Origin of the sequence: Rhodococcus sp. NPDC058505 (genome assembly GCF_042720095.1) — a bacterium.
GTDB lineage: Bacteria > Actinomycetota > Actinomycetes > Mycobacteriales > Mycobacteriaceae > Rhodococcus_G.
In genome coordinates this window covers 168,147-225,817 of the sequence record NZ_JBHXNB010000003.1, presented here as the reverse complement: position 1 = coordinate 225,817, position 57,671 = coordinate 168,147, and the positions used below count along the sequence as shown (strand labels likewise).

Below are 57,671 nucleotides of genomic sequence, written 5' to 3'. Positions count from 1 at the left end.
GTCAATTCCCGCACCCGGTCCGGGTCGGCGGCAACGCCGGACACGTACGGGCCCATCAGCATCGTCATCAGGACGAGCACCGCCGAGACGAGCGACCAGGCGATCGCAAAGTGCGCGTTGGCGTTCGCGCCGAGCCGGGTCACGACAATCAGGGGAAGCATCAGCGGCGCAAGCGCTCCCACCACGTAGATCCCATAGGATCCGGCGAGGTAGGTACCCATCTCGCGGGCGGGCGGCAGCGCGGGCGGGACGTCCCTCAACCCGGGTCCACGCAGCCGACGGGCGACGGCGACGCCGAGCACCGCAGCGCCGATCAACGCGGGCACCGTCCAGGTCCAGACGATCGCCACTCGCGACGCGGTGAACGCGAGCGCGGCCGCGGCGACGAGCTTGACCGCCGCGTGGACCACATTCTTGGTTGCGGCCCACCCGGCCTCCCGCAACCCGACGGCGGTGTGGTCGAGCAGGGCGAACCAGGAGAAGACCGCAACGACCAGCGGGAAGGACGCCGCCTGCAGCGGGTGGGCGAACATCTCGTCGGTCGGCCCCCAGACCAGGAACGATGCACCGAGCAGCAGCCCGCCGCACCCGCCGATCGCGAAGCCGTTCCGGACGAGGGTGGCCGCCCTGGCGCCGGCAAGCGGCAGGAACCGCTCGAACAGTGCACCGAGAGCAAGGTTTCCGAACGCCGACAGCATCGTGGCGGTGGTGATCACCGCCGACGCGGCACCCACCTCACTCGCCGGGTACAGGCGTCCGAGCACCGCCCAGTAGGCGAGGCCGAGCCCGCCGGTCAGCGCGGCGGACACGGTCAGTGCGAGGCTGTTGCGCTCGAGGCTCTTGCCCGGACCGGCACCGACCGCGGTGCGGTCGGTGGTGTCGACGAGCGTCGTCGGCGATGACCGTGGCGCCGCCGCGGTCACCGCATCAGTTCGCGCACGTCGGCACGCGCCGACTCCTTGCGAATGTGCTTGGTGTCGCGCCAGTGCTGCCATTCCTGGCCGATGGTGCGCAGCACCCGCATGCCGTCGCTGTAGGCGTTGAGGTTGCTCCGACCGTGGATGCGGGGTCCCTCGAAGCTGCCGACCTCCGCGATGACCAGTCCGGCGGTCGCGAGGCGGACGTTGATGACGGTCTCGATCTCGAAGCCGTCACCCCACTGGGCCCGCTGGTACTCGACGGGCGGTAGTTCGATCAGCGGGACGTGCTTGCGCCAGAAGGCGTTGTAGCCGTAGCAGAGGTCGGAGAAGTCGGTCCGGAAGATGATGTTGACCAGGCCGTTGAGGCCCTTGTTGCCGAGGTTCCGGAGGGTGGTGATGTCGGAGCTGCCGCCGCTGCCGACGAAGCGGCTGCCCTTCGCCAGGTCGGCACCGCCGACGAGCGCCTCGACGAACAGCGGGATCTCGGCCGGATCGGTGGATCCGTCGGCGTCGATCATCACGATGATGTCCTCGGTCGCGACGGCGAAGCCACAGGCGAGGGCGTTGCCCTTGCCGCTGCGGGTCTGCGTCACGACGGTCGCGTCCGGCCACAGCTCGCGCGCGACGGACACCGTGTCGTCGGTGGAATTGCCGTCCACGAACACGATCTGGTCGATTCCGTCGGGCATCCGGGAGGCAACGAACGGCAGGTTCTTCGCCTCGTTCATGGCCGGGATGATGACCGAGACCGTCGGCCGACCGGTGCCGCGCCCGGCGAGGCCCTCGACCGGGGGCGGGGCGGTGGTGCCCGCGTCCGCGCCGGAACCGTCGGTCGGTGTCGTGGTGCTCAAGTCGATAGCTCCAGTCGTGATCAGGGGGACGACCCCGCCAGGTATCGGCGAGTCCGGGCAATCTCGTTGCCCGCTGGTCGATTCGGGGGTCCCGCAGTTCGTCGAACCGCGTGTCATACAGTAGAAGGTAGGCAAGCCTAAGCAAAGCGACAGGTACCCCATGTGACGACTGTCACACAGCAGACGAGGAGCGAGGCCGCGTGCACACCCAGGTAGCGATCATCGGCGCGGGCCCCGCCGGCCTCACCCTCGCCCACATGCTCCACCTCCAGGGCATCTCCTCGGTGGTGATCGAATGCCGCGGCCGCGAGCACATCGAGACCCGCACCCGAGCGGGCATTCTCGAGCAGCCGACCGTCACACTGTTCGAGGAACTCGGAGTGGCCGACCGCCTGAATCGGGAGGGCCTGTCCCACAATGGTTTCTACGTTCGTTTTGACCGCAGCACACACCACCTGGACTTTCACCGACTGATCGGCGGCAACGCGACCGTCTATCCGCAACAGGAGGTGGTCAAGGATCTCGTCGCCCACCGGCTCGCCGCGGGCGGGCCGATCCTGTTCGACACCGCGGTGACCGCGATCGAGACGACCGCGGACGAGGCACGCCTGCGACTCGATCACCGCGGCACCACGACGGAGCTGACCGCGGACTTCGTCGCCGGCTGCGACGGCTTCCACGGAGTGAGCCGTGCGCACCTTCCCGCGGCAGGACTCCGGGAGTTCACCCGCACCTACCCGGTCGCCTGGCTCGGCATCCTGGCCCACACCACGCCGACCACCCCGGAGGGCATGTACTGCGCGCACGAGAGCGGCATCTCGGTGCACAGCATGCGCGGACCGCGAATCACCCGGCAGTACCTTCAGGTTCCGGCCGGGACCGATCTCGCCGACTGGCCCGACGACCGCATCTGGGACGAGCTGACGGTCCGCAGCGCCAGCGACGACCACCCCGAACTGGAGCGGGGCGAGATCGTCGACCGCTCACTGGCGCCGCTGCGGTCGTATGTCTGCGAGACGATGCAGCACGGCAGGCTGTTCCTGCTTGGCGACGCGGCCCACATCGTCCCGCCCACCGGCGCCAAGGGCCTCAACCTCGCGGTCTCCGACGCCTGCGTCCTCTCCCACGCCCTCGGCGGGTGGTACCGGGCCGGGACCCGCGCCCATCTCGACGCCTACAGCCAGACGTGCCTGCCCCGGGTCTGGAAGGCGCAACACTTCTCGTGGACCCTGACCACGACCCTGCACGCCATCTCGGACGACCCGATGGACTGGCCGCTGCGTCGGGCCCGGCTGGCGCGCTGGGTGGAGTCGGAGGCCGAGCAGGCCGCGCTCGGCGAGGTCTACCTCGGCCTTCCGTTCCCCACCCCGTGGCGGCACCCGGCCGCCTGAGCGTGATCCGGGAGGGCCCGCTACCCTCCCCGCTGGCGTTTGTGTAGCCTACCCTAATTACGCGAGGCCCCCGGGCCGTTCCCACGCATGCGTGCTGTCCGAATTGGAGTCCGGTCGATGCTCAGCTTCCCCACGCCCCACCGCACTCAGCCCCTGAGCGGCAAGGGCATTCGCATGTCCCGGATCACCGACCACGGGCGGACGATGATCGTGCCGATGGACCACTCGGTCACCGTCGGACCGCTCGGCAGCGCCGACCACACCGACAGCCTCGTCCGCACCCTCGCCAATGCCGGGGCCAACGCCGTCGTGCTGCACCGCGGCCGGGCCAAGCTGGTCGACCCGTCGTCGTTCTCCCGGATGGGGCTGATCGTGCACCTGTCCGCCGGGACCACCCGCAGCATCGACCTGCACGCCAAGGTGCTCGTCGCCGGCGTCGAGGACGCCGTGCGGTCGGGAGCCGACGCCGTCAGCGTGCACGTGAACATCGGGTCGCCCACCGAACGCGAGCAGCTCACCGACCTCGGCGCCGTGTCGAGGGAGTGCGACCTGCTCGGCGTCCCCCTGCTTGCGATGATGTACGCCCGCGGACCGCTGCGCGCGGATCTCCCCCCGGACACCGACGAACTGGCCCACCTGGCCGCGATCGCAACCGATCTCGGCGCCGACCTGGTCAAGCTCGACTACTGCGGTGACCCGGACGCGATGCGCGGGGTTGTCGAGTCCTGCCCCATCCCGATCTGCGTCGCGGGTGGTCCCGGATCCGGCGGCGATGAGCAGACCATCGCGCTCGGCGCGGAGGTGCTCTCGTCCGGCGTCGCCGGGTTGAGCTTCGGCCGCACCGTGTTCGAGGCACGGGACCCCTACGGCGTCACCGCCGCGCTCGCCCGGCTCGTCCACTCCCCCGTCGCCGTCGAACTCGAAAGCGCCTGACGGCAGCCGACCCACCGCTCCACGACCCGAAGGGAACCCGTCCGCACATGGACAGCACCATCGTCACCGACCAGATCGTCCCCGCAGCGGGCGCAGGCTCGGACACCCGCCGCACTCCGATCAGCCGGGAGGGCCACTTCGCGTGGCTCGACGTGCGCGCGGTGGACCGGGACCTGCTACCCGCGATCGTTCAGGCGGCACTGCACCACCGGATCGACGGCATCCTGTCCGACTCGGTCGCGACGTTCGAGGGACTGCCGCCGACGGTGCGCCGCATCCTCGCCGTCGCCGCCCCCGTCGCCGCGGACTTCCCGTACGACGCGGTGGATCTGGTGGTCGTCGCCGACCGCGCCGACGTGCACTCCCCGCACATCGGGCACACCCCCGACCGCGGTGTGCACGTTATCGTCTCGGACGCCCCGACGTTGCAGGTGGCGTGCGAGGTGGTCCGCGAGGTTCCGTGGACGCTGCTCACCTTCACCGACCCGACCAAGATCCCGCTCGAGATTGTCATCGCCGCCGCCGAGAACTCCGGCGGCCGGACGATCACCACGGTCACCGACATCGAGGACGCCGAGATCGTCAAGCTCGTCCTCGAGCACGGGTCCGACGGACTGCTGCTTGCGCCCCGCACCGCCGACGACGTGGTGAAGCTGGCGCGCATCGTCGACCACCGGCTCGAGGGCATGGAGCTCTCCGAACTGGTCGTCACCAAGGTCGAGCACATCGGCATGGGCGACCGCGCCTGCATCGACACCTGCTCGCTCCTCGAGCTCGACGAGGGCTGCCTGATCGGGTCCTTCTCCACCGGCATGTTCCTGTCCTGCAGTGAGACCCACCCCCTGCCGTACATGCCCACCCGACCGTTCCGGTGGAACGCGGGCGCGGTGCACTCGTACGTGCTCGGGCCGGACAACCGCACCCGCTACGTCAGCGAACTGCAGGCGGGCTTCCCGATCCTCGCCGTTCGCACCGACGGCAGCGTCCGCGAGGTGCGGATCGGCCGGGTCAAGATCGAGAAGCGCCCGCTGATCTCGATCACCGCGGTCGCGCCGAACGGAAAGAACGTCAACGTGATCGCGCAGGACGACTGGCACGTGCGGCTGCTCGGCCCCGGTGGCAGCGTCAACAACGTCACCGAACTGGCCCCCGGCGACACCCTGCTCGGCTACGTCCCGACCGAGGCCAGGCATGTGGGACTGCCGATCACCGAGTTCTGCGACGAGCGTTAGGACCGTGAGCACGACGACGCCCGAGGTTCTCTGGTACATCGGGGCGAACGACGGTGCGGCGCCGTGGGATCCGCGGCATCGCTTCCCGCCGTCCTTCGCCGCGCTGCGTGAGCAGGCCCACACTCTCGACCGGCTCGGGTACTTCGGCGCCCTGACCACCGCGCGGGAGGCGATCTCCCTGGTCGCCGACACCGAGCGGCTGCGGTTCCTGGTCCCCGAGTACCCGGGCGTCAAGCCGCCCGCACTGCTCGCCGAGGAGGCGCAGGTCTTCGACCAGTACTCCGGCGGACGATTGATCTACAACCAGGTGAACGGTGCCGACCCGGTGCTGTCCCGGTACGGCCGCTTCCACTCGAAGTCCGAGCGCTACGCGATGTCGGCGGAGTACTGGTCGCTGGTCAGGCGGCTCTACCTCGACGACACCGACGCCCACGCCGGAACGCACTTCGAGTACGGCCCGCGGTACAAGCCCGCGATCGCCGGGCCCCGGCAGCCCGGCGGTGTCCCGCTGTGGGGCACCGGCGCGTCGCCGGAGGGCATCGCGCACGCCGCGCAGGTGCTCGACGCGTACCTCATGTTCATGAGCCCGGCGCAGGCGATGGACACGGTGTTCAGCAGGGTCCGCGCGGCCGCCGCCGACACGGGTCGGGAACTGCGGTTCGGGGTGCTGGCGAGCGTGCTGGTCCGGGAGACCGAGGAGGCGGCCTGGGAACGCTTCGAATGGCAACTCGCGCAGACCGATCCGGCGTCGGTGCTCGCCACCGCGGACCGCAACCTCACCAGCTTCGGGTTCCCCCCGCTGGCGGAGCTGACCTCCGACGACCCGCAGGTCCGGGCGCGGATCGCGGCGCTGCGCGCGGGGCGGTTGCCGACCCGGGCCGAGCTGGAGTACGCGCCGAACCAGGCCGCCGGACTGACCACCTGGACCGGGGCCGAGCCGCCGTTCGACGTGGCGGGCAAGGGCACCGGCAACTACCTGGTCGGCAGCGCCGACAACGTGGCCGCCCGGATCCGGGAGCTGTCCGAGCAGCTGGGCATCGACATCTGGATCCTGTCCGGGTGGCCGCTGATCGACGAGGCCCGGGCCGTTGCGGAACTGCTCTTTCCCCGACTCGGGATCCGCACCGGTGTCTGAGCTCCCCGGTGACGGTGCCGTTCACCCCGTCCAACCGGTCACAGGTGCCCTTCACCGGGGGGCGCCGGACCTGGCGACGCCGCAGCGCGGCTACGCGCCGTTCGCGGTGCCGTGGACGTCGATCCGGGAGCGGTTCGCGGTGGTGGCGGCGGCCCTGCCCGACGAGTTGGCGGTGGTCTGCCGCGGCGAGTCGATCACCTACGCGGCGCTGCACGCGCGGGCGGCGGCCGGGGCCCGCGCCCTGGTGTCCCGGCTGGGCGGGGTGCGCCGACCCGTCGCGATCGACACCGACTGCAGCCTCGACTGCGTCGTCACGATCGTGACCATCCTGCTGTCGGGGAATCCGTTGGTGCTGCTGGACTCCCGACTTCCTGACGAGCGCCGCACCGACATCCTCGCCCGCAGCGGCGCCCTCCGCTACCGGGCCGCCGACCTCGAACCGGCCGATGCGGGCGCGCCGCTGCCCGCCGTCGCCCGCACCGATACCGCGGTGCTGCTGTTCACGTCCGGGTCGACCGGCAGGCCGAAGGCGGTGCGGCAGGGGCAGCGGCAGTGGCTGAACCAGGCGGCGGACTTTCACACCACCCTCGGGATCGGTGCGGGCGACCGGGTCGGGATGGCCCTGCCGATCAGCTTCGGCGGCGGCATGGACGTGGTGGTCAGCGCGCTGCTCAACGGCGCGACGCTGCACTACCTCGACCCGCGCGAGATCGGCAGCGACGCACTGCCGCAGTGGATCCCCGGCGAAGCGCTGACCACCCTGCACGCCACCCCGTCGCTGCTGCGCGCGGTGCTGACGGTGTGCGCGGGCGGACCCGCGCTCGGCAGGCTCCGACTGGTCACCACCTGCGGCGAGGCGGTGCACGGCGACGATGTGACCGCGCTGCGCACACAGCTGGGGCCGCACAGTGTCTACTGCAACCTGTCCGGCTCGTCGGAGACCGGGAACCTGGCGTTCAATGTGTTTCCGCCGGAGCGGCCGATCCCGGACCGGGTCCTCCCGGTCGGGGTGGTTGCCGCAAACAAGACGGTTCGCCTGCTCGGCCCCGACGACACGCCGGTCCGGCCGGGGGAGGTCGGGGAGATCGTCGTCGACTCCGACTACCTCGCCGAGGGCTATCACGTGGACCGCGACGGCGGGGCCGGCGCCGACGTCGACCGGTTCGGTGTGACCGCCGCAGGCGCCAGGTACTTCCGGATGGGCGACCTTGGCCGGTTCGACGGGAACGGGGACCTGCATCTGGTCGGGCGCGGCGACGACGCCGTCAAGGTCCGCGGCTATCTCGTCGAGCCAGCGGAGGTGGAGTCGGCGCTGCGCAGGCTGCCCGCGGTGAACGAGGCGGTGGTGCTCGCGCGCAGCACCGATGCCGGGCCCGCGCTGGTCGGCTATGCCGCGGTCCGGCCGGACGGCCGGGCGCCATCTGCGGCCGATCTGCGACGGGACCTGCGGGCCGCATTGCCGGACTGGATGATCCCGGCGCACCTGGTCCTGCTTCCCGCGCTGCCGCGCAACGAGCGGGGCAAGGTGGATCGGTCCGCGCTGCCCGGGCCCGCGCCGCGGCCGCCGGTGGTCCCGCCCGCCGCAGGCACCGAGACCGACCTCGCCGCCCTGTGGGCGGAGATCCTCGGCGTCGAGCGGGTCGGCCGCGACGACGACTTCACCGCCCTGGGCGGGGACTCGCTGCAAACCCAGCAGATGCTGACCCGGGCAGGTGAACGGTTCGGGGTGGCGCTCACGTCCGCGACGCTGGCGAACCATCCCACCCTGCACCGGTTCGCCGGGCACCTCGACGCGCACGCCGGGGGCGCGGGTGGCTCGGTGCTGGTCCCGCTGTCCCCGACCGGGACCGGCACCCCGGTGTTCGCCGTCGCCGGGGCGGGCTCCACCGCACTGGCGCTGCTGCCCCTCGCGCGCGAACTCGACCGCCCCGTGTACGGGTTGCAGGCGCACGGCCTCGAGGGCCGCGGGCTGCCGGACTGGACGGTGGCCGCCGCCGCCCGCCGCTACCTGCGCGAGATCCGCAGGGTGCAGCCGCGCGGCCCGTACACCCTCGTCGGGCACTCCCTCGGCGGTGTGATCGCGATGGAGGTGGCCCGGCGACTGGAGGCGGCCGAGGACACCGTGCACGCGGTGGTGTGCCTGGACACCCTGCTCGGCGGACCGCTCTCGGTCGGCGGGCCGAATCTGCCCCGGACCGCGGACACTCCGCCCGCGGTGGCGGCGGCGCCGCCGTCCCGCCATGACCTGTGGCGCACCCGGCTCCGACTGGTCACCGCGGGCCTCGTGCCCCGGCCCGCCCAGCAGCAGTGGGACCTGTTCCACGAGGTGGGTCGGCGGGTGGCGCTGCTGCACCGACTCCGCCCGTGGCACGGCCGGGTCGCGGTGGTGATGGCCGAGGACAACCCGGACGATCCGGCCTGGTGGCCGATCGTCGCGCCGAACGTGGTTGCGGTGGACCGGGTTCCCGGCGATCACGTCGGAATGCTGCGCGCCCCGCACGTGGCCCGCACGGCGGCGCTGGTCCGCACCGCCCTGGAGCCGACCCGATGACGGACCGGTTCGCGGTGCTGGTCCTCGCGCACCACCAGCCGCGGGTGCTCGCCGCGCTCCTCGCGTCGCTGCGGCACCCGGCGATCGACGTGTACGTGCACGTCGATGCCGACTCCGACCTCGACCCGTTCCTCGCTGCCGCACCGCAGCGGGCGGGGCTGACGTACCTGCGGGGCAGGCGGCCGGTCCGCTGGGGCGGCAGGAGCGTCGTCCTAGCCACGCTGGATCTGCTTGCCGCAGCAGCCGATTCGAAATCGCATTACCGGAGGTTCACACTGCTGTCGGGGCAAGATCTGCTGATCGCCCCGCTCGACACGGTGCTGCGGGTGTGGTCCGGGCGCACCGAATACCTGCGCATCGACCGCCGGGTCCGCGAGCCGGGGACCGTGCGCGCCAGGCAGATCGCGCGCCGCCACTTCCCCGATGACCGGGTCCGGTGGCGCCAGCTCCTCGACGGCCGGATCCCGCGCCGCGTCGACGACACCGTTGACCTGCTCCAGGGTTCGCAGTGGTGGTCGCTGACCGACGCGGCGGTCGAGCACGTCCACGGATTCCTCGCCGCCAACCCGGCATGGCTGCGGTTCCACCGGCACACCCGGTGCCCGGACGAGGTGGTCTTCCACTCGATCGTCGCGGCGTCCCCGGTGGCGCATCGGATCGCCCAGCCGCTGGGCAGGCCGGGCGCCACCGACGGCAGCGACCCGGTGCACGGCCTGCACCACATCGACTGGTCCGACCCCGCCGCGATCAGCCCCCGCGTGCTCGGCGCCCCCGACGAGGCATCGCTGCGGGCCTCACCGGCACTGTTCGCCCGCAAGGTCGACGACTCCTCGCTGGCGCTGATTGACGCGTTCGCCGCGAACCCGGCGGGGCCGCGGTGAGCCCGCGGGCGACGCGGCTCACCGCGTTGGAGTCGAATGCCGCGGCGCTGATGCTGTCGTCGGTGGTGACCGGGGCGCTCGGCCTGGTGTACTGGGCCGTCGCGGAACGGTTCTTCGCGACCGCGGAGGTGGGGCGGGCGTCGGCGGTGATCAGCACCGCGACGATGCTGGCCTCGGTGTCCTGCCTGTCCCTCGGCGGCGCCTATCAGCGGTTCCTTCCGGTCGCCGGCCGCGCGTCGGCTCGGCTGATCGTCGGCGGGCTCGCCGTGACCGCCACCGTGGCTGCCCTGCTCGGCGTGCTGTTCCTGCTGCTGAATCCGTCCAATACCCGACTGTTCGCCGCCACCGCCGAGTACGTGGCGTTCCCGTTCCTCGTCGTCGCGTTCGCCGTGTACGCGCTGACCGATCCGATCCTCACCGGGCTCCGGCTCGCGAAGGCGGTTGCGGTCAAGAACATCGCCCTGTCGGTGCTGAAGATCGTTCCGGTCGTCGCGCTGGCGGGGGCCGGATCGGCGATGGCGCTCAGCGGATCGTGGGCGGTGCTGGCGTTCGGGGTGACGGCGGTCGCGGTGTTTCACCTGCTCCGCGTTGCCCGCGGTCGCGGGGAGATCGCGCCGCAGCTGCCGCCGGGGCGGGAACTGATCGCGTTCCAGGGCGTCTACTTCACGATGACCCTGGTGCTGACGGTGACGCCGCTGATGCTGCCGCTGATCGTGGTGTCGCAGCTGGGAACCGAGCAGAACGCCTACTTCAACCTGGCGTGGACGATGTGCTCGGCGGTGGGCCTGCTGCGCAGCGCGGTGGGATCGTCGTTCGTGGTGGAGGCGTCCGCGCCGGATGCGGACCGGGCAGCGCTGCTGCGCAGGCTGCTCCGGATGCTGGGGGCGGTCGCGGTGGTGTCCGCCGCTGGCCTCGCGGTCGGCGGGCCGCTGGTGCTGTACCTGGTGAGCCCGGCATACTTCCACGCGGCCACCGGGCTGGTGCTGGTGATGGCGGCGGATTCCCTGGTCGGCACCGTGGTGCTGCTGTATTTCCTGCTCGCCCAGATCCTGCGGAGGCTGCGGCTGATGCTCGTCATCCAGATCCTGATCGTGGCGACCACGCTCGCGGTCACGCTGGCCCTGGTGCCGAGGCTGGGCCTGATCGGTGTCGGGTGGGGGTCGTTGACCGCCCAACTCGTCGCGGTGGCGGTACTGGCGGTCCCGCTTCGGCGGGCGATCACCGATCTCGTGCGCTCCGCGCCCGTGCGTGAGTTTTACCCCGATCGGGGTAAAACTCACGCACAGTTCCGTGGCTGAGGGCGCGGCCGGGGAGTCCTCCCGGCGCCACTAGAGTGGTGGACCATGACTGCACCGGGCCAGCCCCTGACCCGCCGCGCGTTCGTCGCCGGAGCGTGTGCGGCGGGCTGCTTCGCCGTCGCCAGCTGCGCGAGCGGCGGCACCGAGCCAACGCAGGCGCGCTCCGGCCCAGTCCGGATCCCGGTGGGCGACGTCCCGGTCGGCGGGGGCGTCATTCTCGCCGCCGACCAGGTGGTGGTGACCCAACCGGAACCCGGGGTCTTCCTTGCGTTCTCCGCCGTGTGCACGCACGACGGCTGCCTGGTCTCGTCGATCCGGAACGGACGGATCGTCTGCGGCTGCCACGGCAGTTCCTTCTCGGTCACCGATGGTTCGGTGGTCCGCAACCCCGCTCAGCAGCCGCTGCCGCGGCGCGCCGTCGAGGTCGCCGGTGACACCCTGACCGTCGCCGCGGCTACCGGCCCCTCCTGACCGCCGCCAGCGCCTCCACCACCTTGCGCCCGGTGAACCTGGCCGTCTCGACTCCGGGGCGCCGGACGAGCGCGGCGGCGGACGGCCCGGCCAGCGCGGCGACCGTCCTTGCCGCCGCCGGGATCACCGCGACCCCGGCAGGGGGCCGCGGCCACAGCAGCGTCCCGAGCGTCCGGTCGGGCAGCGGGCGCACCCCGACGGCGAGCGCGTGCTCGCGCGCGATCCGCAGGTGCGCGCGCCGCTGCTCCTCGGCGTGGACGGCGCTGACCTGCTCGGGGTAGATCCGGTACCGGTACCCGAGCATCGGCAGGTTGCCGAGCCTGCCGTGCTCGGACAACTCCGCCCACATCCGGTAGTCCTCGGCGTGCACGAACTCGGGTCGGAACCGGACGCCGCTGCGGTCCAGCACGGACCGGCGGATCATCACCGACGCACCGCAGTGGCAGCTCGACAGCAGCAGACGCTGCCTGCACGCGGTGTCGGTGCGCGGCATCCGGACCCGGCCGGTGAGCGCACCGAACAGTTCGTAGTCGGTGCCGCACACGACCAGCGCCGGGTCGTCGTGCATCGCCCGCAGTTGCGCGGACAGCCTGCCCGCAGGCATCAGGTCGTCGGCGTCCATCCGGGCCAGGAACTCGCCGCGGGCCTCGTCGAGCCCGCGGTTGAGCGCGCCGACCAGGCCGGTGTTGGTCTGCCGCACCACCCGCAGCCGGGGGTCGCGCACCGCAGCGAGGACCGCGGCGGTCTCGTCGGTGGAACCGTCGTCGATCACCAGCAGCTCAAAGTCCCGGAAATCCTGGGACAGCACCGAATCCAGCATCGGACGCAGGTAGCAACCCGGGTTGTAGGCGGGGACGAGGACGGTCACCGTTGGCACATTCATCGATACCTCAGGATCGTCGAGTACAGCCGGGGCGCCACCGCGAGCAGCGCGGCGAATACCGCCTCCCTGCGGTGCCCGGTCCGCGCCAACGGGACGATGTCGCGCACCGAGACGACGCCGCGCACCCTGCCCAGGGCGGTGTCGTAGAGCTCCGGCCGCGACGCGGCGACATGGTCGGCGCGCATCGCGACATGCGCGACGGACCGCAGCACCTCGCGGTACCGGAACCCGAGCAGTTCCGGAGTCCAGCGCCCGCTCAGCCCGGCGGCGGCGACCGCGGCCCGCACGTCCCGCTCGACCGTGAACAGGTCGAGGGTCCGGGTACTCAGCGAGGTGCTGATCGATCCCTCCCGGTACAGGTACCGGTACAGCGGTTCGTCGACGAGCGCGACCCGTGCGGCCGCCAACGACATTCGCATCAGCGGTGCCATGTCCTCGTAGCCCTGGTCCTCGTCCCAGGGCCGGTCCCCGAGCATCGCGCGCCGGAACAGTTTGGTGCATGCGTATGCCTTCGCCCGACCGGTGACCAGTCGGTGCGCAAAGTCGGTGCCGGACACCACCATCGCGCCGTACGGTTCCTCGTCGACCTGCAGCACCCGACCGCCCTCGTCGACCCGCAGGGTGCGGGTGCAGGCGAAGTCCGCGGACCCGTCCTCCAGTGCCGCGGCGAGGAGTTCGACGAACCGGGGGTCGGCCTGGTCGTCGCTGTCGAGGAACCAGATCAGGTCCCCGGTTGCGGCGGCGAGGCCGGAGTTGCGGGCCCGACCAAGGCCGCGGTTGCGGTCGTGCACGACGGTGCGCAGCGGTGCGCACCGTTCGGTCAGGTACCGCTCGGCGACCGCCATCGACGCGTCACCGCCGCGGTCGTCGACGAGGACGATCTCGTCCACCGGCCGGGTCTGCGCGAGCACCGACCGCAGGCAGCCCTCGACGTACGGCAGGCAGCGGTACACCGGGACCACCACACTCACCCGGGTCACCGCTTCGCCCCCGTCCCGTCGAACCCCGTCCCGTCGAACCCCGTCCCGTCGAATTCCGGTGTCACGCTGGCGAAGATGCCGTGGTGGTCGGAGCCGGGCAGGTCCACCCGCTCGTACTCCCCCACCACCGCGTCCTTCAGCACGATCCGGTCGATCGCGAGCATCGCCGGATACCACCGGTCCGCCGGATAGGTCGGCACCAGCCCGGCACCCGCCTGCTCGCCCGCGTCGACGAAGCCGCCGGTGAGGATGCTTCGGTACCGGCTGTGCGAGTACGTCGAGTTGAAATCGCCACTGACGATGACCGGGTCGCCCTCCCCGCCGATCCGGTGCAGCAGTCCGGTGAGCTTCGACATCTCCGCCGCCCACATCCAGGACGGCGACGGGTACGGCGGCATCGGGTGCACCGCAACCACCGTCACGCGGCGCCCGTCCCCGACGTCGATTCCGGCGACCAGGTTCGCCATCGAGAAGCGTCCCAGCATCCGCGGATCGTGCATCGGGAACCGGCTGTAGATGCCGGTGCCGCCGCCGCCCGACTCCTTCGGTTTCAGGAACGTGACGGGCAGCAGGTCCTCGAGTCCCGCCGCCCGCAGCCGGGTGACCGCCGCGTCGGTGAGTTCCTCGACCGTCAACAGATCGGCCCGGCGCGACCGCACCAGGTCGACGAGGGCGTCGGGGTCCGCCTCACCGAGCCGAATGTTCGCCTGCAGCACCCGGATCTGCCCGTCCGCCGCGGCCGGGGCTGGCGCGTTCCGGACGAACAGCGGTGCCTGGGTGACGATGCCCGCGAGGAGCACCAGCAGCCCGGCGAGCAGGGTCCGCCTGGCTCGCACCGCCGCCAGCGCCACCACCCCTGCCACGCCGACCGCGAGCAGCACCGGCACGAACGACGACGCGATGATCAGCGTGTTGCTCTCCGGCCCGATGTAGTGCACCAGGACGCCGAGCGCGGCGACCGCGACCGCCCCGACGCCACCGCCGAAGCAGATGCGGCGCACCGCCTCTCGCGGTGTCACGGGTGACATTCAGCTCGCACCGAGGACCTCGACCCAGGCACCGAGTTGCGGATCGGAGGCGAGGTCGACGAAGTCGACGACGGCGCCCTCGGAGCGCCACCGCTCGACCAGCGACATCAGCCGGACCGAGTCGAGGCCGAGATCGAGGAGATCGGCCTCGTCGGTGAGTTCGTCGGCGGGCAGGTCCAGCAGGGCGGCGAGGTCCGCGATCACGCGGTCCCTGGTCAGTGCAGTGCTCATGTGGGGTCTTTCGCAGTGTGTCGGGGCTCGGGCGGGAATCGGGTGGGTCAGGCGGGCACCGCGGTCGCCGCGTTGGCCGGGTCGGCGACGGTGCGACGCAGGGACCCAAGTACGACGAGGAAGACCACCGCGACGGCGCACATTGTGAGGCTGTAGGTGACCACCGCCGACGACGGGGCGACGACCCCGCCGAACGTCCCGGCGATCAACGCGCCGACCGAGACACCGGCGACCTCCTGCGCCGACCAGAGACCGTTCACCCGTCCCAGCAGGTGTTCGGGCGTGTGGGTCTGGATGAGGGCGTACCGCAACACTTCCTGGACGGAGGCGATCGCGCCGACCGCGACGAGCACCAGCACCGCGACGACGAGAGCCCCGGTGAGCCCGACCAGGGCCTGCGCCGCGAACCCGGCCGCGAGGGCGACCAGCAGCACCGTCCCCGGCCGGGTGAGGCGGTTCAGCCATCCGCTGGTCACCGTCGCGATCACCGCTCCGACCGCGCTGGCCGCGTAGAGCAGACCGGCGGCCCTGGAGTCTCCTGCCCACTGTTCGTCCACCAGGCCGGGCACCAGCACCAGCACTCCGCTGCCGAGCATGGCGATCACGCCCGCCACCATCACCCCGCCGATCACCCGGTGTTCGAGGATGAACCGCGTCATCGACACCGGCTGCGGCGCGTCCCCGCGCCGATCCGGTTCGGTGGCCGCCGGTGCGGGCAGCGGCGGCAGCCCGGCGAGCAGCGCGATCGTGATCGCGGTGCCGATCGCGGCCACCCAGTAGTTCCAGGACACCGAGAACGCCGCGATGACCAGGCCGCCGAGCGCGGGCGAGACGACCGCACCGACGCGGGCGCCGAGCACGTTCAGTGCGCCGACCGCGACCAGCTGGTCCCGCGGGACCAGGGTGGGCACCACCGCGAACAGCGCGGCGATGCTGATCGATCCGATCAGCCCGTTGATCACCGACAGCACGATAATCGCCTGCCACGACGGGTCCGCGAGCATCGCGTTGACGGCGAGCCCGACGAACGTCAGCCCGGACACGGTGCGGGCGAACAGGATCAGCTTCTTGCGGTCGTATCGGTCGGCGAGGGTGCCGCCGATCATCATGCCGCCCATGGACGCGGCGCCCTCGACCGCGGCGACGAGCCCGACCAGGAATGTCGATCCGGTCAGGTCGTACATCTGCAGGGGCACCCCGACCATCAGCATCCCGATCCCGAAGATCGAGATGGTGCGGGCAATGAACACCCGCCGGAACGGTGCGCTCTCGCGCAGCGGCCGCAGGTCGAGGAGGACGCCGCGTTCACTCATCGTCAGCCCGCGTTGCTCTTGGCGACGGCGTCCGAGATCATCGGCATCACCTGGTCGGTGGCCCAGCCGAGCGAGAGCGCCGACGGGAACCCGACCGCGTTCGGGAGACCCGTGGTGCGGGCCAGGGACACGACGGCGCCCTCCTGGACGGCGGGCAGCGCGTTCCAGGCCGCGAACTTCGTCAGGTAGCCGAGGTCACCGGTCGGCGACACGACGACCTCCACGTCGGCGTTCATCTCGCTGATGTTTTCGTAGGACAGCACCCCCCGGCCGTCGGCGTCGACCGGCAGCGTCGTCGCGTACGGGCTCAGCACCAGCCCGAGCGAGGTGAGGAACTGGCCGATGCCGCGCTCGTCGGAGGCCAGCACGGACAGCTGCCCGCCGGTGTCGCCGATCACCGCGTTGTAGGTCTTGCCCGCGATCGCCGGGTTGGCGGCCTTCGCCGCGTCCAGTCGCGCCTCGGCGTCCGCGATCACCTGATCCGCCTTCGCCGGGATGCCGAGCGCGGTCGCGACCTTGCGGGTCGAGTCCTGCCACGGCTCCCCGTTGGCCTTGGTGTCGAAGTGCACGACCGGGAACTGGGTGCTGAGCTGGTCGAAGATGGACTGGTCGAGGCCCCAGAAGCCGGTGGAGACAATGATGTCCGGCTGCAGGACGGCCAGCTTCTCGGCGATCGAGTCGGCCCCGGTGTCCATGTCGAGGGTCTCCGGCTGCGCCCCGCCGAGCGCCTCGCGCTGCCACGGCCAGATGCCGGATCCGCCGGTGGCGGCCCGGTTCTGGGCGTCGACGGGGAACGCGACGGGCGTGACGCCGAGCGAGAGCAGGATGTCCGCGTCCTGCGGGGACAGCGGCACCGCGCGCACCGGCTGCGCCTCGATGGTCGACTCGCCGAACTTGCCGGACACCGTCACCGGGAACTGCGCCGACGCCGTGTCCGCACCGGTCGGGGTGTCGGCGGAGCCGGAATCCGAGCCGCACGCGGCGACCCCGAGCATCACGGTCGCCGCCGCGAGCGCGGCCCCGATCCGTCTGGTCCATCGAGCGTTCATCTGAGTCCCTTCATCCTGACGTGTGGTGGTGCGGTGGTTCATCGGTGAATTCCGGTCCGGTCCAGGTCGGCAGCGAGATCCTCGATCGAGGGGGCCGCAAAGACCTGGGCGGCGTCGGCCTCGATTCCGGCGGCCCGCAGCCGGCTCAGCAACTCCATCACCCCGATGCTGTCGACGCCGAGCGCGAACAGGTCGTCGTCGATGCCGACCCGGTCGGCGCCGAGTTGCGCGGCAACGACGGTGCAGAGCACCCGCTCGGTCGCGGTGCGCGGCGCGTGCTGGGCACCGGCCGCCCGGAGCTCCGGACGCGGCAACGCGGACCGGTCGAGTTTGCCGTTCGGCAGGGTGGGCAACGCGGGCAGCACGACGATCGAGGTCGGCACCAGGTAGTCCGGGAGGATCGCGGCCAGCCTGCGCCGCACCGCGGCCGCCTCGATGTCTCCGCCTTCGGCGGCGACCACATAGCCGACGAGCACCGCGGATCCGGTGTCGGTCCGCGCCTGCACCACGGCCTCGGCGACCGCGGGGTCGGCGAGCAGCGCGGCCTCCACCTCGGCGGGCTCGATGCGATGCCCACGAATCTTGACCTGGTCGTCGCCGCGGCCCCGGTACTGGATGTGGCCGTCGGCGGTCCACCGCGCCCGGTCGCCGGTCCGGTACATCCTGGCTCCGCGGGCCCCGAACGGGTCGGCGACGAAACATTCGGCGGTACGGCCGGATTCGCCGCCATAGCCGCGGGCGAGGCCGTCCCCGGCGAGGTACAGCTCCCCGTCAACGCCGACCGGGACGGGCCGCAGCGTCGCATCCAGGATGTGGGCGCGGGTGTTGCCAACGGGCCTGCCCGCGACCGGAACACCGGCATCCGACGCCCGGGCCACCAGCGCATCGACGGTGCTCTCGCTGGGGCCGTACAGGTTGTACGACTCCGTTCCGTCGACCGCGCGGAGCCGCTCCCACAGCTGCTGGGACACCGCCTCCCCGCCGAAGCCGAGGGACGACGGCGCCCGGTCGCCGTCGAGCAGGCCCGCGTCGAGCAGCTGCGCCAGGTGCGACGGGGTCACCTCGACGAAGTCCCAGCCCTGGGCAGCGGCCTGCGCCACCATCTTCCGTGGGTCGCGCTGTGTCTGCTCGTCGACCAGGCACAGCGCGTGCCCGTCGAGCAGCCACAGCTGCGGCTGCCACGACGCGTCGAACGCGAACGACCAGGCGTGACCGACGCTGAGGCGTTGCCGCCGGGACCGGCGCTGCGTCGGCCGGTACAGGTCGGTGCGGTGACTGTGGAACAGGGTGACCAGCCCGCGGTGCACCGCGACGACGGCCTTCGGTGTCCCGGTCGACCCGGAGGTGTGGACGATGTACGCGGGATGCTCGGGGCGCAGCGGCGCGAGCCGGTCCCGGTCGCTGACCGGCGCCGGATCCCGGTCGGCGATCCGGGCGGCGACGCCGGGATCGTCGAGGGCGAGCACCGTCGCGGTGGTGTCCGGCAGCCGCTCGGCCAGCGCCGCGGTGGTCAGCACCATCGCCGGTGCGGTGGTGGCGAGGATCGTCGCGGTCCGCGCCGCCGGGGCCTGCGGATCGCACGCCAGGTAGGCGCCGCCCGCCGTGAGCACGGCCAGCATCGCCGTCACCGCGTCCGCGGTGCGCGGAAGCATCAGCGCCACCGGCACTTCCGGACCGACACCGCCCGCGATCAGCAGCCGGGCGAGCCGGTTGACGCGATCCGCGAGGTCCCCGAAGGTCCATTCCTCGTCGCTGGCGAGCAGCGCAGGTTCGGCTCGGTAGCGCTGCGCGGCGTCCCCGAACAGCGCGGGCACCGTCGTGGCGAGCGCGTCGATCGGGTTCGTGTTCCACTGCCGGGTCATCGCCACCCGATCCGCGGCAGGGATCGCGTCGATCTGCGCCAGCCGATACTCGCCGGGGCGGTGGGCGAACTCCCGCAGCACCTGTTCGAGTCCGGCGGCGAGACGCTCGGCGGTGCGGCGATCGAACAGATCCGCGCTGTACTCGACCATCCCGACGACGGTGTCGGTGCCCGCGTACTCGACGAAGTCGAAGGACAGGTCGAACTTCGCGGTGGTGACCTCGATCGGTTCGGGGACGAGGCCGCCGAATCCCTCGCCCGGCTGCGGCTCGGTGAGGTACACAATCATCGTCTGGAACAGCGGGTGCACCGACCGGGAGCGGGCGCCGGCACCGAGAACCGCGTCGACGACCTGTTCGAACGGCAGATCCTGGTTCTCGAACGCCGCCAGGTCGGTGTCCCGGATCCGGCCGAGCAGTTCGGCGACGGTCGGGTCACCGGACAGGTCGGCGCGCAGCACCATTGTGTTGAGGAAGAACCCGACCAGGTCCTCGAGCCCGCTGTCGGTGCGCCCCGACACCGGCGTGCCCAGCGGAATGTCCACGCCGGCACCCGATTTGTGCAACAGCACCGCGACGGCGGCCTGGACGAGCATGAACATGCTCACCCCCTGCGCGCGGGCGACCTCCCGCAGCCCGGCGACGACGTCCGCGTCGAGCGCGAGATATACCGCACCACCGCGATGGCTGACGCGGGCGGGCCGGACACGGTCGGTGGGCAGCGGCAACTCCTCGGGCAGGCCGGCGAGCGCGGCCCGCCAGTAGGCGGCCTGCCGCGCCGCGACACTCCCCGGTTCGGCGCCGTCGCCGAGCATCTCGCGCTGCCACAGCGTGTAGTCGGCGTACTGCACCGGCAGCGGCGACCACTGCGGGGCCCGGCCCTGCTGCCGCTGGGCGTATGCGGTCATCAGGTCGGTGAGCAGCGCCCTGGTGGACCACTCGTCGGTCGCGATGTGGTGGATCACCAGCACCACGACGGTGGCGTCGCCGGTCTCGATCACGGTGACGCGCAGCGGCGCCCGATGTTCCAGGTCGAACCGGTGCGCCGCGGCAGCAGCCGCGGCGGCCGCGACGTCCTCGGCGCGCACAGTGCACCGCTCGAGGTCCACCTCGATGTCCTCCGCGGGCAGGATCACCTGGCGCGGCCGCCCGTCCGCCTCGGCGAACACGGTGCGCAGCGGTTCGTGCCGGATCATCAGGTCCCGCACCGCCTCCGCGAGCGCGACGACGTCCACCGCGCCTGCCACCCGCCACGAGATCGGCACGTTGTATGCGCCGGCAGCGCCACCCGCACCGAGCCGGTCCAGGATCCACATCCGCTGCTGCGCGAACGACAGCGGCAGCGGGTCGGGCCGCTCCCCCGCCGCCAGCGCCGGACGTGCCCCGCGGCCGGACCGCTGCGCGAGCGGCGCGAGCCGGGCGACGGTCGGCGCCTCGAACACGGCCCGCACCGGCAGCTCCACCCCCAGCTCGCTGCGCAGTGCGTTGACGAGGCGGATCGCGGTCAGTGAGTGGCCGCCGAGCGCGAAGAAGTCGTCGTCGATGCCGACCGTGTCCACTCCGAGGGCGGCGGCGAAGACCCCGCACACCCGTCCCTCGAACTCGGTGCGCGGTGCCCGCGACGCGGCGGCGGTGTCGAAGACCGGCCGGGGCAACGCCTTCCGGTCCAGCTTGCCGGTGAAGCCGACGGGGACGGTGTCGATGACCGTGATCAGCGCGGGGATCAGGTGATCGGGGACGGTCCCGACGAGGTCGCCGCGCACCGCGGCCGGGTCGACGGCCGTTCCCGCGGCGGGAAGCACGTACCCGACGAGGACCGGGTCCCCACTCGCGTTGGGGGCGACGGCCGCCACCGCGCGGAGCACCGCGGGCAGCGACTCGAGCGCGGCCTCCACCTCGCCGAGTTCGATCCGCATGCCGCGGATCTTGACCTGGTCGTCGATCCGGCCCAGGTAGCCGAGCTCACCGGACGGGGTCCAGCGCACCAGGTCACCGGTGCGGTACAGGCGGGCGCCCGGCTCCCCGTACGGGTCCGCGACGAAGCGTTCCGCGGTCAGCGCGGGGCGGCCGAGGTAGCCGAGGGCCACCTGGACGCCGCCGAGGTACAGCTCCCCCGCCACCCCCGACGGGACCGGCCGGAGCCGCGAATCCAGTACGTACAGGGACACGTTCGCGCCGGGCCCGCCGATCTCGCAGGCGCCGTCGGCGCCGGTCCGCGCGGACAGGTCCGCGGCGAGGGTGACCTCGACCGCCGCCTCGGTCGGGCCGTACAGGTTGTCGATCCCCGCGCCGGGCAGCGCCGCAGCGAACCGTTGCACGGTGCGGTACTGCAGGGCCTCACCGGAACACACGACGCGCCGAAGCGCGGGCAGGTCCAACACCGGCAGCGTCAGCGCCTCATCCAACACCGGCAGCGTCAACGCCTCATCGAGCATCGACGGGACGAAGTGCGCGACGGTGACCGCCTGCTCGCGCAGCAGCCGCACCAGCGCGGCCGGGTCGCGGTGGTCGTCCGGACCGGCGACGACGGTCACGGCACCGTTCACGCTGGGCCAGAACAGTTCCCACACCGACACGTCGAACGTCGCGGGCGTCTTGAGCACCACCCGGTCGGCGGCGGTGAGCGGAAGCCGGTCCTGCACCCAGTGCAGCCGGTTCACCACCGCGCGGTGCGCGACGACGACGCCCTTCGGGTTGCCGGTCGAGCCGGAGGTGTGGATGACGTAGACCGGATGGCCGGGGGTCAGGCGTCCGCGCCGGTCGCGGTCGGTGACGGGGGCGCCCGGCAGGTCGGCGAGCCGTCCCAGTACCGCGGGATCGTCGAGGTCGGTGCGGGCCGCGGCATCGGGCAGCACCGTCGCCGCGGTGGTCAGCACCCGGACCGGTGCCGCGTCGTCGAGCAGGTACTCGATGCGGGCGGCGGGCAGCCCGGTGTCGATCGGCAGGTAGGCGGCACCGGACTTCACGACCGCGTGGATCGCGACGACCTGGTCGACCGATCGGGGCACCGCGACGGCGACCAGGTCGCCGGGCCGGGCGCCGTCGGCGATCAGCAAGCGCGCCAGCCGGTTCGAGCGCAGCTCGAGGTCCGCGTAGGTGAGGGTATCGGCGCGGGAGGTCAGCGCGAGCGCGTCGGGGGTGCGCGCGGCCTGCCCGGCGAGCAGGTCGGCGACGGTCAGGTCGGGGTACACCGCGGTCGCGCCGACACCGATCGCCCGTTGCCGCCGACGGTCGTCCGGGTCGTGCAGCGTCAGGTCCGCGAGCCGGATCGCCGGGTCGGCGGCCGCGTCGGCGGCGGCCGCGACCAGCGCGGCCAGGATGGTCTGCGCGGCGGCGGGGTCGAACAGGTCCGCGGCGTACTCGGCGGAGACGGTGATCTCGCCGGTGTCGGGCGCCTCGACGAAGGTGACGTTCAGGTCGAATTTCGCCCGGACGTTCGTCAGCGGCTGCCAGGTCGTCGGCACACCGAGCAGGTCCGGCAGCACCGCGGGGCGCTGCAGGTAGCCGACCATCACCTGGAACAGCGGGTTGCGGCCCTCAACGCGGGCCGGCGCGAACTCCTCGACGAGCCGCTGGAACGGCACGTCCTGGTGCGACATCGCCGCCAGGTCGGCCTCCCGCACGCGGTCGAGCAGGGCGTCGAAGCTCGGATCACCGGACAGGTCGGTGCGCAGCACGACGGTGCCGACGAAGAAGCCGACGAGGTCGTCGAGTGCGGTGTCGGCCCGCCCGGACACCGGGCTGCCGACCACGACGTCGTCGCCCGCGCCGAGCCGGGACAGCACCGCGGCGGTCAAGGCGTGCAGCGCCATGAACATGGTGCCGCCGCGGGATTCGGCGACCTCCCGCAGCCGGCGCGTCACCTCCGGCGCGAGGACGGTGCTGGCGTTGCCCGCCCGCCCGGTCGGCTGCGCGGGCCTCGGGCGGCTGGTGGGCAGCGTGATCTCCTCGGGCAGGCCGGCGAGGGTCTGCCGCCAGAAGTCGAGCTGGCCCTCGATCCCGTTCTCGCCAAGGACGTCCCGCTGCCACAGCGCGTAGTCGGCGTACTGCACCGGCAGCGGCGACCAGTCCGGTGCCTCGCCTGCGGCGCGGGCCAGGTAGCCGCGGGTGAGGTCGCCGAGCAGCGGGGCGTCGGACCACTCGTCGGTGGCGATGTGGTGTAGCACCACGACGAGCACGGCGCGCTCCGGTCCCTCCCGCAGCAGGGTGACCCGGAGGGGCACATCGGTGCGCAGGTCGAAGTTCGCGGTCAGCCGGGCGAAGGCGAGCGCGTCGACGGTGTCGGACGCGGCGTCGACGACCTCGAGCTCCCCTCCCGCGGGCAGGATCACCTGGTGCGGTTCGCCGTCGGTGACCTCGATGACGGTGCGCAGGGTCTCGTGCCGCGCGGTCAGGTCCCGCACCGCCGCGGCGAGTGCGTCGGCGTCGACGGGTCCGTCGAGCCGGGCGACGTGCGCGTAGTGGTAGCCGAGGCTCTCCGGGGCGGGCCCCGTCGCTCCGCCCGACAGTTCGGCGAGCAGCCACAGCCGTTCCTGGGCCGCGGACAGCGGGATCCGGTCGGGCCGGTTGCCTGCCGTGATCGCGGGCAGCGCGGTTGCCGCGGTCGGCAGCAGCCGCGCGATCTGCGCCGGGGTGCGGGCGTCGAACAGGTCCCGGATCGTCAGCTGCACGTCGAACGCGGCGCGGACCCGGCTGACCACCCGCATCGCGATCATCGAGTGTCCGCCGAGGTCGAAGAAGTCGTCGTCGGCGCCGACCGTCTCCAGGTCGAGCAGTTCGGCGAACAGGGCGCACAGCACCCGCTCGGCCTCGGTGTCCGGCGCCCGGCCGTCCGCGGTGGCCCGCACCTCCGGAACGGGGAGCGCCTTCGCGTCCAGCTTGCCGTTGACGGTCATCGGGATCGTGTCGATCTCCACGAACACGCTGGGGACCATGAAGTCCGGCAGCAGGGCCCGCAGCGCCTGTGAGTACTTTCGGCCCTCCTGGGGACCAGAAGTACTCACGGGCCCGGAGGGCACCACGTAGGCGACGAGGCGGGCGAGCCCGCCGGGACCGGGCAGCGCGAGGACCGCGCACTGGGCAACCCCGTCGACACCAGCGAGGGCGGACTCGACCTCGCCGAGTTCGACGCGGTAGCCGCGGATCTTGACCTGGTCGTCGATGCGGCCGAGGTAGTCGATCATGCCGTTCACGCGGCGCCGCACGATGTCGCCGGTGCGGTACATGCGGGCGCCCGGCTCGAACGGGTTCGCGACGAACCGATCTGCGGTGATGTCGACGCGGCCGAGGTAGCCGCGGGCCAGGCCCGCGCCGGCGATGTACAGCTCACCGGCGACCCCGTCCACGACGGGACGCAGCCACCGGTCGAGGATGTGTCCGCGGGTGGCGCGGATCGGCACCCCGACCGTGGGGGTGTCGCTGTCCGCGGTGCCCGCCCCCAGAGTGTTGATCGTGTATTCGGTCGGCCCGTACAGGTTGTAGCCGAGGGTTCCGTCGGTGTCGCGCAACCGGTTCCACACCGAATCGGGCACCGCCTCACCGCCGAGCAGCACCAGCGGCGGCCGGTGCGCGGCGGTCCCGTCGGCCCGGACGCCCTCGTCGAGGAGCCCATCGGCGAACAGCGCGGCGGCGTAGGTCGGCGTCACGTTCACGACGTCGATCCGCTCCCGGTCGCAGTACCCGACGAGGGCGTGCGCGTCGCGGCGCAGGTCCTCGTCGCAGATGTGCACCTCATGGCCCTCGACCAGCCAGAGCAGTTCCTCCCAGGACATGTCGAACGCGAAGGACACGGTGTGCGCCACCCGCATCCGTCGTCCCCCTGCCGCGGCGACGACCGGATCGAAGATCTCCTGCTGGTGGTTGCGCTGCATGTTGGTCAGGCCGCGGTACGGGGTGACGACGCCCTTCGGCTTCCCGGTCGACCCGGAGGTGTAGATGACGTACGCGGGATGGTCGAGCCGGTGCGGGCGGCCCGGCGCGAACGCACCGAGGTCGGCGGCGCCGAGCGGGCGGTCGTCCCATTCGTGGTTCTCGTCGATCCGGATTGCGCTGTCCGCGTCCAGTTTCAGCCGGGCCGCGACCGCCGAGGTGGTGACGGCGAGTGCGGGTCGGGCGTCCCCGAGGACCACCGCGAGCCGCTCGTCGGGCTGGTCCAGTTCGAGGGGAAGGTACGCGGCACCGGTGCGCAGCACCGCGAACAACGCGACCACCATCTCCACCGTCCGCGGCAGCGCAAGCGCGACCACGGTCTCCGGCCCGGCGCCGCGGCCGATCAGGTGTCGGGCCAGGCCCTCGACGCGGCGGGCCACCTGTCCGTAGGTGACCCGCTGCTCCCCGAACACCAGCGCGACCTCGTCCGGTATCCGGGCTGCCGTCGCGATCAGCATCTCGGCGATCGTGGTGTCCGGGACGGCGGGAAGGGGCTGACGCCACCGCGCATCCGCCGCGGCGAGTTCGGCGACGTTGAGTGCGGGGATCGACCCAACGACCCGGTCCGCGTCGCGGGCGACGATGCCGAGCAGGTCGACGAACCGGTCGTGCAGGCCGTGTGCGCGGGCCGGGTCGACCACGTCGGGCCGGTAGTCGATCTTGACGTGCAGCCGCTCCCCGGGGGACACGACGACGGCGAGCGGATAGTGGGTGTGGTCGAGGCTGTCCTCGGCGATGATGTCGTGCTTGGCGGACTGCGCGGCCATCTCGGTGGCGTTCTTGAAGTTCTGCAGCACGAACAGCGTGTCGAACAGCTCGCCGTGCCCGGTGGCGCGCTGGATCTCGCCGAGCCCGAGGTACTCGTGGTCCATCCGTGTTGCGTACTCGTCCTGCATGCGGTGCAGCAGTCCGCCCAGCCGTTCCGTCGGGTCGAGGGTGACCCGGACCGGGACGGTGTTGAGGAACATGCCGAGAACCCGGTCCAGGCCGACGATCTCGGTGGGCCTGCCCGCGACGGTGGACCCGAATACGACGTCCGTGCCGCCGGACTCGGCGGCGAGCAGCAGGCCCATCACCGCGTTCATCAGCGCGTTCAGGGTCACCCCCGCCGTGCGGGCGCGTTCCCGCAGGGCGGCGGTGAGCTCGGCGTCCACCCAGGATTCGATCCGGGTCGGCTGGACCGGGGCGCGGCCTGCGACGGAGCCGGCGATGAGGGTCGGGGTGTCGAACCCGGCGAACATGTCCCGCCAGGCCGCCGCCGCAGCGTCGGGGTCGCGGTCAGCCAGCCAGGCGAGGTAGTCGGTGAACCCGGCCTCCGGCGCGGCGACCGCCTCCCCCGCGTACCGGGCAAGCAGCTGGTCCACGAACAGGGCACCGGACCAGCCGTCCCACAGGATGAACTCGCGGTTCACGACGAGGCGGTCGACGCCGTCCTCGAGGTGGATCAGCAGCATCCGCCACAGCGGCGGCGAGGTCAGGTCGAACGGTCGTGCCCGGTCGGCGGCCATCAGCTCCGCGGCCCGCCCCGCCTGCATCTGCCGCGGCAGCTCGGACAGGTCGACCTCGGTGAACGGCACCTCGAGACCGGTGCCGATGAACTGGACCGGGTCGGCGAGGCCGTCGTTGGTGAAGCCGGCCCGCAGGGTGGGATTCTGCTCCAGCAGTGCGGCGGCCGCGGCCCGCAGCCGCGCGATGTCGATCCGGTGCCCGAAGTCGAGGGAGAACTGCGCGGTGTAGATGTCCCGGCCCGAATCGAACACGGACTGGAAGAACAGGCCACGCTGGAGCGGGGACAGCGGCCAGATGTCCTCGACGACAACGGGGGCGACCGCCACGATGCGGTCGATGTCGTGCTGTCCGAGGTCGATGTGGGCCAGGTCGGACGGGGTCAGTCCGCGCGCCGCGGTGCCGGTGAGCGCGACGAGGTCGGTCACCGCCTCCCGCCACAGCAACGCGATCCGATCGAGGGCGTCGCCGCCGAGCCCATGATCGGATGCGAAGTGCACCTGCGCGCCGCCCGCCGCGTCGGGTCGGATGCACACGTCGAGGACGTGGGTCCCGATCCGGTCGCCTCCGGTGCGGATCGACACCTGCGGTGCGGGGAGGGCGGCGAGCGCGGGGCCCGCCTGCACGTTCGCGTACCGCAGCATCGGCCACCCGGCGGAGCCAGCGGCACGGATCCGTTCCTTCGCGGAGCGCAGCGCGTCGAGCGGGTCGGCGGCAAGCACCAGCCGGGCGGGCGCGGTCCAGTCCAGCGGGCCGACGGTGCGGCCGGTGTCGGGAAGATCACGCCCGTCCCGCCACAGGTCGACCACCAGTTCGCCTGCGCTCGTGGGCCGTTCGACCCAGCGGGCGACGGCAAGCGCGGTCGCCGCCGCCCACACGTCGGCGGGGTCCCCCTTCACCAGGGCGGGCACCGCGGTCGTTGCCGCGGCGAACGCGTCGGCCCCGATCGTCACCGCGGCGGACGCCTGCTCGCCCGCCGTCCCGGGCGGCACCAGTTCGCCGCCCGGACCGAGCACCGACATCCAGTTCACCAGTTCGGCGAGCCGGGCCGGTTGCGCCGCCTCCGCGGTGAACCGGTGGACGTGGGTCTTCAGCGACACCGGGACGGCGGGCAGCGTCACGGCGCGACCGCGGCGCAGGCAACGCAGCGCGGTCCGGATGTCCTCGGTGACGATGCTCCAGGACCGCTCGTCGACCAGCCCAGCGGGCGCGAGCAGCACCACTTCGCCGCCGCCCCCGGTCACCCGGACGATGCTCAGCACGTGACCGGTCGCCGGGTCCGGGGCGACCCCGGGGAGCGCCGCGAGGTCCGCGACAGGGACTCCGGGGTCCCGATCGCAGTCGTGCACATGGGATTCGGCGTCCACCGTGTCGGGAACGGCGAGCAGCCAGAGGATCGGGGCTGGCGCGGTGAGCGTCGCCCGGAGCGCGGGGTGCCGGGCGAGGACGGCCGCGGCCGCGGCGACCAGCTCCGCTCGGGCGAGTGGCTCGGTGAGCGGGATGCGCCTGCTGCGCAGGGTCGCGTCGACGGGGAGCTGCGCGTCGCGGCGCCGGGCGAGCGCGGCGGGCAGCGCGAGCGGTCCGGCGCCGTCCTCGTCGTGCGGCGCGGTCGAGACCGGTCCGCCCGCGGGCAGCGCACCCACCGGTTCGTCGACACCGTCGAGGAACGCGTCGACGAAATCGGTGAGGGCGTGGGCGATCTCGGCGCAGCGGTCGGCGTTGTCCGGGTGGCTGCGCAGGCCGATCTCGATCGGATCGCCCGCCTTGTGCAGCAGCACGATGAACTCAAGTTCCCCGACCGGGCCGGACGCGAGCATGTGCGCCTGCGATTCGCGGCCGATCAGGAATCGGGAGGTGGATGCGGGCATGATGTTGATGCCGATGCTCGGCGGGCGCCAGTCCGGGTTGCGGGCGGCGAGGGCCTGACCGATCGCCTCGCCGCGGAATCGGCCGTGTTTGAGCAGCGACCACATCTTCCGGTCCACGGTGGCGGCGACGTCCGCGATGCGGGCGGCGGCGGGCACCCCGAACCGCAGCGGCAGGACGCTGGCGACCATGCCGGGCACGGCGCGCAGTTCCCTGGTGCCGCGGGCGGTGGTGGGCAGCGACAGGACCACGTCGGTGGTGTCGGTGGCGCGGGCGACGTAGCCGCCGAGCAGTCCGATCATCAGCACCGGCAGCCGCAGCCCGTGTGCCCTGGCATGCGACTCCAGCCTGCGACGTCGATCGACGTCGAGGGTGACGGTGGTGTGGGTGACGCCCGGCGCGGGCGGGTGGTCGGCGTCGATCAGCCGGGGCACGGCGGGCAGGTCCGCGAGTTCGGTGAGCCAGTGGTCGCGGTCGGCCCCGATCTGGGTGCCGGAGGTGTACGCGAGGTCGGTCTCGACGAACCGGGCGAGGGACCATTCGGCGGCCAGGTCCGGCGCGGAGCCCTCCACGTAGGCGCGTTGAATTCTGCTGAGCGCCAGCGAGATACCGTACCCGTCGTTGACGATGTGGTGGTACTGCTGGTACAGCCGCATCGTCTCGTCGCCGACCAGGTGCACGGCGAAGGCGAACAGCAGGTCGGTCGCCAGGTCGACGCGGGTCCGCATCGCCTCGCGCATCCACTCCAGCGACGCGGCCTCGGGGTCGTCCTCGCCGCGGAAGTCGAGCACCGGAAGGTCCCAGTCCCGGCCGGGGCGGGGGATCTGCACCAGCGCGCCGTCGCCGTCCACGTCGAAGTTCACGTGCAGCGTCTCGGCCTGATCGAGGACGGACCGGCACGCGGCGACCACCCGGTCGACGTCGACGTCGCCGAGCGTCTCGGTGTAGATGCCGGTGTTGTAGAGGTGCCCGACGGGGTCCAGCTGGTGGCCGAAGTAGATGCTGCGCTGGGCCGCGGTCACCGGAAACGCCGACTGCACTGTATTTCTCTCCACCATCTCCGCCGCGCCGGGCACGGACCACCCACCAGAAGTTCTGGTTAGCCTAACCAAACTACGACACGGTACTCAATCCCGCCCTCCCCGGCGTCCCGATCGTCCCGATCGTCCCGATCGTCCCGATCCGCGCGGCAGCGGACTTTGCGATCACCCGTGCGTCCGCCTCCGACACCGTGGTGGTGTCGTGGTCGAGCCGGACGGTCACCCCGGAACCATCCGCGGCGAAGGCCACCGTGACGTCCAGCTGGCGCGGGTCGACGGCCGCCTGCCCGGGCAGGCGAGCGTCCCCCACCCGCAGGCTCACCTCCGGGCGCGCCAATGCCGCGAACACCGGCGCCGTCTGCGCATTCAGGTACCGGAGCATGCCGTAGCCCGCGGCGGACGGCGCCGCGTCCAGCGCGGCCAGCACCGACGGCCCGGTCGGATCGGGAAGCCGGACCGGAACGCCGACCTCGAACGGCCCGACCGTGCCGGTGCCGTCGGGGTCCGGCTCGCCGGAGGCGGGCGCATCCCGCCGCAGCTCCACGGTCAGCTCCCCCGCCGCGCCCCGCCACTCCGCGACCGCGGCGGCGAGCGCGGTCAACGCCAGCGCTTCCCGGTCCGCGGCGGGCACGTCCGGCGCGTCCGCCGCGACGACGACCTCGCCGCGCGGGCCGGGCACCGGGACCGCGGGCACGCCGAGCCGCAGCGCACCGCCGGGGGCGAGCACCTGCGACCAGTGCGCGAGTTCGGCCATCAGCGCGGGATCCTGGGCCCGCGCGTTGACCCGATGGGCGAGCCCATGCGCGGTCGCGGCGGGCCGGGAGACGGGTTCGCCGTGCAGCAGGCGCTGCAGGTCGTCGCGCAGGACCGCCAGCGACCGGCCGTCCGCCGCGAACGGGTGCACCGCGAGCCGCAGTTCGCCGCCGTCGGCGCCCGCATCCCGCCACGCGGCGGCCAGCATCCGGCCCGCCTCCGGGTCGAGACCCGCCACCAGGGCGTCCGGGCCGGGGTGCGCCGGGTCCCCGTCCGGAAGCACCTCCGCCGGGTGCGGGGGCTGCCCGATCTCGAGTGACCACAGCACCGACGCCACCCGGGTCAGTCGCAGCCTCAGCGCGTCGTGCAGGTCGATCAGCGCACCGAGCGCCGCCAGCACCTCCGCGTGGCCCGCGCCCGCCGGGGTCGCGATCGTCAGGACCGCCCCGATCCCGGCCGGGCCGACGCCCGCCTCCCGTGCCCGGTGCACCAGCGCGGTGACCGGCAGCGGTCCGGTCTCCGCGGCGTCGCGGGGCCCGGTGTCGGCGCCCGCAGCGCCGGACGCGAACTCGGCGACCCTGGCCAGCGCCGCCGGGGTCCGCCACTGGAAGATCTCCCGCGGCCCGAAGCTGATGCCGCGCCGGGCCGCCGCGTTGACCACCTGGATCGAGATGATGCTGTCCCCGCCGAGGAGAAAGAAGTCGTCGTCGGCGCCGACCTCGTCCAGCCGCAGCGCCTCCGCGAACAGTGCACACAGCGCCTGTTCCGCCGGGCCGTCCGGGGCGCGCCGCTGCGCGGTGTCGGGCAGCGCCGGGTCCGGGAGCGCGGCCCGGTCCAGCTTGCCGTTCGCGGTCAGCGGCAGCGCGTCGAGGACCGTCACGGAGGTCGGGATCATGTGTTCCGGCAACGAGATCGCGGCGGTGGCCAGCAGGTCCGGCGCCGCAACCGCGCGACCGGCGGCGGGCACGACGTAGGCGCACAGGCGCCCGGCCCGGGCAACGACCACCGCCTGCCCGACCGCCTCGTCGCCGAGCAGCACCGACTCGATCTCGCCGAGTTCGACGCGCTGGCCACGAAGCTTGACCTGCCCGTCGGCGCGGCCAAGGTAGTCGAGCGTGAGGGCCGGCTCGCGGCCCGCCGTTGTCGTCGGCCGCCACCGCACCAGGTCCCCGGTGCGGTAGAGCCGCTCCCCCGCCGTGCCGTCGGGGTCGGCGACGAACCGGTCGGCGGTCAGCGCGGGCCGGTCGTGGTACCCGCGCGCCAGTTGCACGCCGCCCAGGTACAACTCGCCGACCACCCCGGGCGGCACCCGGCGCAGCCGGTCATCGAGGACGACGACCCGGGTGTTCCACACCGGCCGCCCGATCGGCACCCACGCGCCCGCTCCGGCGGGTTCCAGTGCGGCGGCGGTGACGTCGACCGCGGCCTCCGTCGGCCCGTACAGGTTGTGCAGTTCCGCGTCGACCAGCGCATGGAACCGCTCCCGGTGGTCGGCGGTGAGCGCCTCACCGCTGCACAGCACCCGCGCCAGACGCGGCCGCGGTCCGCCGGATTCGGCGAGCTCGTCGAGGAACGCCGCCAGCATCGACGGCACGAAGTGGACGGTGCCGACCGCGCGGCGGTCGATCACCTCGCGCAGGTAGCGCGGGTCGCGGTGCCCGTCCGGCCGGGTCACCACGAGGGTGGCGCCGGTGATCAACGGCCAGAAGAACTCCCAGACCGACACATCGAATCCGGAGGGTGTCTTCTGCAGCACCCGGTCCCCCGCGGCCAGCCCGTACTCGGCCTGCATCCACGCCAGCCGGTTGCCGATCGCGCGGTGCGAGACGAGCACGCCCTTCGGTCGTCCGGTGGAGCCGGAGGTGTAGAGCAGGTAGGCCGCCGCGTCGGGGTGCACCACCGGGCGCCGCGCACCGCCCCCGGTCCGGGCCTCGCGCAGCACCCGCCCGTCCCCGTCGATCTCGAGGACCGGCGCCGTGACGTCGAGCGGGGCGGCATCGGGCCCGCGCAGCACCAGGGCGGGATCCGCGTCGGAGACCATGTAGGACAACCGTTCCGCCGGGTAGCTGTCATCCAGCGGCAGGTAGGCCGCACCGGCCCGGTGGACCGCCAACAGCGCGACCACCAGGGCGGCGCTGCGCCGCACCGCGACCGCGACGACGCCGCCCGCCGCGCCGGTCAGCTGCCCGGCGAGGGCAGCGACCGCCGCGTCGAGCTGCGCGTAGGTCAGCTCCTGACCGGTCTCGTCGACGATCAGGGCGAGCGCATCCGGGGTGTCGGCGACCTGCCTGGTGAACAGCTCCGGCAGCGTCCGGTCCGGGACCGGTACCGCAGGACCGGATTCCGCTGCGGCGAGCGCGGCGCGGTCGGCGCCGGTGAGCGGGTCGAGTGCCGACAGCCGCGCCCCAGGACGGTCCGCGATCCCGCGCAGCAGCAGACGCAGCCGCGCCGCGAACGCCTCGACGGTGGCGTGGTCGAACAGGTCGCCCGCGTACTCGACCCGCCCGCGCAGGCCGCCGCCGTCCGCGGCGGCGAGCTCGAAGGTCAGGTCGAACTTCGCGGTGCCGGTCTCGACGAACACCGGTGTCGCGTCGAGTCCGGCCATCGTGATCGGGTCGATCTCGTCGCGGTACTGGACCAGCACCTGGAACAGCGGCTGCCGGGCGAGGGACCGGGCGGGCGCCATCCGCTCGACCAGCTGATCGAACGGAACATCCTGGTGCGCATAGGCATCCAGGTCGGTTGCGCGGATCCGGGCCAGCAGGTCGGTGACGGTCGGGTCACCGCCGAGGTCGGTGCGCAGCACCAGGGTGTTGACGAAGAAGCCGACGACCCGCTCGACGGCGGTATCGGTGCGGCCCGCGACCGGCGAGCCGACGACCACGTCGTCCCCAGCACCGAGACCCCGCAGCAGCACCGCGACCGCGGTGTGCACGAGCATGAACCGGGTGACGCCAGCGGCGGCGGCGACCGCGTCCAGGGCGCGCGTGGTGCCCGGGTCCACCTCGAACGGGACCGCGCCGCCGCGGTAGCTCGACACCGGGGGCCGCGGCCGGTCGTATGGCAGCGTCAGCTCCTCCGGTTGCCCGGCGAGCACCGACTGCCAGTGGTCGAGCTGCGCGGCGACCAGCGAGCCCGGGTCATCCGGGTCGCCGAGCACCTCAGGTTGCCACACGCTGACATCGCGGTACCGCACCGGGGGCGGCAGCGGCAGCGCGGTGTCCGCGCCGCGCAGGTGCGAGTACCCGGCGGCGAGGTCGGCGATCAGCGGACGCGCCGACCACTCGTCGGCTGCGATGTGGTGCACCAGCAGCAGTAGGTGCGCGTCGTCGGGGGCGGTGCGCAGCAGCACCGCCCGCAGCGGCAGCTCGGTGGTGATGTCGAACGGATACCCGGTCTCCGCGACCAGGCGCGCGTCGAGGTCGGCGGCGGCGACGTCGGCGACGATGAGCGGCACCTCGACGTCATCGACCTCGAGCACCCGCTGGAACCCGATGTGGCCGTCGCCCGCGGTGAAGACGGTCCGCAGCCCCTCGTGGGTGGCGAGCAGATGACCGAGAGCCCCCCGCAGCGCCTCGACGTCCACCGCGCCGCGCAGCCGCATCGCGAACGGGATGGAGTAGGTGGCGCTGGGCCCCTCGAGCTGGAACAGGAACCACAGCCTGCCCTGCGCGGCGGACATCGGGGACAGGTCGCCGTGCTCGCGCGGCACCAGCGGGGGCCGGGTCGCCGCGGCACCGGTCTGCGCCGCGAGCCGGGCCGGGGTGCGCAGGTCGAAGACCTCCCGGATGCTCACCTCCCGGCCCAGCCGGGACCGGAGCGACGCCGACAGTCGGGTGGCGAGCAGCGAGTTGCCGCCGAGCGTGAAGAAGTCCTCGTCCGGGCCGACGGACGGCAGGCCGAGCAGATCCGCGACCACGGCGCAGAACTCCCGCTCGGCCACCGTGGCCGGCTCGCGGCGTTGCTCGGACCGGCTCGGTGCGGGCAGCGCGTCCCGGTCAACCTTCCCGTTGGGCAGCGTCGGCAACACCTCCAGCACGACGAAGACCGACGGGATCATGTAGTCCGGCAGCAGGTTCCGCAGGTGGTTCCGCAGGGCCGCCTGGTCGACGTCCCCGGTCACGTACCCGACGAGCTGGTCGGCTCCGGTCGCCCCGCGCCGCACCATCGCCAGCGCCCGGTCGACGGCGGGGTGGGAGGTCAGTGCCGCCTCCACCTCGCCCGGCTCGATCCGGAACCCGCGCAGGCTCACCTGGTTGTCGGCGCGGGAGACGAAGGCGAGCGCACCGGAGGCGGTGCGGCGCACCAGATCACCGGTGCGGAACAGCCGGTCGCCGCCACCGAACGGGTTCGCGACGAAGCGGGACGCGGTCAGGTCGGGCCTGCCGAGGTAGCCGCGGGCGAGTTGGACGCCGCCGACGTACAGCTCCCCGACCACACCGTCCGGGACCGGGCACAGGTACGGGTCGAGCAGGTACTCGTCGACCCCGGGCATCGCGGCGCCGATCAGCACCCGCTCGGTGCCCGTCGCGGCCCACACGTTCACGTCGCCGGCAACCTCCGAGGAGCCGTACGAATTGTGGATCGTCACGCCGTCGCCCGCGAGGGCGTCCACCACCCGCGCCTCGAGGGGTTCCCCGCTGAGGAACCAGGTCCGCACGCCGAGACCCGTCGGCCCGGCCGCATGTTCGGCGAGGACCGCGGCGAGCCCGGGGACCGCGGTCACCCCGGTCACGCGGTGCTCGGCGATCAGCGCGGCGAGCGCGGCGGCGTCCCGAGCGGTGTCGTCGTCGGCAAGCACGAGGCGCGCCCCCGACAGCAGGCCCGCGAGCAGTTCGGTGGATCCGTCGATGAAGCTCAGCGAGCTCTTCGCCAGCCGCACGTCCGCGCCGTCGTGCGCGAACAGGTCGCGCTGCCAGCGCAGCCGGTTGGACAGGGCCGCAGCGGTTCCCGCCACCCCCTTCGGGGTTCCGGTGGATCCGGACGTGTACACCACGTAGGCGAGGTCGGCGCCCGTGACGGGGCGGATCCGCTCATCGTCGCCGAGCGCGCCCGCGGCCCGCCCCGCCGCGGCGTCCTCGAGGTCGGGCAGCGCAACGAGCGGTGCGGCGCCCGCCAGCGCCGCGATCAGCGCGGCGCTGCCCGCGTCGACGAGCACCAGCGCAGGCGCGGCGTCGGTGAGCATGTGCTCGATCCGGGCCGCCGGGTAGGTGGGGTCGATCGGCAGGTAGGCGGCGCCCGCGGCGAGCACCGCGCGCAGGGCAACGACGGTCGCCGCGGTCCGGGACGCGGCGACCGCGACGATGTCGCCGGGGCCGACGCCGCGGGCGATCAGGTCCCGTGCGGCCCGGTTCGCCCGCGCCGCGACGGCGGCGTAGCCGTGCTCGACCCCGGCGGCGACGAGGGCCACCCGCTCGCCGAACTCGGCGTCGGCGGCGTCGAGCAGTGCGGGCAGCGGCGTCGACCCGCCGGGCGCCGCGGTCGGGGTGAGCGCGTCCCGTTCCGCGGGCAGCAGCACGTCCACCTCGCGCAGCCGCGCCGCGGGGTCGGCGGCGAACGCGGCGAGGACCGCGTGCAGCCGCCGCGCCAGCGCCTCCGCGGTGGCCCGGTCGAACAGGTCGAGGGCGTACTCGATTCGCACGTCCAGGCGGTCCGGGTACTCGACGAACTCGAAGGTGAGATCGAACTTGGCGGTGCCGGTCGAGAGGTAGGACGGTTCGACCTCGAGTCCGGCGAAGGCGGGGGCGCGGTGCGGGGTGCGGTGCTGGACGAGGGTCTGGAACAGCGGGTGCCGGGCCAGCGATCGGGTGCCGCCCACCGCGTCGACGACGTCGTCGAATTGCGCATCCTGGTGGGCGAGGGCGTCGAGGTCGGTGCGCCGCACCCGGGCCAGGACGTCGGCGAGGCTCGGGTCGCCCGCGAGGTCGACGCGCAGCGCGACGGTGTCGACGAACAGTCCGACGAGGTCCTCGACACCGGCGACGCCGCGTCCGGCGACCGGGGCACCGAGGATGATGTCCTCTCCCGCACCGACTCTTGCGAGCAGCACCGCGGTGGCGGCGTGGGCGGCCATGAACATCGTCGTTCCGGTTGCCGCGGCGAGCCCGCGCAGGCCCGCGACGATGTCGGCGCCGGCGCGGCACCACACGTCGTCGCCGCGGTGGGTCGGGACGGCCAGCCGGGGCCGGTCCCGGGGCAGCGCCGATTCCTCGGGTGCCCCGGACAGCGTTGCCCGCCAGAAGTCGAGCGACTCCGCACGGGTCGGGGTGCCGTGCTGCCAGGCCGCGTAGTCGGCGTACTGGATGCGATCCGGTGCGTCCGGGAGCGCGGCGCCCGAGTAGGCCGCGGCCAGGTCGGACAGCAGCGGACCGGCCGACCACTCGTCGCCCGCGAGGTGGTGGAGCACCAGCAGCAGCACCGCCCGGTCGGCGGCGGGGCGCAACAGGTGGGCGCGCAGCGGGATCTGCTGGGACAGGTCGAACGGCACCCGCGCCGCCGCGGCCAGCGCCGCCTCCAGGTCCGCGTCCGCGAGGTCGACCACCCGGAGGTCGATCGTGGTGTCGGCGGGAAGGATCCGGGCGGCACCGGCGCCGTCGCGGTCGACGACGACGGTGCGCAGCACCTCGTGCCGCGCGATCAGTGCCGCGAGCGCCCCGCGCAGCGCGTCCTCGTCGACCCGGCCGCGCAGCCGCAGCACGAACGGCACGTTGTAGGTGGCGGAGGGCCCGTTCGCGCTGTGCAGGAACCACAGTCGCTGCTGCGCCGCGGACAGCGGCATCAGTTCGGCGCGGGGGGCGACGGCCGGACGGGGCAGTGCCGCGGGTCCGGTCAGCGGTGCGTCGGAGCCGTCGACCAGCGCGGCGAGCCCGGCGACGGTCGGCGCCTCGAACACGTCCCGCAGCGACAGGGTCGCCCCGAGCGTTGCCGCGATCCTGGCGAGCAGGCGGGTCGCGGACAGCGAGGTGCCGCCGAGGGTGAAGAAGTCCGCGTCGACGCCGGGGCTGCCCTGGCCGAGGAGGTCGGCGAACAGGCCCGCCAGGGCCAGCTCGGTGCCGGTGGCGGGGTCGCGTCCGGTGTCGACGGCACCGAAATCCGGTGCGGGCAGCGCCTTCCGATCGATCTTCAGGTTCGGGGTCAGCGGGAATTCGTCGAGGACGATCAGCGCCGTCGGCACCATGTAGCCGGGCAGCGCGGCGGCCAGGTGTGCCCGCACGGCGTCCGGGTCGACGACGGCGCCGTCGGCCGCGGTGAGGTACCCGACGAGGTGCACGGTACCGGTGGCGTCGGGCCGCGCGAGCGCGACCGCGGCCGCGACCGCGTCGAGGGTCGAGGCGACGGTCTCGATCTCGCCGAGTTCGATGCGATGCCCACGGATCTTGACCTGGTCGTCGCCGCGGCCGAGGTAGTCCAGGTGCCCGTCCGCGTTCCAGCGGACCAGGTCGCCGGTGCGGTACAGCCGTCCGCCGCCCATCGGGTCCGCGACGAAGCGGGCGGCGGTCAGGTCCGGCCGCCCCCGGTAGCCGCGCGCCAGTTGCGGTCCCGCGACGTACAGTTCGCCGACCGCCCCCACCGCGGCGGGCTGCAGGAACCGGTCGAGCACCCGGACCTCGGTGCCGGGGAGCGGGCCGCCGATGGACCCGGACCACGCGCCGCGCGCCGGTACCGGCGCGGATGTGCACCACACGGTGGCCTCGGTCGGGCCGTACATGTTGGTCACCGATCGGGCGCGGGCCGCGAGGCCGGCCGCGACCGGGGCGGGCAGCGCCTCGCCGCCGACCAGGACCGCGACCGACGCCAGGTCCGCGCCGGGGTGGTCGAGCACCGCGCCCCACAGCGACGGCGTCGCCTGCATGACGGTGACCGCCTCGGCGGCGAGGAGGTCGGCGAGCGCGGCCGGGTCGCGTGCGGTGTCGTCGTCGGCGAGGACGACGGTGCCGCCCGCGCACAGCGGGACGAACAGTTCCAGCACGGCGATGTCGAAGGACAGCGTGGTGACCGCGAGCAGCCGTGTTGCGGTGTCGATTCCGGTGAGTTCGGTTGCCGCGTGTACGAATCGGGCCAGCGCCCGCCGGTCCAGCACGACGCCCTTCGGGTTTCCCGTGGAACCGGAGGTGTAGATGACGTACACGGTGGTCGCCGGGTGTCCGCCGGCCCCGGCCGTGCCGCCGGGGCGGTCCGCGGTCCACACCGGGGCGCCTCCGGTGAGCACGCCGACCGCGGTGGTCTCGGGGACCTCGACCCGGTCGGTGACGTCACCGGCCGCCAGCAGGATCGCCGGCCGGGCGTCGGCGAGCATGTGGTCGAGCCGGGCCGTGGGGAACTGCGGGTCGAGCGGCACATACCCGGCACCGGTCCGCAGCACCGCGAGCAGTGCCACCACCGCGTCGGCGGTGCGGGGCAGGGCGAGCGCGACCAGCGACTCCGGCCGGGCGCCGCGGCCGCGCAACTCGGCGGCGAGGGCGCCGACCCGGGTGGCGAGGTCGCGGTAGCTCAGCCGCTCGGCGCCCGCGACAAGTGCGGGCGCGTCGGGTCGGGCCGCGACCTGCGCGTCGAATCGGGACAGCACGTCGGGGCACTCGTCGTGCGCGGCCGCACCCGACCACCCGCGGGGAACGGCGTGCGGCGCATCGGGTTCCAGCAGCGTCACCCGGGCAAGTGCCGGGTCGGCGGCGACGGCGGCGTGCAGCATCCGGGTCAGGCCCGCGGCGTGCCGCGCGAGGTCGGCGTCGGTGTACCGCGCCGCGTCCGCGTCGATCTGGATCTCGAGTTCCCCGGTGCGGTCGAGCCTGCGCACCACGAACGCGATGTCGCGGACCGGTCCGCGGGCGAGGGAGTGCACCGTCGCGGAGGCACCGGTGAAGCGCAGCGAGTCGCCGAACGGCTTGATGTTGACGGTCGGCCCGACCGGTCCCGGTGCGGTGGCGGGCAACCGCAGGTCCCGGTGGATGTCCTCGCCGCGGTAGCGGGTGTGCGGCGCGGTCCTGGCGACGGCGGCGCGCACCACCGCGGTGAGCGCCGCGATCCCGGCGGCCGGGTCGACCGGCACCCGCAGCGGGACAACGTTGACGGCCGTGGTGAGCACCCTGGCCGCCGCGGTGCCCATCCGGTTCATCGACGGAAAGCCCAGTGTCACATCGAGTTCCCCGGTGACCCTGGCGAGGTGGCCCGCGATCGTCGCGGTGACGGCGTCGGCCCAGCCGCCGCCTACCCCTCGGCCGATCCCGTCGAGCAGGTCCGCCACGTCGGCCCCGACGGTGACGGTCCGCGCGCGCAGCACCGACGCCACCGCCGCCGCGGGCGGCGCAGGCGCGAGGGCGGGGGTCGTCGCGTCGGGTGCGCCGCGCAGTTCCGCGGTCCAGAAGTCGCGGTCGGCCGCGGCCCGGTCCGACCCGGCGCGGGCCCGGTCCTCGTCGACGACCTTCCCGATCGGGTCGAAGCGGGGCGGCGGCGGCTGCGTTCCGGCGTCGAGGGCGTTGTACACGGCGGCGATGCGCCTGCCGAGCAGGCCGTAGCCGTAGACGTCGAGCAGGGTGTGCTGGGCGCGCAGGAACAGGGCGTGATGCTCGTCGCCGAGCACCAGGACGGTGGCACCGAACCCGGCGGCGGCGGTCAGGTCCATCGGTTCGCGCAGCCGCGCACGCATGTGGGTCAGTGCGGCGTCCCACCCGGCGACGGTGACGGTGGCGGTGGGCGGCACCGTCCATCCGCCGGGCACCTGGGTGATCTCGTCGCCCGCGTCGATGCGGGTGCGCAGTTCCGGCGACTCGGCGACGACCCGGTCGACCGCGCTGGCGAGGACGGCCGGGTCGAGCGGCCCGACGATCTCGAGGCACTGGCCGGTGACGAAGGTGGGGTTTGCCGGGTCGAGCTGCTGCGCGAACCACATGCCTGCCTGCGCGGACGACAGCGCGGTCCGGACGGACGACCGCGGGTGCTGCACACTCGACTCCACCGACGACTCCTCAACGTTCTCGGGCAACCCGGGGATGCCACCCCGGCCCCAGCAGGTTAGGATTACCTACCCTACCCAAGGTGGGTTGCGGCCAACGAAAGGACCCAGCGCATGCCGGTGACCACCCCGTCCAGGCGGCTCGACCTGCCGATCGTGCTGCGGGAGTTGCGGGTCATCCGCACCACCGAGGTAACCCCACGGATGCGCCGGATTACCGTCGGCGGCGAGCAGCTCGAGGCGTTCCGGTCCGGAAAGTACGAGGTCACCGCGTTCCGCACCGAGGGAGCCGACGACTACGTGAAGGTCTTTCTTCCCGAGGAGGGCGAGAGCGCGCCGGTGCTGCCGGAGCAGCACGACGGCCACCTGCACTGGCCCCGCAAGCCCGCGCCGGTCGCCAGGGCATACACGGTGCGCCGGTTCGATCCGGCCACCGGCGAACTCGACCTCGACTTCGTGGTGCACGGCCACGGCGTGGCGGGCAACTGGGCGCGCGACGCCCGGCCGGGTGATGTGCTGCACCTGGCAGGCCCGAAGGTGTCGACGATTCCGCCGGTCGGCGCGGACTGGTGGCTGCTGGCGGGCGACGAGACCGCGCTGCCGGCGATCGGACGCTACGTGGACACCCATGACGATCCGGCCGCCCTGCACGCGGTGGTCCTCGTGGACGGATCCGCCGAGGAACAGGCCGACCTGGCCGGGGTCACCTGGGTGCACCGCCGTCCGGGGGTCCCGGATGCGACGCTGCTGGCGGACGAGGTGCGACGCCTCGCCCCGACCGCAGGCGACGGCTGGATGTGGATCGCGGGCGAGGCCGCGATTGTGCGCGAACTGCGTTCAGTGGCAAAGGAACTCGGGATCCCGCGGGACCTGCTCGACGCGTCCGGCTACTGGCGGCTGCCCGCGACGGGCGCGCTGGCGAGGGTGCGGGCGCTGCGGGACCAGGCCGTCGAGTCGCTGGATCACCGACGTCGCGATCACGCCTAACGGGTCAGCGGGTGGCCAGCTGGTCCTCCGCGCCGGGCACCGGCTCGGCCGGGTCGGAGCCCAGCTGCACGATCGCGTTGGCGCGGTCCACGTGGACGACGCGGGGCACCAGGTCGGCGGCCTCGCGATCGTCGACCTGCCGGTAGGCCATGATGATCACCAGATCACCGGGCGAGATCAGGTGCGCGGCAGCACCGTTGATGCCGATCACGCCGGAACCGCGGGCGCCCGCGATCGCGTAGGTCTCGAGGCGGGCACCGTTGTCGATGTCGACGATGTGCACCTGCTCGCCCTCGAGCACGTCGGCGGCGTCCATCAGGTCCTCGTCGATGGTGACCGATCCGACGTAGTGCAGGTCGGCCTGGGTGACGGTGGCGCGGTGGATCTTCCCGGAGAGCATGATGCGGTTCACGTCCGATAGGTTAGCCTAAGCGAAGTACAGTGCGACAGGGGTTGGTGGTGGACGCCGACCAGCGAGGAACGACAGATGACAACCGCCACGGCTGCGAACCAGGCCACGTCGACCGACGAACCCGATCCTGCCCGACCGCATTTCGTCCTGTCCCGCCCGCACGGGACGGTCCTCGCGTACGGGGTCGACGACACCCTCACCGACCCCGGCGACGCGATCGCCCTCCTGCGCGCGGGCACCGCCCCGGCGATCGTCGGGGCACTGCCGTTCGACGTCCGGGAGCCCGCCGCGCTGACCGTGCCGCACCGGCTCGACGTCACCGACGGTCCGCTGCCGGTGCCGCGGCACCGTGCCGCGCCGCGGGACGTCGCGATCGCCCGCAGCCTCCCCTCCCCCGCCGAGCACGCCCGCCGGGTTGCCGACGCGATCGCGGCGCTGCGCAGCTCCACCCTCCGCAAGGTCGTGCTCGCCCGCGCCGTCGAGTTGACCGCAGGAACCACGGTCGAGCACGAGGCCGTCCTCGACCGCCTGGTCGCGGCGGACCCCGCGGGAAACGGGTTCTCGGTGGACCTGTCCGCTGCCGGTCCCGGCCATCGCGGTGTGCGGCTGGTCGGATCCAGCCCGGAGGTCCTGATCCGCAGGCGGGGCGACACGGTGACCTGCCACCCGCTCGCCGGATCCGCGCCGCGCCACCACGACCCGGAGACCGACGCCGCCCGCGGACGCGCGCTGGCCGCGTCCGCGAAGGACCTCGCCGAACACGCCTACGTGATCGCCTCACTCCGGGACGCGCTGGCACCGCTGTGCACCGACATCGACGCCCCCGACGCCCCGATCCTGACCACGACACCGCACCTCTGGCATCTGGGCACCCCCATCCGGGCGACCCTGCGCGACCGGTCGATCGGTGCGCTGGACCTGGCCCTCGCGGTGCACCCCACCCCGGCCGTGTGCGGCACCCCGACCGCCGAGGCGATGCGCACGATTCTCGAGGTCGAGGGTGGCCGCGGCTTCTACGCGGGCGCGGTCGGCTGGTCCGACGCCTCCGGCGACGGCGAATGGATGGTGACCATCCGCTGCGCGCAGATCGCCGCCGACGGAAGGACCGTCATCGCCCATGCGGGCGGTGGCATCGTCGAGGGCTCCGACCCCGCCGACGAACTCGACGAAACCACAACCAAATTCGGCACCATCATGGCCGCGCTCGGGGTCACCCGCTGACGCAGGCCCGCACCGCTCATGCGGTGGTCGAGGCCCGCTCCTCGGGGTCGCGCACCGCGGTCGTCGCGTCGATCGCGGACACCACCTCCGCGGTGGTCGGCACCCGGCCCGCGCGCTTGGCCACGTACTCGAGCGCCATCAGATGCTCGTCGCGGGTGAAGTCGGCCGTGGCATCCACCACCAGGAACGGGGCGACATCACTCATGAACGCCTCGGTGGCGCTGAGCATGCACCCCATGTGCGCGTATACCCCGGTCACGATCAGCTGGTCGCGCCCGAAGTGCCCGAGCAGCTGCCGCAGGTCGGTGCGCTGGAACGCCGAATACCGCCACTTGGTGACCTGGATGTCGGACGCGCGGGGCGCCAGCTCGTCGATCACCTCGGTGTCGCGGCCGGTGGCCATCCCGACCCCCCAGAAGTCGGCGAGGATGCCGCGCCGGGACGGATGCTGGTCGCCCGGCTGCATCGTGTAGATCACCGGGATCCCGGCCCTGGCGCACGCGTCCCGGATCGCGGCGATGTTCGCGACCACCGACGTGATCGGTTCGGTGCCCGGCTCGTAGGCGTCGATGAAGTACCGCTGCATGTCGTGCACGAGCAGCGCGCAGCGTGACGAGTCCAGCGCCCAGTCCACCCGGTCGGCGGGCACCTCGGCGCGGCTCGGCAGTGCGTACGGCGCGATCGGCGGGATGGCCATCCGGTTGCTCCTCGGGGTCGTCGGTGTGCGTTGGGATTACAGGTGTCACATGTCGAGGGTTGCGCCGCCGTCGACCCGCAGGTCGTGCAGCGTGATGTGCCGGGCCGCGTCCGAGCAGAGGAACAGCGCGGTGCGCGCGATGTCGTCCGGGTGCGCGATCCGGCCGAGCGGGATGCCGAGCCGGAAGGCCGATGCGTCGCCGGCGATCACGGACGCGGACTCGTCGCTCCCCGCCGCCCACATGCCGCGCAGCATCGGCGTGTCGGTGGACCCGGGCGAGATGACGTTGCACCGGATCCCGTGCGGGGCCAGCTCGAGCCCGAGGCTGCGCAGGTAGGCGGTGGCCGCGGCCTTGGATGCGCCGTAGGCGGCCATCGCGGCACGCGGGGTGGCCGCCGCATTGGAGGACACCCCGACGATGACGCCCGGGTCGGCGCCTGCGGCGACGGCGGCGACGAACCGCCGGGCTGCCTCGCCAGCCACGTTGCGGGTGCCGGTCGCGTTGACCGCCATGCAGGTGTCCCAGTCGCCGCCGCGGTCCAGTCCGGAGCCGGTACGCAGCACGCCCGCGGCGTGGACGAGGATGGAGACCGGACCGACCGCTTCCTCGGTGGCGGTGAATCCGGCGGCGACCGCGTCGGCGTCGGTGACATCGACGGCGAGGGTCCCGCCCGCGCGCAGGTCGGCCCCGGCAACGCCCGCGGTGTCCCACCGGGCGACCGTCGCGCCCGCCTCCTCGAAGATCCGGGCGACGGCGGCACCGATGCCGCCCGCGGCGCCGGTCACCAGCACGGACCGTCCGGCCACTCCCTCCACTGCCATGAGCCTAGGCTATCCTAATGCCCGTTGCCTCGTGCCGACGAGTCACCGAGAGGGGAGTGTGCAGTGGTGTCGACGACCTCGCCCGGTCCGGTCGAGTTCACCCCGTGGCCCGCGCCGGACGCCACCCGCTTCCGCGCCGAGGGACTCTGGGCCGGAAGGACATTCGACCAGGTGCTCCGGGAGTCCGCCGCGGCCCGTCCGGACTCCCCCGCGGTGGTCGACGCCGACACCCGCTGGACCTACCGGGAGCTCGACGCGCGGGTCGACGGCCTCGCCGCGGGTCTCGCCGATCTCGGTGTCGCGCCGCGCGAGCGGGTGCTCGTCCAGCTGCCGAACCGCGCCGAGTACGTCGCGACCGTGTTCGCGCTCTTCCGGATCGGTGCGCTGCCGGTGTTCTGCCTCCCCGCGCACCGGTCCGCGGAGCTGACCGCGCTCGCCGCGGCGTCCGGGGCAGTGGCGATCGTCGTCGCCCACCACCACGACGGCTTCGATCACGCCGCACTGGCCGTCGAGGTCGCGGCGGGCTCGGCCGCGCTGCGCACCATCGTCTGCATTCCCGATCCGGGCGCCGCCGCACCGGAGGGCACCGTCGACTTCGGCGAGACCCGCGGCGCGCCGCGCACGTTCCCCCCCGCCGATCCGGGGGCGGTCGCGTTCCTGCAGCTGTCCGGCGGCAGCACGGGCGTCCCCAAGCTGATCCCCCGCACCCACGACGACTACCTCTACAGCGTGGTCCGCAGCAACGAGCTCTGCGGCGTCACCGCAAACACCGTCTACATGGCGACTCTCCCTGTGGCACACAACTTTCCGATGAGCTCCCCCGGCATCCTCGGCGCCATCGCCGCGGGCGGGACGATCGCGCTCACCCCGTCACCGAGCCCGTCCGCCGCGTTCGCGATGATCGCCCGTGCTGGCGTGACGATGACCGGGCTGGTGCCGCCGCTGGCCCGGCTGTGGGTCGAGACCGCCGAGCGCGGGCATCCGCACGACATCGCCACCCTGAGCACGGTCCAGGTCGGCGGGGCGCGCTGCCCGGACGAGCTGGCCGCCCGGATCGGTCCCGCCCTCGGCGCCCGACTCCAGCAGGTGTTCGGCATGGCGGAGGGCCTGGTCTGCTACACCCGGCTCGACGACCCCGACGACGTCGTGACCACCACCCAGGGCAGGCCGATGTCGCCGTTCGACCGGATCCGGGTCGTCGACGACAACGACGAGGACGTCCCGCCGGGCACCGAGGGCGCCCTCCTGACCCAGGGCCCCTACACGATTCGCGGCTACTACCGCAACGCCGACGCAAACGCGCGGTCGTTCACCCCGGACGGCTGGTATCGCACCGGCGACGTCGTCCGGGTCGACCCCGGAGGCAACATCACCGTGTGCGGTCGCGCGGTGGACCGGATCAACCGCGGCGGCGAGAAGGTGTCCGCCGAGGAGGTCGAGGAGCATCTGCTCGCGCACCCCGCGGTGCGGGACGTGGTCGTGGTCGCGATCCCCGACGAGTATCTCGGCGAACGCACCTGCGCGTTCGTCCTCGCCGCCGACCCGGTGAACCCGCCGACGACCGGCCAGATCCGTGCGTTCGTGCGCGAACGCGGCCTCGCGGCGTGGAAGATCCCGGACCGGGTGCGGGTGCTCGACGCATTCCCGGAGACCGGGGTCGGCAAGACCAGCCGCAAGGAGCTGCGGCGCGTCCTCGGCGCCCGCTGAGCGGGTCGGTCAGGCCCCGATCGCGATCACCGCGCCCGGCTGCAGCCACCGGGTCAGCCACTGCAGGGCGGTCGCGTCCACCGCGACCCGGCCAAGGGCGGGTTCTCCCGCGCCGTCCGGAACCCCGCCCGCCGCGGCCGTGCGGTAGGCCAGACCGCCGTCCGGGGACGGGGTTGCCCCTGCCTGCTCCTCGAGGCGGAACACCCCGCGCGCGGCGGCAAGGGCACCATCATCGGCGACCGTCGCGGGAAGGGACGGCGTGATGCGGTGCCACCCGACCGGCGAGCGCTGCCACGCCTCGAGTGTCGCGTGCGTGCCACCGGTTCCGTTGACCGCGATCACCTGGCTGGCTCCGCCGACCCGGTCCGCGAACCACGGGCCCTGCGCGGCCGCGAGCGGCGCCGCAACCAGGGCGAGTACCGTCGCCACCACGGTCGCGTAGATGACCCGCATCACAGTGCGCACACCACATCCTGACCAACGGGCACCGTGCCGTCAAACGCTGGAGGCGGCTCCGCCGCCTGTGAGTCCTTCTGGTCCCTGACGGGACCACAAGGACTCACAGGTGGAGCCGCTTAGGGGGTGGGGCCGAACTCCTCGAGCATCTCGGTGACCAGCGCCGCGATCGGCGACCGCTCGCTGCGGGTCAGCGTGATGTGCGCGAAAAGCGGATGCCCCTTGAGCTTTTCGATCACCGCGGCGACGCCGTCGTGCCGACCGACCCGCAGGTTGTCGCGCTGGGCGACATCGTGGGTAAGGACAACCCTGGATCCGCTGCCAAGCCGGGACAGCACCGTCAACAGCACGTTCCGTTCGAGCGACTGAGCCTCGTCGACGATGACGAACGAATCGTGCAGCGAGCGGCCGCGAATGTGCGTCAGCGGCAGCACCTCCAGCATGCCGCGGGCGATGACCTCCTCCATCACCTCGGGGCCAGCGAGCCCGTCGAGGGTGTCGAAGACGGCCTGCGCCCACGGCCCCATCTTCTCGCTCTCGCTGCCCGGCAGGTAGCCGAGGTCCTGCCCGCCGACCGCGTACAGCGGCCGGAACACCACCACCTTGCGGTGGCTGCGCCGTTCGAGCACCGCCTCGAGCCCGGCGGTGAGGGCGAGCGCCGACTTGCCGGTGCCCGCCTTGCCGCCGAGGGACACGATGCCGACGCTCTCGTCGAGCAGCAGGTCGAGGGCGATGCGCTGTTCCGCGGACCGGCCGTGCAGGCCGAACGCCTCCCGCTCCCCCCGCACCAGCTGCACCCGCTTGTCGGGGGTGACCCGCCCCAACGCGCTGGACCGGGTGCCGAGCAGCCGGATCCCGGTGTGGCACGGCAGCTCCCGCGCCTCGTCGAGCTCGACGACACCGTCGGCGAACAGCTCGTCGATCCGCTCGGAGGCGACGTCGAGTTCCGTCATCCCGGTCCACCCGGACGGCACCACGTCGTGGGCGTGGTACTCGTCCGCGGGGAGCCCGACGGCGCCCGCCCTGACCCGCAGCGGGATGTCCTTGCTGACCAGTGTCACGTCCCGCCCCTCGGCCGCGAGATTCAGCGCGCACGCCAGGATCCGAGAGTCGTTCGAGTCGGTGCGGAAGCCGACCGGCAGCACCGACGGGTCGGTGTGGTTGAGCTCCACCTGCAGGGTGCCGCCGTCGGTGCCGATCGGGACGGGTTGGTCGAGTCGGCCGTGCTCGATCCGAAGGTCGTCGAGCAACCGAAGTGCTTCGCGTGCAAACCATCCCAGCTCGTGGTGGTGTCGCTTCCCTTCCAGTTCACTGATCACCACCAGCGGCAGGATCACGTCGTGCTCGGCGAACCGGGCGACCGCCCAGGGATCGGAGAGCAGGACCGAGGTGTCGAGAACGTAGGTGCGGACGGAGCGGTTTGCGGTCACGGTGGCTCCTACGCCGACGCGGCGCCCGCGCAGGCGGCGGTTCGCTGGGCCGGTGGGTCCGCGCGAGGCCCGAGCCCCGCAGGGACCGGGCGCCGGTCCCCTCGCACCGAACAAGTCAGTCACGACTCGAACCTCCCGGACGGGCGACTTCCCCTGTCACCCGTTGATCCGAACGCTACGTCCACCGCGGGCGCCGCACCGTGAGCAACACGGTGAACGTTGCGTTAAGGCGGGGCCGACGCTTGATAGGCAAGTGCCGACTTGCATATACTTGGCTCGTGGACGCAGAACCCGACCTATTCAAGGCGATCAGCGACGCGACGCGACGCACCATCCTGGATGAGCTGATCGACCGCGACGGGCAGACCCTGTTCGAGATCTGCGGCAGGCTCACGATGAAACACGGCCTCACCTCATCCCGTCAGGCGGTCTCGCAGCACCTCGCGGTCCTCGAACAGTCGGGCCTGGTGCACACCCGGCGTCAGGGCCGATACAAGTTCCACCACATCGACACCGGTCCGCTCCGCGCAATCGTCGAACGGTGGCCCATCAACCGAGAGGAACCGACCCCGTGATCCGCATCAACATCACCAGCGTGCTCGTGGACGACCAGGCCAAGGCGCTCGCGTTCTACACCGAGAAGCTCGGCTTCGTGAAGAAGACAGACGTGCCCACCGGCGACGCCCGCTGGCTCACCGTCGTCTCCCCCGCGAACCCGGACGGCACCGAGCTGCTGCTCGAACCGGCCGGGCACCCGGCGGCGCGCCCGTTCAGGGAGGCACTGGTCGCCGACGGCATCCCGTACACCCAGTTCGCCGTCGACGACGTATACGCCGAGGTCGAACGCCTCCGCGCACTCGGAGTCGAGTTCACCCAGGAGGCAACCGATTTCGGCCCGGTCGTGACGGCCGTTCTCGACGACACCTGCGGGAATCTGATCCAGCTCGCCACCATGAAATAGGCGCCGGAACACGACGACGGCCCACACCCCGCGGGGTGTGGGCCGTCGTCAATTGTCGCCTAGACGTTCTTGGAGAGCATGCCCCAGTCCTCGAGCCCGTCGTACAGCGGGAAGTCGAGGGCCAGCTTCGACACCCGCGCGCGCAGCGCGGGGACGTCGGCGTTCGTGCCGTTCGCCAGGGCGGTGGCGATGATGTCGGCGACCTCGGTGAACTCGGCGTCGCCGAAACCACGGGTGGCCAGCGCCGGCGTGCCGATGCGCAGGCCGGACGGGTTCATCGGCGGGCGCGGATCGAACGGAACGGCGTTGCGGTTCACGGTGATACCGATCTCGTGCAGCAGATCCTCGCCCTGCTGGCCGTCGAGCGCGGAGTTCCGCAGGTCCACCAGCACCAGGTGCACGTCGGTGCCGCCGGTGAGCACCGAGATGCCGTTGCCCGCGACGTCGGAACCGCCGAGACGCTCGGCGAGGATCTTCGCGCCAGCGAGGGTGCGCTCCTGACGGGCCTTGAACTCGTCGGTGCCCGCGATCTTCATCGCGACGGCCTTCGCGGCGACCGCGTGCATCAGCGGCCCGCCCTGCTGACCGGGGAACACCGCGGAGTTCAGCTTCTTCGCCCATTCCTGCTTGGCGAGGATCATGCCGGAGCGGGGACCGCCGAGGGTCTTGTGCACGGTGGTGGACACGACGTCGGCATGCGGCACCGGCGACGGGTGCAGGCCCGCGGCAACCAGACCAGCGAAGTGCGCCATGTCGACCCACAGCTTGGCGTCGATCTCGTCGGCGATCGCGCGGAACGCGGCGAAGTCGAGGTGCCGCGGGTAGGCGGACCAGCCCGCGATGAGCACCTGCGGACGCTCGGCGAGCGCGATCTCACGGACCTTGTCCATGTCGACGACGTGGGTGTCCTCACGGACCCCGTACGACGCGACCTGGTACAGCTTGCCGGAGAAGTTCAGCTTCATGCCGTGCGTGAGGTGACCGCCGTGCGCGAGATCCATGCCGAGCAGCTTCTCGCCCGGGTTCATCAGTGCCATCAGGACGGCGGCGTTGGCCTGCGCACCCGCGTGCGGCTGCACGTTCGCGAACTCGGCCCCGAAGACGGCCTTGGCGCGCTCGCGCGCCAGGTTCTCCACCACATCGACGTGCTCGCAGCCGCCGTAGTAGCGACGGCCCGGGTAGCCCTCGGCGTACTTGTTGGTCAGGACACTGCCCTGCGCCTGCAGCACCGCGCGGGGAACGAAGTTCTCCGACGCGATCATCTCCAGGGTGTCGCGCTGACGGGCCAGCTCACCGTTCATGGCCGCCGCGACCTCGGGGTCGAGTTCGGCGAGCGAAGCGTTGTTGACGTCGGTGCTGGGCACAGCGGTCATCGAGGGATCTCCAAGCGAAAGGCCGGGCAGGGGGCACCCTCATTCTAGGGCCAGGTCAGTGGCATCTCGCCGCGGGTGCGGAGGGCGCCGGGCCCGGGCGACCGGACCGGACGAATCCGCTGGTCACCGCGGCACCACCGGTGCGGGGGCGGCGAGCCCGAACAGCAGGCTGCGTCCGGGGCCTGCGGGCACCGCCAGCAGCTGCCTGCCGGGCCGCCACCGCGCGAAACCGCCCGTGGACCGCAGCGCGGCCCGCAACGGACGCGGATCGGGATGCGTGCGCACCGCCACCCCGTCCGGCCATTCGAGCCGGATCCGATCGTCGGACTGCACCAGGACCAGCACGTCGACGGCGGTGTCGTCGACGCCGTGCGGCGCGGCGGGGACGGCGGTGGGCAACTGGTTCATGGGGTACTCCCGAGTTCCTCGGGCCGCCCGGAATCCGGGGGCGCTCCTGCCTGCACCGGTCGGTGCGGGCCGCTTCGTCACCCGAGCCACCCGCGAGCGTGGGGTTGGCGGCCGTCCAGTCGGGGCTTGGCGACGGCACTCGTGAAGCTGCGACCAGTGTAGGCGACGCCGGTCAGCGCAGGGCGGACGGGATCAGCGGTTCGTCGAGCAGCCGCCCGAACCGGTCCGCGCGGTCGTCGGCGTCCACGGCCCGGTCCAGCCAGCCTCCGAGCAGCCGGTAGCCCTCGACGTAAGTGGAGGTGTAGGCCCGCCACAGCGGCGACGACAGGAAGCGCAGCGACTGCCGCGCCCGCTCCGGCGTGCTGAGGTTCCAGGTCTGCAGGAACCGCGCGACCTCGTCGTGGGAGCGGCCACGGTCGTGTAGCAGCAGCGCCGCGTCCTGCCGCACCCCGAGCAGCTTCGCGGACGCGGTCGACAGCGCCTCGGCGCGCTCGCCGTCGAACCGCAGTCCCAGGTCCGCATAAATCTGCTCCGCCCACCTCCCCCAGCCCTGTCCCCGGGTCGCTCCGCCGGCTCCGCTCCTGTCCCCCCGGGTCGCTCCGCCGGCTCCGCTCCTGTCCCCCACGATCGCACCCAGCGCATGGTCCGCCAGGCCCTCCGCCATCAGGCACTGCGGGGTGTTGACGAGGAAGAGGGTGTGCTCGACCTGCCCGGCATCGACCAGGCCCGCCTCCTTGCGGCAGTGCTCGGTGTGGTGACCCGGATACGCCTCGTGGGCGATCAGGTGCGGCAGATTCGCCATGTGCTGCTTGAGATCCGAGTTGATCGCCACCTTGGAGCGATAGTCGCCCAGGTAGTAGTTGAAGCCCGACCACGGCTTGTCGCCGACCACCTCGTACTCGACGCGTTCGGTCTCGGGCAGCGGGTAGCGGGCGCGCACCAGGTCCCGCAGCGCCGAGGAGAACGCGTCGACGCACTCGGCGAGCCGCTCCGGCGGGATCTCGTCGGCGGCGCGGTGCGCCTGCAGCCGCTCCGCGAGGGTGCCGCCGCCCGCGAGCACCTCGTCCATCGCCCGGTGCGCGTCCCGGTAGTCGTCGACATTGCCCTCCTCGATCCGAACGTCGAAGTAGGCGTGCACCTCGTCGACGAATCCGATCCGCTCGCCGGCGAACGTGCGCGCCGAGCACTCCAGGGCGCGCAGGTGCACGTCGAGGAATTCGGCGCGGTCGGCGGGCAGCTCGACACTGCGCAGCTCGGCGCGCAGCTGCGCCGCCCGGCGGGCCAGGTCCCGCGGCTCGGGCGCCGGGGCGTTCTCCACCTGGCGACGCAAGGCCGGGTCGCCGGTATACGCGTCGACGAATCCCTCCTCGATCCGGTCGAAACCGAGCCCGAGCAGCAGATATTCACGTACGAATGCGGCGGCGTCCATACCTGGGCAGCCTAGTGTCCGGACCCGGCGCGGCGCGCCGGTGTGTGGGCGCGCACAATTCCCCTATGCAGATCGAGGCTGTGCAGGACGAGGTCGGGACGCGCGCATGGCGAAGGTGAGCGAGAGCAGTCCGTACGTCGAGTTCGATCGCAAACAGTGGCGGACCCTGCGGAAGTCGACTCCGCTGGTGCTCACCGAGGAAGAACTTCAGGGCATGCGCGGCCTCGGCGAACAGATCGACCTCGACGAGGTCGCGGAGGTGTACCTGCCGCTCTCGCGTCTGATCCACCTGCAGGTCGCGGCCCGGCAGCGGCTGTTCGCCGCGACCGCGACGTTCCTCGGCGAGAAGCACCCGGACCGGCAGGTGCCGTTCGTGATCGGTGTCGCCGGGTCGGTCGCGGTCGGCAAGTCCACCACCGCCCGGGTGCTGCAGGCGCTGCTCGCCCGCTGGGACCACCATCCCCGGGTGGATCTGGTGACCACCGACGGGTTCCTGTATCCGACAGCGGAACTGACCCGGCGGGGCATCATGCACCGCAAGGGGTTCCCGGAGAGCTACGACCGCCGGAAGCTGCTGCGTTTCGTCACCGAGGTGAAGTCGGGCGCGGAAGAGGTTGCCGCACCGGTGTATTCACACCGACTGTACGACGTGGTGCCCGGCCAATATCACCTCATCCGGCAGCCCGACATCCTGATCCTGGAGGGGCTGAACGTCCTGCAGACCGGTCCCCGGCTGATGGTCTCGGACCTGTTCGACTTCTCGATCTACGTGGACGCGAAGGTCGAGGACATCGAACGCTGGTACATCAAACGGTTCCTGACCCTGCGGAAGACGGCGTTCGCGGATCCGAACGCGCACTTCCACCACTACTCGAATCTGTCCGACGAGCACGCGACCATCGCGGCGTCGGAGATCTGGAACTCGACGAACCGGCCGAACCTGGTGGAGAACATCCTGCCGACCCGTCCGCGGGCGACGCTGGTGCTGCGCAAGGACGCCGACCATTCGATCAACCGGCTGCGCCTGCGGAAGCTGTAGCTCAGGTTCCGAATCGCCGGTGCCGGGCCGCGTAATCCCGCAGTGCCCGGAGGAAGTCGACGCGACGGAACTCCGGCCAGTAGGCCTCGGTGAACCAGATCTCCGAGTAGGCGCTCTGCCACAGCAGGAAACCGGATAGCCGCTGCTCACCGGACGTGCGGATCACCAGGTCCGGGTCGGGCTGCCCGGAGGTGTACAGGTTGCCGCTGATGCCCTCGACGGTGATCGCCTCGACGAGGTCCGCGCCGGCGAGACCCTCCGCCTGCTTCCGGCGGACGAGGGACTGCACCGCGTCGGCGATCTCCTGCCGACCGCCGTAACCGACGGCGACGTTGACATGGGTGCCGGTGCGCCCCGCGGTGCGATCGGCCGCCTCCCGCAGCCTGCGAGCCGAGTCCTCGGGCAGCAGGTCCAGGGTGCCGACGATCTTGACGGACCAGTTCTGGTCGGGGCCGGAGATCTCCTCGACGACGTCGGTGATGATCTCGATCAGGGTGTCGAGTTCCTCCGGGTCGCGGCGCAGATTCTCGGTGGAGAGCAGGTAGATCGTGGCCATCTCGATGCCCGCCTCGTCGCACCAGCGGAGCAGTTCGGCGATCTTGAGGGCACCCATCCGGTGTCCGTGCGCGACATCGGTGAAGCCGTTCTCCCGTGCCCACCTCCGGTTGCCGTCGCACATGACGGCGACATGCCTCGGCCGCTGCACACCACCGAGCTGCCGGGCAAGACGGCGCTCGTAGAGGCTGTACAGCAGGTTCGAGACCTTCACCTGGACATCACCAGCGTCTTCTCCGCCAAGTTCCCGAGCACCACGAGAGGCCACATTACGCCGGGCCGGGTCGGCGTCCGCGGGCACCGGTTGTCCGGCGGGACGTGACCGCCGTCGCACCCCGGTCGCGCGGGCGTCCGGCCGGGGTACAGTCGCCCCGCAACCTAACCTACGGTTCCGTAGGTTAGGTGTCCGCCGACCCGGGGAGCACCCATGACCGTCCTCGACCACACCACCGCACCGGCGAAGCCGCGGCTGCGCGGGTGGATCCACGCGTGGGCGTTCGGGGTGGCGGTCGCCGCTGGCGCCGTGCTGGTTGCCGCCGCCGCAACGGCGTCCGCGACGGCAGCGGCCGCGACGACGGTGTACGCGGTGACGGTCTGCGGCCTGTTCGGCGTCAGCGCCGTCTACCACCGGGTGCATTGGCCGACGGTCCGCGCGCGCACCCGGATGAAGCGGGCCGACCACTCGATGATCTTCGTGTTCATCGCGGGCAGCTACACCCCGTTCGCGCTGCTCGCCCTCCCCCCGGCCACCGGCCGCCCCCTGCTGGCGGTGGTGTGGTCGGGCGCGGCGGCCGGGGTGGCGCTGAAGATGTTGTGGCCCACCGCGCCCCGCTGGGTCGGGGTGCCGCTCTACCTGCTGTTGGGGTGGGCGATCGTGCCGGTCGCCGACGATCTGGTCCGGCAGGTCGGGTGGCTGCCGCTGGTGTTGCTTGCCGTCGGCGGCGTGCTCTACAGCGTCGGCGCGGTCCTCTACGCGACGCGGTGGCCGAATCCGTGGCCCGCGACCTTCGGCCACCACGAGTTCTTCCACGCCGGAACGGTTGTTGCCGCCCTGTGCCACTACGTGGCGGTGTGGCTGGTGGTGTTCCCCTGATCGCGGCGAGTCACCCGACGGCGGCGATCAGCGCCCGCAACTGCGCCGCCAGCTCCGCCTCCGACACCGGCAGCACCTCGGCGGCGTCCGATCCGCGGACCAGGTAGCGACCGTCGGGGTGGTCCATCCAGTGCACGACGGCACCATCCGGGCTGGGCCGCCAGTCCACCGCGGGTCCGGGGTGGACGCCGATCTCCCCGATCCCGGTCCGCGGTAGCCCGAGGAACGCCGCCAGCGCCGCCTCCCGGTCGCCGATCGGGCGAAGCACCGCTCCTGGCGCGGGCACCCGCCGACGCCCGGTGACCCCGCCCCCGGTTCCTCGGGGCGCGGCGGGAAGCGCACCGGCGATCGCTGCCGGGACCGCCCGGTCCGGCAGCAGCGAGATCCGCACCGCGTCGGTGCCGGGCGCCTGCGCGGCGAGGGCCCCGACCCCGCCCCGGATGCCCGCGTGCAGCCGGGTCACCGACCCGAGCCGGACGCCGTGGAATCCGCACACCTCCACCCGCACGGCCGGGTCCAGCAGGATCGTCAGCGCCTCATGGAGGTCCTCGTCGAGCACGGCCCGCATCCGCGCCGCCGCGGCCCGGCGATCGCGGCGGTGCCGGTCCGCGGTGTCCGCGCTTCCGCGACACCGCAGCGGATACGGCAACCGGTCCCGGCCATGCAGCCGCCACAGGATGTCGAACTCCACTGCGGCAACCTGCCATTGAGCCGTTGTCGCGCCGATCATGCCGCGCACGGACACCCCCTCCACGAACGATCCATTCCCCCTACCCAGACGCGACCCGCGGCCGTTCGGTTCCGCCGTCCGGCATTCCCCTTTTCGCGCCGCGGTCAGCGGTCCGGGATCTACCCTTGCCGGACCGGGAACCGGAAGGGGAGCACTGTGACCGTTCTACGTGGGGGGCCCGCGCCCGCGCGCCTGGCCCCGCAGGACGCCGAGTACTACTACAACGAGAGCGAGCGGCACCGCTCGAACGTCGTGGCGGTGTACCTGTTCGACGCGACCGGCGGCGATGACCCCGACCGGCCCGCGGTGACCGGGTGGATGCGCGAGCGCCTCGGTCAGGCCCGGATGTTCACCCACCGGATCCGCCGGGTACCACTGGATCTCGACCTGCCGAGCTGGGAGCCGGACCCGCGCCTCGACCTCGACCGGCACGTGCACCTCGAGGCCGTCGACGGACCGGGCTGGGAGCCGGTGCGGCGCCGCGTCTCCGGCATCGTCGCCGAGCCGATCGACCTGACGCGGCCGCCGTGGCAGTTGCACGTGCTCACCGGGGTCACCGGCGTCGACGCCTCGCCGGACCGGATGACCGCGGTGGTGCTCAAGTTCCACCACAGCGCGGGCGACGGCATCGCCACCCGGGACCTCGGACGCCGCCTGTTCGGTGCCGCCCCGGACCGGCTGCCCGAGCCGGTGCGGGCACCGCATCCGCTCGTCGAGTTCGCGGTGGCCGGCGCCACCCTGCCGCTGCGGCTGACGCGGTTCGGCCTCGGTCTGCGCGCCACCGGCGACGCCGACCGCCGGGCCCGCGAGGTGTCCGCCGCGGGCGAGTTCGTCACCCCACCCGCGACCCGCCCGCGGTGCCGGTTCAACGGCGCCCTAGCCGCCGAGCCGACGTTCGACCATGTGCGGCTGCCGAGGGAGGCGATCGACACCGTGCGCGCCGCGGTGCCCGGCGTCACCGTCAACGACGTGCTGCTCGCCACCGTCGCGGGCGCGCTGCGCGGCTACCTCGACGGGCACGGCGAGACCCCGACCGGGTCACTCGCCGCGATGGTGCCGATGTCGTTGCGCGGCACCGGAACCGGAGCGGGCGCGGACACCGACGGCCCGCGGGCCACCCACGTCGGCCTGCTGTCGGTGGACCTGCATACCGACGTCGCGGACCCGGTCGAGCGGCTGCGCGCGATCGCGTCCTCCGCCCGCGCCGAGAAGACCCGGCACGGCAACGAGCACGTCCGGCGGGCGGCACGCCGCATCGAGACCTCGCCCGCCTGGCTGCTGCGGCTGACCGGCTACGCCCGCCGACTGCAGCAGCACACCGGGGAGACGGTGTCCGGGTACAACACGATGGTGAGCAATGTGCCGTGGGCGGGCACCGACCTTGCCTTCGCGGGGGCGCCGGTGGTGCGCATCCTCGGCGTGCTCGGCGTCGTCGACGGATCCGGGCTGCGTCACCTGATCGTGTCCTCGGAGCCGAGTGCGGTGGACCTGACCTTCAGCACCGACACCGCGATGATGCCCGACCCACAGGAGTACAAACGCCTGCTCACGGCGGCATTGGGCGAGCTGGCGGCGGCCGCGGCGGAATAATTCGGACGAAACACCCCTACGAATAGTGTGTTTTTCCTTACATTGCATACAGACAGTTGTTACCGTGCCGATGTTGCGAACCGACCGGTCGTAACGAATGAGCGGAGCACGAGCCTGTGTCCTGCAGACCCGGCACCGCCGCCCGAAGTTCAACGCTTAGGAGGCACACGTGGGTTCACTCGAAGGCGTCATCGGTGCAATCATCCCCGGACTCGGCTCGGTCATCGCGGCCGATGGCCTGTTCGAGCTGTTCATGGGGTCCGCCGAGGGCAGCGTCGGCGCCCCGCCGGCGTAGTTCTCAGCGCTGCGGCCACCACTCGCGCGCCGCACCGCGAACGTCACCCCACTCTTTCACCCGTGCGCGGCGCGCGCCGTGCACGTTCACACCTGAGGAGCACACATGGGATCGGTCACCGACACTCTGGGCACCCTGATCGGCAGCGCCAACGACAACGGCAGCCGGCTCGTCAACGCGCTGATCGCGCTGAGCGGCGGCACCCCCGCCGCCAAGTAGACGGCACTTCGGTGCGGGGCCCCGCCGGTGGGGGGCCGGGCCCGCCCCGCCACACCCCCCAAGCCCCAACCGGGACGGGGGAAGGGTCGGGCGGTGTTGCCGGGCCCCCGCGGGGGGGCGGCGGGGGGGGGGGGCCCGGGCCCGCACCCCCGGCCCCCGGCGGCCCGGGGGGGGGCGGGGGCCGGGGGGAATTTAAAG

37 protein-coding genes and 1 riboswitch (1 of these 38 only partly in view) are annotated in these 57,671 nt (G+C 72.7%); of the genes, 17 read left to right on the top strand and 20 right to left on the bottom strand.

Translation table 11 applies throughout. The annotated features are described in order from the left end of the window. Nucleotides 1-923 carry the 5' portion of a lipopolysaccharide biosynthesis protein gene (locus tag ACFWPA_RS04020; RefSeq protein WP_378505757.1) on the bottom strand. Its footprint begins 412 nt before the window's first position, so the window shows 923 of its 1,335 coding nt (coding positions 1-923); it begins with the start codon at nucleotides 921-923; its stop codon lies off the left edge, out of view. Continuing rightward, nucleotides 920-1,771, bottom strand: a complete 852-nt coding sequence (locus ACFWPA_RS04015) for a glycosyltransferase family 2 protein (protein ID WP_378505756.1) — start codon at nucleotides 1,769-1,771, stop codon at nucleotides 920-922. The genes ACFWPA_RS04020 and ACFWPA_RS04015 overlap by 4 nt, the downstream gene beginning before the upstream one ends. Nucleotides 1,772-1,971: 200 nt before the next feature. Between ACFWPA_RS04015 and ACFWPA_RS04010 the strand changes: the two genes are divergently transcribed. The 8 genes from ACFWPA_RS04010 to ACFWPA_RS03975 all read left to right on the top strand — a co-directional run bounded on the left by ACFWPA_RS04010 (nucleotide 1,972) and on the right by ACFWPA_RS03975 (nucleotide 11,663). Beyond that, the gene (locus ACFWPA_RS04010; RefSeq protein WP_378569681.1) at nucleotides 1,972-3,162 is read left to right on the top strand and encodes a 4-hydroxybenzoate 3-monooxygenase; all 1,191 of its coding nucleotides are present in this window, start codon (nucleotides 1,972-1,974) and stop codon (nucleotides 3,160-3,162) included. Nucleotides 3,163-3,279: 117 nt separating this feature from the next. Next, a complete protein-coding gene (locus ACFWPA_RS04005; RefSeq protein WP_378505754.1) occupies nucleotides 3,280-4,095 on the top strand; it encodes a 2-amino-3,7-dideoxy-D-threo-hept-6-ulosonate synthase in 816 nt (271 codons plus the stop codon). Between the two features lie 47 nt (nucleotides 4,096-4,142). Further along, nucleotides 4,143-5,327 (top strand): 3-dehydroquinate synthase II family protein, encoded by a 1,185-nt coding sequence (locus ACFWPA_RS04000; protein ID WP_378505753.1) that lies wholly within the window; start codon nucleotides 4,143-4,145, stop codon nucleotides 5,325-5,327. A gap of 4 nt (nucleotides 5,328-5,331) precedes the next feature. After that, nucleotides 5,332-6,462 carry an LLM class flavin-dependent oxidoreductase gene (locus ACFWPA_RS03995; protein WP_378505752.1) on the top strand — a complete coding sequence of 377 codons (1,131 nt, stop codon included), beginning with the start codon at nucleotides 5,332-5,334 and terminating at the stop codon, nucleotides 6,460-6,462. Further along, a complete protein-coding gene (locus ACFWPA_RS03990; RefSeq protein WP_378505751.1) occupies nucleotides 6,455-9,013 on the top strand; it encodes an AMP-binding protein in 2,559 nt (852 codons plus the stop codon). The genes ACFWPA_RS03995 and ACFWPA_RS03990 overlap by 8 nt, the downstream gene beginning before the upstream one ends. After that, complete coding sequence (locus tag ACFWPA_RS03985; RefSeq protein ID WP_378505750.1) at nucleotides 9,010-9,894, top strand: beta-1,6-N-acetylglucosaminyltransferase; 885 nt, start codon at nucleotides 9,010-9,012, stop codon at nucleotides 9,892-9,894. Before ACFWPA_RS03990 ends, ACFWPA_RS03985 begins: the two co-directional genes overlap by 4 nt. Continuing rightward, nucleotides 9,891-11,192 carry a lipopolysaccharide biosynthesis protein gene (locus ACFWPA_RS03980; RefSeq protein WP_378505749.1) on the top strand — a complete coding sequence of 434 codons (1,302 nt, stop codon included), beginning with the start codon at nucleotides 9,891-9,893 and terminating at the stop codon, nucleotides 11,190-11,192. The genes ACFWPA_RS03985 and ACFWPA_RS03980 overlap by 4 nt, the downstream gene beginning before the upstream one ends. Before the next feature lie 45 nt (nucleotides 11,193-11,237). Beyond that, nucleotides 11,238-11,663 carry a Rieske (2Fe-2S) protein gene (locus tag ACFWPA_RS03975; RefSeq protein ID WP_378569680.1) on the top strand — a complete coding sequence of 142 codons (426 nt, stop codon included), beginning with the start codon at nucleotides 11,238-11,240 and terminating at the stop codon, nucleotides 11,661-11,663. On the opposite strand, the gene ACFWPA_RS03970 is transcribed toward ACFWPA_RS03975, so the two are convergent. The 8 genes from ACFWPA_RS03970 to ACFWPA_RS03935 form a co-directional block, all read right to left on the bottom strand. Next, on the bottom strand, nucleotides 11,647-12,531 hold the full coding sequence (locus ACFWPA_RS03970; protein WP_378569679.1) for a glycosyltransferase family 2 protein: 885 nt from the start codon (nucleotides 12,529-12,531) through the stop codon (nucleotides 11,647-11,649). The two genes, ACFWPA_RS03975 and ACFWPA_RS03970, sit on opposite strands and share 17 nt — an antisense overlap. 11 nt (nucleotides 12,532-12,542) lie before the next feature. Further along, complete coding sequence (locus tag ACFWPA_RS03965; RefSeq protein ID WP_378569678.1) at nucleotides 12,543-13,517, bottom strand: glycosyltransferase family 2 protein; 975 nt, start codon at nucleotides 13,515-13,517, stop codon at nucleotides 12,543-12,545. A gap of 5 nt (nucleotides 13,518-13,522) precedes the next feature. Then, nucleotides 13,523-14,545 (bottom strand): endonuclease/exonuclease/phosphatase family protein, encoded by a 1,023-nt coding sequence (locus ACFWPA_RS03960; RefSeq protein WP_378569677.1) that lies wholly within the window; start codon nucleotides 14,543-14,545, stop codon nucleotides 13,523-13,525. 9 nt (nucleotides 14,546-14,554) lie between these two features. Beyond that, nucleotides 14,555-14,785, bottom strand: coding sequence for a phosphopantetheine-binding protein (locus tag ACFWPA_RS03955; RefSeq protein WP_378569676.1), 231 nt, complete (start codon nucleotides 14,783-14,785; stop codon nucleotides 14,555-14,557). A gap of 47 nt (nucleotides 14,786-14,832) precedes the next feature. Then, entirely contained in the window at nucleotides 14,833-16,098 is a 1,266-nt protein-coding gene (gene entS / locus ACFWPA_RS03950; protein ID WP_378569675.1) for an enterobactin transporter EntS, read from the bottom strand. Between the two features lie 2 nt (nucleotides 16,099-16,100). Then, complete coding sequence (locus ACFWPA_RS03945; protein WP_378505742.1) at nucleotides 16,101-17,147, bottom strand: ABC transporter substrate-binding protein; 1,047 nt, start codon at nucleotides 17,145-17,147, stop codon at nucleotides 16,101-16,103. 38 nt (nucleotides 17,148-17,185) lie between these two features. Further along, nucleotides 17,186-29,329 carry an amino acid adenylation domain-containing protein gene (locus ACFWPA_RS03940; RefSeq protein ID WP_378569674.1) on the bottom strand — a complete coding sequence of 4,048 codons (12,144 nt, stop codon included), beginning with the start codon at nucleotides 29,327-29,329 and terminating at the stop codon, nucleotides 17,186-17,188. 91 nt (nucleotides 29,330-29,420) lie between these two features. Then, entirely contained in the window at nucleotides 29,421-40,079 is a 10,659-nt protein-coding gene (locus tag ACFWPA_RS03935) for an amino acid adenylation domain-containing protein (protein WP_378569673.1), read from the bottom strand. A gap of 84 nt (nucleotides 40,080-40,163) precedes the next feature. Here ACFWPA_RS03935 and ACFWPA_RS03930 point away from each other — a divergent pair, with 84 nt between their 5' ends. Further along, nucleotides 40,164-41,036, top strand: a complete 873-nt coding sequence (locus ACFWPA_RS03930) for a siderophore-interacting protein (protein ID WP_378505740.1) — start codon at nucleotides 40,164-40,166, stop codon at nucleotides 41,034-41,036. A 4-nt stretch (nucleotides 41,037-41,040) separates the two neighbouring features. Here ACFWPA_RS03930 and panD read toward each other — a convergent pair whose 3' ends face one another. Further along, on the bottom strand, nucleotides 41,041-41,448 hold the full coding sequence (gene panD, locus ACFWPA_RS03925; RefSeq protein ID WP_378505739.1) for an aspartate 1-decarboxylase: 408 nt from the start codon (nucleotides 41,446-41,448) through the stop codon (nucleotides 41,041-41,043). A gap of 75 nt (nucleotides 41,449-41,523) precedes the next feature. Here panD and ACFWPA_RS03920 point away from each other — a divergent pair, with 75 nt between their 5' ends. Beyond that, nucleotides 41,524-42,669: an isochorismate synthase MenF gene (locus ACFWPA_RS03920; RefSeq protein ID WP_378569672.1), complete on the top strand. Its 1,146-nt coding sequence runs from the start codon at nucleotides 41,524-41,526 to the stop codon at nucleotides 42,667-42,669. A gap of 16 nt (nucleotides 42,670-42,685) precedes the next feature. Here ACFWPA_RS03920 and ACFWPA_RS03915 read toward each other — a convergent pair whose 3' ends face one another. Then, nucleotides 42,686-43,366 carry an isochorismatase family protein gene (locus tag ACFWPA_RS03915; RefSeq protein ID WP_378505737.1) on the bottom strand — a complete coding sequence of 227 codons (681 nt, stop codon included), beginning with the start codon at nucleotides 43,364-43,366 and terminating at the stop codon, nucleotides 42,686-42,688. A gap of 45 nt (nucleotides 43,367-43,411) precedes the next feature. Continuing rightward, nucleotides 43,412-44,188, bottom strand: a complete 777-nt coding sequence (locus tag ACFWPA_RS03910) for an SDR family oxidoreductase (RefSeq protein ID WP_378505736.1) — start codon at nucleotides 44,186-44,188, stop codon at nucleotides 43,412-43,414. Between the two features lie 63 nt (nucleotides 44,189-44,251). Between ACFWPA_RS03910 and ACFWPA_RS03905 the strand changes: the two genes are divergently transcribed. Then, nucleotides 44,252-45,895: a (2,3-dihydroxybenzoyl)adenylate synthase gene (locus ACFWPA_RS03905; protein WP_378505735.1), complete on the top strand. Its 1,644-nt coding sequence runs from the start codon at nucleotides 44,252-44,254 to the stop codon at nucleotides 45,893-45,895. Nucleotides 45,896-45,904: 9 nt separating this feature from the next. On the opposite strand, the gene ACFWPA_RS03900 is transcribed toward ACFWPA_RS03905, so the two are convergent. Together ACFWPA_RS03900 and ACFWPA_RS03895 are read right to left on the bottom strand one after the other, a co-directional pair. Next, on the bottom strand, nucleotides 45,905-46,360 hold the full coding sequence (locus ACFWPA_RS03900) for a hypothetical protein (protein WP_378505734.1): 456 nt from the start codon (nucleotides 46,358-46,360) through the stop codon (nucleotides 45,905-45,907). Nucleotides 46,361-46,470: 110 nt separating this feature from the next. Continuing rightward, a complete protein-coding gene (locus ACFWPA_RS03895; protein WP_378505733.1) occupies nucleotides 46,471-47,781 on the bottom strand; it encodes a PhoH family protein in 1,311 nt (436 codons plus the stop codon). Between the two features lie 278 nt (nucleotides 47,782-48,059). On the opposite strand from ACFWPA_RS03895, the gene ACFWPA_RS03890 reads away from it, so the two are divergent. Both ACFWPA_RS03890 and ACFWPA_RS03885 read left to right on the top strand, forming a co-directional pair. Next, entirely contained in the window at nucleotides 48,060-48,356 is a 297-nt protein-coding gene (locus tag ACFWPA_RS03890; RefSeq protein ID WP_378505732.1) for an ArsR/SmtB family transcription factor, read from the top strand. Continuing rightward, nucleotides 48,356-48,742 (top strand): VOC family protein, encoded by a 387-nt coding sequence (locus tag ACFWPA_RS03885; protein ID WP_378506035.1) that lies wholly within the window; start codon nucleotides 48,356-48,358, stop codon nucleotides 48,740-48,742. Before ACFWPA_RS03890 ends, ACFWPA_RS03885 begins: the two co-directional genes overlap by 1 nt. 59 nt (nucleotides 48,743-48,801) lie before the next feature. Here ACFWPA_RS03885 and glyA read toward each other — a convergent pair whose 3' ends face one another. From glyA to ACFWPA_RS03870, 3 genes are all read right to left on the bottom strand, one after another. Next, complete coding sequence (gene glyA / locus ACFWPA_RS03880) at nucleotides 48,802-50,115, bottom strand: serine hydroxymethyltransferase (protein ID WP_378505731.1); 1,314 nt, start codon at nucleotides 50,113-50,115, stop codon at nucleotides 48,802-48,804. Between the two features lie 123 nt (nucleotides 50,116-50,238). Then, nucleotides 50,239-50,523: a hypothetical protein gene (locus tag ACFWPA_RS03875; protein WP_378505730.1), complete on the bottom strand. Its 285-nt coding sequence runs from the start codon at nucleotides 50,521-50,523 to the stop codon at nucleotides 50,239-50,241. Nucleotides 50,524-50,560: 37 nt separating this feature from the next. After that, nucleotides 50,561-50,670, bottom strand: a riboswitch (SAM riboswitch). Nucleotides 50,671-50,695: 25 nt separating this feature from the next. Beyond that, nucleotides 50,696-51,952: a DUF885 domain-containing protein gene (locus ACFWPA_RS03870; RefSeq protein ID WP_378505729.1), complete on the bottom strand. Its 1,257-nt coding sequence runs from the start codon at nucleotides 51,950-51,952 to the stop codon at nucleotides 50,696-50,698. Between the two features lie 106 nt (nucleotides 51,953-52,058). On the opposite strand from ACFWPA_RS03870, the gene coaA reads away from it, so the two are divergent. Next, complete coding sequence (gene coaA / locus ACFWPA_RS03865; protein ID WP_378505728.1) at nucleotides 52,059-52,991, top strand: type I pantothenate kinase; 933 nt, start codon at nucleotides 52,059-52,061, stop codon at nucleotides 52,989-52,991. A 1-nt stretch (nucleotide 52,992) separates the two neighbouring features. Here coaA and ACFWPA_RS03860 read toward each other — a convergent pair whose 3' ends face one another. Next, nucleotides 52,993-53,760 (bottom strand): isoprenyl transferase, encoded by a 768-nt coding sequence (locus ACFWPA_RS03860; RefSeq protein WP_378505727.1) that lies wholly within the window; start codon nucleotides 53,758-53,760, stop codon nucleotides 52,993-52,995. 213 nt (nucleotides 53,761-53,973) lie between these two features. On the opposite strand from ACFWPA_RS03860, the gene ACFWPA_RS03855 reads away from it, so the two are divergent. Beyond that, the gene (locus ACFWPA_RS03855) at nucleotides 53,974-54,639 is read left to right on the top strand and encodes a hemolysin III family protein (RefSeq protein WP_378505726.1); all 666 of its coding nucleotides are present in this window, start codon (nucleotides 53,974-53,976) and stop codon (nucleotides 54,637-54,639) included. Nucleotides 54,640-54,649: 10 nt separating this feature from the next. Here the strand turns inward: ACFWPA_RS03855 and ACFWPA_RS03850 are convergent, their stop codons facing one another. Beyond that, the gene (locus ACFWPA_RS03850) at nucleotides 54,650-55,393 is read right to left on the bottom strand and encodes an ESX secretion-associated protein EspG (protein WP_378505725.1); all 744 of its coding nucleotides are present in this window, start codon (nucleotides 55,391-55,393) and stop codon (nucleotides 54,650-54,652) included. Nucleotides 55,394-55,525: 132 nt separating this feature from the next. Between ACFWPA_RS03850 and ACFWPA_RS03845 the strand changes: the two genes are divergently transcribed. Then, the gene (locus ACFWPA_RS03845) at nucleotides 55,526-56,959 is read left to right on the top strand and encodes a wax ester/triacylglycerol synthase family O-acyltransferase (RefSeq protein WP_378505724.1); all 1,434 of its coding nucleotides are present in this window, start codon (nucleotides 55,526-55,528) and stop codon (nucleotides 56,957-56,959) included. A 169-nt stretch (nucleotides 56,960-57,128) separates the two neighbouring features. Continuing rightward, a complete protein-coding gene (locus ACFWPA_RS03840; protein ID WP_378505723.1) occupies nucleotides 57,129-57,254 on the top strand; it encodes a hypothetical protein in 126 nt (41 codons plus the stop codon). Nucleotides 57,255-57,671: the final 417 nt, after the last annotated feature.

Excerpts from the sequence above, each read along its gene's own strand:
- ACFWPA_RS04005 (WP_378505754.1), top strand. The coding sequence starts at position 3,280 with ATGCTCAGCTTCCCCACGCCCCACCGCACTCAGCCCCTGAGCGGCAAG.
- ACFWPA_RS04000 (WP_378505753.1), top strand. The coding sequence starts at position 4,143 with ATGGACAGCACCATCGTCACCGACCAGATCGTCCCCGCAGCGGGCGCA.
- ACFWPA_RS03985 (WP_378505750.1), top strand. The coding sequence starts at position 9,010 with ATGACGGACCGGTTCGCGGTGCTGGTCCTCGCGCACCACCAGCCGCGG.
- ACFWPA_RS03975 (WP_378569680.1), top strand. The coding sequence starts at position 11,238 with ATGACTGCACCGGGCCAGCCCCTGACCCGCCGCGCGTTCGTCGCCGGA.
- ACFWPA_RS03955 (WP_378569676.1), bottom strand. The coding sequence starts at position 14,785 with ATGAGCACTGCACTGACCAGGGACCGCGTGATCGCGGACCTCGCCGCC.
- entS (WP_378569675.1), bottom strand. The coding sequence starts at position 16,098 with ATGAGTGAACGCGGCGTCCTCCTCGACCTGCGGCCGCTGCGCGAGAGC.
- ACFWPA_RS03945 (WP_378505742.1), bottom strand. The coding sequence starts at position 17,147 with ATGAACGCTCGATGGACCAGACGGATCGGGGCCGCGCTCGCGGCGGCG.
- ACFWPA_RS03930 (WP_378505740.1), top strand. The coding sequence starts at position 40,164 with ATGCCGGTGACCACCCCGTCCAGGCGGCTCGACCTGCCGATCGTGCTG.
- ACFWPA_RS03920 (WP_378569672.1), top strand. The coding sequence starts at position 41,524 with ATGACAACCGCCACGGCTGCGAACCAGGCCACGTCGACCGACGAACCC.
- ACFWPA_RS03915 (WP_378505737.1), bottom strand. The coding sequence starts at position 43,366 with ATGGCCATCCCGCCGATCGCGCCGTACGCACTGCCGAGCCGCGCCGAG.
- ACFWPA_RS03910 (WP_378505736.1), bottom strand. The coding sequence starts at position 44,188 with ATGGCAGTGGAGGGAGTGGCCGGACGGTCCGTGCTGGTGACCGGCGCC.
- glyA (WP_378505731.1), bottom strand. The coding sequence starts at position 50,115 with ATGACCGCTGTGCCCAGCACCGACGTCAACAACGCTTCGCTCGCCGAA.
- ACFWPA_RS03875 (WP_378505730.1), bottom strand. The coding sequence starts at position 50,523 with ATGAACCAGTTGCCCACCGCCGTCCCCGCCGCGCCGCACGGCGTCGAC.
- ACFWPA_RS03870 (WP_378505729.1), bottom strand. The coding sequence starts at position 51,952 with ATGGACGCCGCCGCATTCGTACGTGAATATCTGCTGCTCGGGCTCGGT.
- coaA (WP_378505728.1), top strand. The coding sequence starts at position 52,059 with ATGGCGAAGGTGAGCGAGAGCAGTCCGTACGTCGAGTTCGATCGCAAA.
- ACFWPA_RS03855 (WP_378505726.1), top strand. The coding sequence starts at position 53,974 with ATGACCGTCCTCGACCACACCACCGCACCGGCGAAGCCGCGGCTGCGC.